The 53,564-nt window shown below is 66.6% G+C and carries 39 protein-coding genes and 2 tRNA genes (1 of these 41 running past the window's edge); 25 read left to right on the top strand and 16 right to left on the bottom strand.

All coding sequences use genetic code 11. The annotated features are described in order from the left end of the window. Nucleotides 1-81: 81 nt before the first annotated feature. Complete coding sequence (locus tag ACLQ3B_RS04390; protein WP_425777519.1) at nucleotides 82-750, bottom strand: HNH endonuclease family protein; 669 nt, start codon at nucleotides 748-750, stop codon at nucleotides 82-84. A gap of 447 nt (nucleotides 751-1,197) precedes the next feature. Between ACLQ3B_RS04390 and ACLQ3B_RS04385 the strand changes: the two genes are divergently transcribed. Continuing rightward, nucleotides 1,198-4,719, top strand: coding sequence for a hypothetical protein (locus ACLQ3B_RS04385; protein ID WP_425777517.1), 3,522 nt, complete (start codon nucleotides 1,198-1,200; stop codon nucleotides 4,717-4,719). On the opposite strand, the gene ACLQ3B_RS04380 is transcribed toward ACLQ3B_RS04385, so the two are convergent. Continuing rightward, nucleotides 4,714-5,022 (bottom strand): NIPSNAP family containing protein, encoded by a 309-nt coding sequence (locus ACLQ3B_RS04380; RefSeq protein WP_425777515.1) that lies wholly within the window; start codon nucleotides 5,020-5,022, stop codon nucleotides 4,714-4,716. The genes ACLQ3B_RS04385 and ACLQ3B_RS04380 overlap by 6 nt on opposite strands. Nucleotides 5,023-5,345: 323 nt before the next feature. After that, nucleotides 5,346-5,936 carry a DNA-binding response regulator gene (locus ACLQ3B_RS04375; protein WP_425777513.1) on the bottom strand — a complete coding sequence of 197 codons (591 nt, stop codon included), beginning with the start codon at nucleotides 5,934-5,936 and terminating at the stop codon, nucleotides 5,346-5,348. A gap of 183 nt (nucleotides 5,937-6,119) precedes the next feature. On the opposite strand from ACLQ3B_RS04375, the gene ACLQ3B_RS04370 reads away from it, so the two are divergent. Then, nucleotides 6,120-6,380: a hypothetical protein gene (locus ACLQ3B_RS04370; protein WP_425777511.1), complete on the top strand. Its 261-nt coding sequence runs from the start codon at nucleotides 6,120-6,122 to the stop codon at nucleotides 6,378-6,380. Here ACLQ3B_RS04370 and ACLQ3B_RS04365 read toward each other — a convergent pair. Together ACLQ3B_RS04365 and ACLQ3B_RS04360 are read right to left on the bottom strand one after the other, a co-directional pair. Beyond that, on the bottom strand, nucleotides 6,370-10,488 hold the full coding sequence (locus ACLQ3B_RS04365) for a glycosyltransferase (protein WP_425777510.1): 4,119 nt from the start codon (nucleotides 10,486-10,488) through the stop codon (nucleotides 6,370-6,372). The genes ACLQ3B_RS04370 and ACLQ3B_RS04365 overlap by 11 nt on opposite strands. 54 nt (nucleotides 10,489-10,542) lie before the next feature. Continuing rightward, a complete protein-coding gene (locus ACLQ3B_RS04360; protein WP_425777509.1) occupies nucleotides 10,543-11,097 on the bottom strand; it encodes a hypothetical protein in 555 nt (184 codons plus the stop codon). Nucleotides 11,098-11,425: 328 nt separating this feature from the next. Between ACLQ3B_RS04360 and ACLQ3B_RS04355 the strand changes: the two genes are divergently transcribed. The 3 genes from ACLQ3B_RS04355 (at nucleotide 11,426) to ACLQ3B_RS04345 (ending at nucleotide 13,815) form a co-directional block, all read left to right on the top strand. Further along, a complete protein-coding gene (locus ACLQ3B_RS04355; protein ID WP_425777507.1) occupies nucleotides 11,426-12,127 on the top strand; it encodes a DUF4365 domain-containing protein in 702 nt (233 codons plus the stop codon). A 32-nt stretch (nucleotides 12,128-12,159) separates the two neighbouring features. Beyond that, nucleotides 12,160-12,960 (top strand): hypothetical protein, encoded by an 801-nt coding sequence (locus ACLQ3B_RS04350; RefSeq protein WP_425777505.1) that lies wholly within the window; start codon nucleotides 12,160-12,162, stop codon nucleotides 12,958-12,960. A gap of 603 nt (nucleotides 12,961-13,563) precedes the next feature. Further along, nucleotides 13,564-13,815, top strand: a complete 252-nt coding sequence (locus ACLQ3B_RS04345) for a hypothetical protein (protein ID WP_425777503.1) — start codon at nucleotides 13,564-13,566, stop codon at nucleotides 13,813-13,815. 1,002 nt (nucleotides 13,816-14,817) lie between these two features. On the opposite strand, the gene ACLQ3B_RS04340 is transcribed toward ACLQ3B_RS04345, so the two are convergent. From ACLQ3B_RS04340 to ACLQ3B_RS04330, 3 genes are all read right to left on the bottom strand, one after another. Beyond that, the gene (locus ACLQ3B_RS04340) at nucleotides 14,818-17,679 is read right to left on the bottom strand and encodes a DUF499 domain-containing protein (protein WP_425777501.1); all 2,862 of its coding nucleotides are present in this window, start codon (nucleotides 17,677-17,679) and stop codon (nucleotides 14,818-14,820) included. A gap of 100 nt (nucleotides 17,680-17,779) precedes the next feature. Continuing rightward, a complete protein-coding gene (locus tag ACLQ3B_RS04335) occupies nucleotides 17,780-20,518 on the bottom strand; it encodes a hypothetical protein (RefSeq protein WP_358048623.1) in 2,739 nt (912 codons plus the stop codon). After that, entirely contained in the window at nucleotides 20,515-23,748 is a 3,234-nt protein-coding gene (locus ACLQ3B_RS04330; RefSeq protein WP_358048625.1) for a helicase-related protein, read from the bottom strand. The genes ACLQ3B_RS04335 and ACLQ3B_RS04330 overlap by 4 nt, the downstream gene beginning before the upstream one ends. A 1,509-nt stretch (nucleotides 23,749-25,257) precedes the next feature. Between ACLQ3B_RS04330 and ACLQ3B_RS04325 the strand changes: the two genes are divergently transcribed. Next, nucleotides 25,258-25,422, top strand: a complete 165-nt coding sequence (locus ACLQ3B_RS04325; RefSeq protein WP_358048627.1) for a hypothetical protein — start codon at nucleotides 25,258-25,260, stop codon at nucleotides 25,420-25,422. Nucleotides 25,423-25,498: 76 nt separating this feature from the next. Here the strand turns inward: ACLQ3B_RS04325 and ACLQ3B_RS04320 are convergent, their stop codons facing one another. Beyond that, a complete protein-coding gene (locus ACLQ3B_RS04320) occupies nucleotides 25,499-25,630 on the bottom strand; it encodes a hypothetical protein (RefSeq protein ID WP_425777498.1) in 132 nt (43 codons plus the stop codon). Nucleotides 25,631-26,208: 578 nt separating this feature from the next. Between ACLQ3B_RS04320 and ACLQ3B_RS04315 the strand changes: the two genes are divergently transcribed. Then, entirely contained in the window at nucleotides 26,209-28,380 is a 2,172-nt protein-coding gene (locus ACLQ3B_RS04315; protein WP_358048631.1) for a DEAD/DEAH box helicase, read from the top strand. Continuing rightward, nucleotides 28,373-29,095, top strand: a complete 723-nt coding sequence (locus ACLQ3B_RS04310) for a DUF2290 domain-containing protein (RefSeq protein WP_425777496.1) — start codon at nucleotides 28,373-28,375, stop codon at nucleotides 29,093-29,095. The genes ACLQ3B_RS04315 and ACLQ3B_RS04310 overlap by 8 nt, the downstream gene beginning before the upstream one ends. A gap of 117 nt (nucleotides 29,096-29,212) precedes the next feature. Here the strand turns inward: ACLQ3B_RS04310 and ACLQ3B_RS04305 are convergent, their stop codons facing one another. Then, nucleotides 29,213-30,151, bottom strand: coding sequence for a hypothetical protein (locus tag ACLQ3B_RS04305; RefSeq protein ID WP_425777494.1), 939 nt, complete (start codon nucleotides 30,149-30,151; stop codon nucleotides 29,213-29,215). Between the two features lie 503 nt (nucleotides 30,152-30,654). Here ACLQ3B_RS04305 and ACLQ3B_RS04300 point away from each other — a divergent pair. Further along, the gene (locus tag ACLQ3B_RS04300) at nucleotides 30,655-31,149 is read left to right on the top strand and encodes a hypothetical protein (RefSeq protein ID WP_425777492.1); all 495 of its coding nucleotides are present in this window, start codon (nucleotides 30,655-30,657) and stop codon (nucleotides 31,147-31,149) included. 784 nt (nucleotides 31,150-31,933) lie between these two features. Here the strand turns inward: ACLQ3B_RS04300 and ACLQ3B_RS04295 are convergent. Beyond that, nucleotides 31,934-32,545: an ImmA/IrrE family metallo-endopeptidase gene (locus ACLQ3B_RS04295; RefSeq protein ID WP_425777490.1), complete on the bottom strand. Its 612-nt coding sequence runs from the start codon at nucleotides 32,543-32,545 to the stop codon at nucleotides 31,934-31,936. Between the two features lie 123 nt (nucleotides 32,546-32,668). Here ACLQ3B_RS04295 and ACLQ3B_RS04290 point away from each other — a divergent pair, with 123 nt between their 5' ends. Together ACLQ3B_RS04290 and ACLQ3B_RS04285 are read left to right on the top strand one after the other, a co-directional pair. Continuing rightward, nucleotides 32,669-34,024 carry a helix-turn-helix domain-containing protein gene (locus ACLQ3B_RS04290; RefSeq protein ID WP_425777488.1) on the top strand — a complete coding sequence of 452 codons (1,356 nt, stop codon included), beginning with the start codon at nucleotides 32,669-32,671 and terminating at the stop codon, nucleotides 34,022-34,024. Then, nucleotides 34,021-34,686, top strand: a complete 666-nt coding sequence (locus ACLQ3B_RS04285) for a 2'-5' RNA ligase family protein (protein ID WP_358048647.1) — start codon at nucleotides 34,021-34,023, stop codon at nucleotides 34,684-34,686. The genes ACLQ3B_RS04290 and ACLQ3B_RS04285 overlap by 4 nt, the downstream gene beginning before the upstream one ends. 214 nt (nucleotides 34,687-34,900) lie before the next feature. On the opposite strand, the gene ACLQ3B_RS04280 is transcribed toward ACLQ3B_RS04285, so the two are convergent. Beyond that, nucleotides 34,901-35,869, bottom strand: coding sequence for a phosphotransferase (locus ACLQ3B_RS04280; RefSeq protein WP_425777486.1), 969 nt, complete (start codon nucleotides 35,867-35,869; stop codon nucleotides 34,901-34,903). An 8-nt stretch (nucleotides 35,870-35,877) separates the two neighbouring features. Continuing rightward, complete coding sequence (locus tag ACLQ3B_RS04275) at nucleotides 35,878-36,465, bottom strand: HD domain-containing protein (protein ID WP_358048651.1); 588 nt, start codon at nucleotides 36,463-36,465, stop codon at nucleotides 35,878-35,880. A 213-nt stretch (nucleotides 36,466-36,678) separates the two neighbouring features. Here ACLQ3B_RS04275 and ACLQ3B_RS04270 point away from each other — a divergent pair, with 213 nt between their 5' ends. Next, entirely contained in the window at nucleotides 36,679-36,948 is a 270-nt protein-coding gene (locus ACLQ3B_RS04270) for a hypothetical protein (RefSeq protein WP_355424820.1), read from the top strand. Here ACLQ3B_RS04270 and ACLQ3B_RS04265 read toward each other — a convergent pair. Further along, on the bottom strand, nucleotides 36,938-37,528 hold the full coding sequence (locus ACLQ3B_RS04265) for a hypothetical protein (RefSeq protein WP_425777483.1): 591 nt from the start codon (nucleotides 37,526-37,528) through the stop codon (nucleotides 36,938-36,940). The two genes, ACLQ3B_RS04270 and ACLQ3B_RS04265, sit on opposite strands and share 11 nt — an antisense overlap. A 377-nt stretch (nucleotides 37,529-37,905) precedes the next feature. Here ACLQ3B_RS04265 and ACLQ3B_RS04260 point away from each other — a divergent pair, with 377 nt between their 5' ends. The 7 genes from ACLQ3B_RS04260 (at nucleotide 37,906) to ACLQ3B_RS04230 (ending at nucleotide 43,840) form a co-directional block, all read left to right on the top strand. Beyond that, complete coding sequence (locus ACLQ3B_RS04260) at nucleotides 37,906-38,073, top strand: hypothetical protein (RefSeq protein WP_425777481.1); 168 nt, start codon at nucleotides 37,906-37,908, stop codon at nucleotides 38,071-38,073. A gap of 24 nt (nucleotides 38,074-38,097) precedes the next feature. Then, nucleotides 38,098-39,501 carry an APC family permease gene (locus ACLQ3B_RS04255; RefSeq protein WP_358048656.1) on the top strand — a complete coding sequence of 468 codons (1,404 nt, stop codon included), beginning with the start codon at nucleotides 38,098-38,100 and terminating at the stop codon, nucleotides 39,499-39,501. Nucleotides 39,502-39,506: 5 nt separating this feature from the next. Beyond that, the gene (locus ACLQ3B_RS04250) at nucleotides 39,507-40,511 is read left to right on the top strand and encodes an acetamidase/formamidase family protein (RefSeq protein ID WP_425777479.1); all 1,005 of its coding nucleotides are present in this window, start codon (nucleotides 39,507-39,509) and stop codon (nucleotides 40,509-40,511) included. An 11-nt stretch (nucleotides 40,512-40,522) separates the two neighbouring features. Further along, nucleotides 40,523-41,200: a GOLPH3/VPS74 family protein gene (locus tag ACLQ3B_RS04245; protein ID WP_425777477.1), complete on the top strand. Its 678-nt coding sequence runs from the start codon at nucleotides 40,523-40,525 to the stop codon at nucleotides 41,198-41,200. Nucleotides 41,201-41,667: 467 nt separating this feature from the next. After that, on the top strand, nucleotides 41,668-42,201 hold the full coding sequence (locus ACLQ3B_RS04240) for a hypothetical protein (RefSeq protein WP_425777475.1): 534 nt from the start codon (nucleotides 41,668-41,670) through the stop codon (nucleotides 42,199-42,201). Between the two features lie 35 nt (nucleotides 42,202-42,236). Then, nucleotides 42,237-42,890 carry an N-acetyltransferase gene (locus ACLQ3B_RS04235; protein WP_425777473.1) on the top strand — a complete coding sequence of 218 codons (654 nt, stop codon included), beginning with the start codon at nucleotides 42,237-42,239 and terminating at the stop codon, nucleotides 42,888-42,890. Nucleotides 42,891-43,021: 131 nt separating this feature from the next. Then, complete coding sequence (locus tag ACLQ3B_RS04230) at nucleotides 43,022-43,840, top strand: phosphotransferase (RefSeq protein ID WP_425777472.1); 819 nt, start codon at nucleotides 43,022-43,024, stop codon at nucleotides 43,838-43,840. A 210-nt stretch (nucleotides 43,841-44,050) separates the two neighbouring features. Here ACLQ3B_RS04230 and ACLQ3B_RS04225 read toward each other — a convergent pair. Continuing rightward, nucleotides 44,051-44,120, bottom strand: a tRNA-Val gene (locus ACLQ3B_RS04225). A gap of 61 nt (nucleotides 44,121-44,181) precedes the next feature. Between ACLQ3B_RS04225 and ACLQ3B_RS04220 the strand changes: the two genes are divergently transcribed. The 3 genes from ACLQ3B_RS04220 to ACLQ3B_RS04210 all read left to right on the top strand — a co-directional run bounded on the left by ACLQ3B_RS04220 (nucleotide 44,182) and on the right by ACLQ3B_RS04210 (nucleotide 46,982). Further along, the gene (locus ACLQ3B_RS04220) at nucleotides 44,182-44,577 is read left to right on the top strand and encodes a hypothetical protein (protein WP_425777470.1); all 396 of its coding nucleotides are present in this window, start codon (nucleotides 44,182-44,184) and stop codon (nucleotides 44,575-44,577) included. A 453-nt stretch (nucleotides 44,578-45,030) separates the two neighbouring features. Next, entirely contained in the window at nucleotides 45,031-45,303 is a 273-nt protein-coding gene (locus ACLQ3B_RS04215; RefSeq protein WP_425777469.1) for a hypothetical protein, read from the top strand. Further along, nucleotides 45,300-46,982: a recombinase family protein gene (locus ACLQ3B_RS04210; RefSeq protein WP_425777467.1), complete on the top strand. Its 1,683-nt coding sequence runs from the start codon at nucleotides 45,300-45,302 to the stop codon at nucleotides 46,980-46,982. Before ACLQ3B_RS04215 ends, ACLQ3B_RS04210 begins: the two co-directional genes overlap by 4 nt. Here ACLQ3B_RS04210 and ACLQ3B_RS04205 read toward each other — a convergent pair. After that, nucleotides 46,964-47,047 (bottom strand) — tRNA-Leu (locus ACLQ3B_RS04205). The genes ACLQ3B_RS04210 and ACLQ3B_RS04205 overlap by 19 nt on opposite strands. Before the next feature lie 232 nt (nucleotides 47,048-47,279). Here ACLQ3B_RS04205 and ACLQ3B_RS04200 point away from each other — a divergent pair. The 3 genes from ACLQ3B_RS04200 to ACLQ3B_RS04190 form a co-directional block, all read left to right on the top strand. Further along, entirely contained in the window at nucleotides 47,280-50,234 is a 2,955-nt protein-coding gene (locus ACLQ3B_RS04200) for a tetratricopeptide repeat protein (protein WP_425777465.1), read from the top strand. A 193-nt stretch (nucleotides 50,235-50,427) separates the two neighbouring features. After that, the gene (locus tag ACLQ3B_RS04195; protein ID WP_425777463.1) at nucleotides 50,428-53,055 is read left to right on the top strand and encodes a fibronectin type III domain-containing protein; all 2,628 of its coding nucleotides are present in this window, start codon (nucleotides 50,428-50,430) and stop codon (nucleotides 53,053-53,055) included. Between the two features lie 27 nt (nucleotides 53,056-53,082). Further along, nucleotides 53,083-53,564: the 5' end (the start) of an AAA family ATPase gene (locus tag ACLQ3B_RS04190; RefSeq protein ID WP_112583044.1), read on the top strand. The gene runs 514 nt beyond the window's last position; only the first 482 of its 996 coding nucleotides appear in the window; the start codon lies at nucleotides 53,083-53,085; its stop codon lies off the right edge, out of view.

The following is a 53,564-nucleotide window of genomic DNA, read 5'->3' as shown; positions in this document are numbered from 1 at the left end:
CCCCCCCCCCCCCCCCCCCCTCCCCCGGGGGGCCGCCCCCCGCCCCCGGGGGGCCCCCCCCCCCCCACGCCAGGATCGTGGTCAGGAGCTACAGGTGTTGAGCATGCTTTGCAGGGCGGACTTCTCCGACGTCTGTAGGGTCAGGCCCCAGTTGTACTTCACGGTGATCCACATTTTGCTGTAGGTGCACCGGTACGACGACAGGGGCGGCTGCCAGGTGGAGGGGTCCTGGTCGCCCTTGGACTGGTTGACGTTGTCGGTCACCGCGATCAGCTGGGGGCGGGTGAGGTCGTTGGCGAAGCTCTGCCGGCGGCTGGTCGTCCAGGAGTTGGCCCCGGAGCGCCAGGCCTCGGCGAGGGGGACGACGTGGTCGATGTCGACGTCGGAGGCCGCTGTCCAGGTCGCGCCGTCGTACGGGCTGTACCAGCGACCCGAGGTGGCCGCGCAGGCGCTGTCGACGACGACGGAGGTGCCGTCGCGCTTGAGGACCTGCTCACGGGTGTTGCAGCTACCGCTGATCGTGATCCAGTGCGGGAACAGGTCCCGCGAGTAGCCGCTCGTTGACCCCTGCGTCGCCACGGTTAAGGCGTTGAGCTGCGACTGGGCCGTTGCCTTCGAGGGGATCCCGGGCGGTGTGGCGGACGCGGGCTGCGCGCTGATGCCGACCAAGGCGGCGACGGCGGCGAGGACGACTGCGGCGGCGTAGCGCGTGATGCGTGGGAAACGGGCAGAGACTGGGGTTACCCGCATAGGGGCCTCCTCGGCACTGGGTGGACAGCAACCGTCTCTGACGATCGTTGCCATCGAAGGGCGTGTTTGTGAAGGGGTGAGGAAGCCGCCAGGAAACTTTGAGCGCTCTCTGCGGCTGGCGTGCGGGCGCGAGCCGGGTCGGCTCAACGCAGCCTCGCCGGCTGCCTGTTCCGGGTTACGCGAAGTACGGCGTCAGCTGTTAAACGACTGCGCGCCCAGCTCCCGGCAGCGCAGGTCGACCCGGGACTGCTTGGCCCGCATCGTCGCGATGTTCTCCCGGAGGTGGGCGCAGTTGCGGTGCTCGTCAAGTGACGCGCCACCGCGAAGCCCTGGTTGACGCCCGTGGCTCTCGTCGCGTAGCACGGTCCGCGCCACCCAGCCGTGATACGCGGGGCGGGCGCCTACCCGCTACCGTAAGCCCATCGGGGATCATCGCTGGGAGGGTTGGTGCGGCCGAGTCGACGTCCACCCATTGCCCTTCAACTGTCGCTGCTCATCATCGCCGTCCTGCTGGAGATCGCGGCGAACTTCTTCGCCAATGCCGACACGTCACCCCTGAGCGCCGGGATCCGTCAGGTTGCCGGTCCGGCGCTGATCGTGCTGCTGGTGGTGCTGATCGTCGGGAATGGTCTGGTGCTGTGGTGGCAGGCGCCCCGTAGTCCTCGGCCGGTGTGGCGGTCGGATCGGAGCCCTTATCCCGGGCTGTCTGCCTTCACGGAGCAGGACGCGTCGGTGTTCTTCGGCCGGGAGGAGCAGGTCGCTGAGCTGGTGCGACGCCTGCATGAGCTGGGTCTGGACGCGTCCGCCCGATTCGTCTGCATTACCGGCGCCTCCGGCAGCGGCAAATCCTCACTGGTGCATGCTGGCGTGGTTCCCCGGCTGCGAGTGGGACGGTGGCAGGCGTTGCCAGCGGTCACGCCGGCGGGCGAACCGCTTGGTGTGCTCGCGGACCTGGCGGTGACACTGGGCGCAGCCGATCGGGCCTCCGCTCTGCGGGAGGTGCGGTCCCGCCCGGGCAGCATCGCCCGTCATCTGACCGCCTGGCGGGCTCGCGAGGGCCATCGGCGCGGGCGGGTCCTGCTGATTCTGGACCAGCTCGAGGAACTGGTAACCCTGTCGAGCCCTGCTGAACAGGCGATGTTCCTGGAGCAGATCGTGACGGCGCTCGACGCCGACCGGAGGCTCTGGGTTGTCGCAACGCTCCGCGTCGAGTTCCTCGCCGATCTCCTCGCCGGTCCGCGCCCGGAGCTGTTCGCCAACCCGGTCGCGCTGGGCACGATGCGGCCGGCGGACCTCGTCACGGTTGTGGAGCAGCCCGCCCAGCTCGCCGGGTTGCGCTTCGAAGACGGACTTGTCGATCAGATCGTCGCGGACACCGCTACACCGGACGCGTTGCCGCTGCTGGCGTACCTGCTTCAGGAGCTGCACCGAGCAGCGGGGCCGGGCCAGACGGCTACCCGCCAGGCGTACCAGGCGCTCGGCGGCGTCGCCGGGGCGCTGGGCCGCCAAGCCGACAGCGTCATGGCGGACGTACGCCGCGAGAGCAGCACCGAGGACGTCCTGGACACCCTGCTCCGTCTGGTAGCGATGGAGGGCACCGAGCCGACCCGACGCCGGGTGCCGCTGCGGGACCTGTCCGACAGTCAGCGTCGGGTGATCGCCGTCTTCACCGACGCCCGGCTGCTCACCACCGACGTGACCGACGGTGAACCGTACGCGCAGGTCGCGCACGAGGCGTTGTTCCGCCAGTGGGCGCCGCTGCGCCAGCAGATGGAAGCGCGGGCGGAGCAACTGCGCCGGCGAACCGAGCTGGAACGGTGGGCGGCAGACTGGGTGCACGCCGGTCGCAGCGCCGACTACCTCCTCACCGGGGAACGGCTGGAGTTGGCCGGGCAGTGGCTGGAAGCAATGGAGTCGGCCAGCCAAGATAGCCCCACCGCACGCGCCCTGGTGAACGCCTCCCGCAGCCGGGACACCGCGTTCCTGCACCGGGTGTCGGAGACGATCGGTCAGTTCGCGCTCGGCAACGTCGACCGATACCCGGAACTCGCGGTGCTACTGACCTCCGCCGCCCTGCAGGAGTGCCCGCCAACGCCCGTCGCCCGCCGGGCCCTGATGGCAGCCTTGGCGTTCAGCCACACCGAGGCAGTACTCGCCGGACACACTGACGCCGTCCGCGGTGTCGCCTGGTCACCCGACGGCGCGCATCTGGCCACCGCGTCCAGAGACGGCACCGCGCGGATCTGGCACGCCGACACCGGCACCGTCGTCCGGGTACTACGCGGGCACACCGGCATGGTGGACGCCGTCGACTGGTCCCCCGACGCCACCCGGCTCGCTACCGCCTCCCGCGACGGCACGATCCGGGTGTGGGACGCGGCAACGGCGGAAACGGTCGCGGTGTTGCCCTGCACAGACGTGGCACGCGGTGTCACCTGGTCACCAGACGGGTCCCGCCTCGCCGGGTCGAGCCGGGACCGGACGGTCCAGGTATGGGACACCGCCACCTGGGAGCTTGCCGCTCATCTGGCTGGCCACGAAGGGGACGTGTGGGGCCTGCGGTTCTCCCCCGACTCCCGCCGGCTGGCCTCCGCCTCCCACGACCGGTCGGTCATTGTCTGGGACCTCACCACAGGTCGAGCGGAGCAGAGACTGACGGGGCACGGCGACTTCGTCGAGGCCGTCGCCTGGTCCCCCGACGGCAGCCAACTCGTCACCGGCTCCGGTGACCAGACCCTACGGGTCTGGGATCTGGCGACCGGCGAGACCCGACACGTCATCGGCGGTCAGGGATCACCCGTCTGGTCAGTCGCCTGGTCCCCCGACGGCCGCACCGTCGTATTCGCCAGCGGCGACGGCAGCATCCGCGCCTGGGACGTCCACAGGTTGCGCGAGGTAGCCGAGCTACGCGGGCACTCCCAGGTCGCCTGGTCCGTCGCGCTGTCCCCAGACGGGCGACGGGTGTTTAGCGGCTCCGGTGACGGCACCGCCCGGCTGTGGACTATCCAGCCGCATGGCGCTGAACGCCGACTCCTCGCCGGACACGACGGACCGGTCACCGCGCTCGCGCTGGACCGGACGGGAAGGATCGTCACCGGCGGCGCCGACGGCACCGTACGAACCTGGCAGCCGGACGGCACAGCCGCCGTCACGACGTGGCCGGAACCGGTCGTGGCCCTTGCCTGCTCACCGACAGGCGACGTGATCGCCGTGGCCCTGCGCGACGGCTCGGCCCACCTGATCGGCGCCGACGGCGACGTGCGCTTCGGGGCCGAGGTCGAATCGCTGGCCTGGTCACCGGATGGGTCCCGGTTGGCAGCAGGCTGCAAGGACAACTCACTACGAGTCTGGGACGTCCGCACACGCAGTTCCGCCGGTGTCCTGCGCGGACACGCCGACTGGGTAGGCGCGCTCGCCTGGTCGCCGAGCGGCCGCTACCTCGCCTCCGGCTCCGACGACCGAACCGTCCGCATCTGGGACATCGAGCACCCCGGCGACAGCACCATCCACTCGGGCCACCAGAACTACGTCGACGCGATCAGCTGGGCACCCGACGAGCGCCGGCTCGCCACCTGCTCTGCTGACTGGACCATCCGCGTCTGGGACCTCACCGGTGCCGACCAGCCGCGGGTGCTGAGCGGCCACGACAAGCGCGTCCGCGCAGTGGAATGGGCACCGGACGGCCAGCGCCTCGCGTCCTGCTCCGACGACCGCACCGTACGGGTCTGGGGCAGCGCGGACGACGACCACGGTGAGGTGATCGGCGTCCACCGCGACGGCGTGACCAGCCTCGCGTGGTTGCCCGACGGGCGACAGGTCGCGACTGGCTCAGCGGACGGCACTGCCCGCGTCTGGGAAGAATCCGTCGACCTGGTCGAGCTGACCGCAGTCGCACGCTCACGGGTGTTCCGCGCGCTCACCGACGACGAGCGGCAGGCGCACCTGCTACCCGTTGACGCCAACTTATAGCGTCTGCTCGACCTCGCGGGTCTCCTCGCCCACCAGGTAGTCGTCCGGGTTCAAGCCGAGCGTCTTGCGACAATCGGAGGCCCAGTAGGCTTCGTTGGCCTCATCGAACGACTCGGGGCCCTCGTGGGAGATCACCCAGATGTGCTGATTCCGCGCACGGTCCTTCCACGACCCATGGATCTCGAAACCGAGATCACGGCGCAGCGGGACCACCGAGCGCTGCCACCTGTCCACCCACTCATCCAGCAGCCCCGCCCGGATTGTGTAGGTACGGATCTGCACAGTCCTTGCCAAACCTGTCACCTCATCCGTGCCGCGACCCAACGCGATACGCCATCGACCCTAGACGAAGCGGCGGAACCAAGCCGGCCACACAACCCAGCACCGGACGACGTCGGGCAGCGCCGCGAAATGCTGCCCTCCTGACGCCATCCGCCATCCTGCCTGCGACCGACCCGCCCGCCGGTGAGCGGGCCGACGCCCAGCCTGCCACGGTCCGCGGGTCTCGACCGCTCGCACGGACGCTGGCGGGCCGGTTGAAGGAGGCGTCCTTGCTAGAGGAACGGCGGAGCCTCGGTGGTTAGCGAGCCAACCCGCCAGAGCAGCCCAGCGCAGCCGCGACCGACTCAGATCCAACCGCGATCACGGGCATACATCAGCGCCTCGGTACGGTTACGAGCCGGAATCCGGCCGTAGAGCTCCCGCAGGTGCCGGAACATCATGCGCTCCGAGTAGCCGGCCCTCTCCGCAAGGTCAGCCACCGTGCCGCCGTCGGCGAGCTGCCGAAGCCAGGACCGTTCCTGCTCGGACGGCACATCGGTTGCACGGTCGTCGGTGGCGAGCGAGCGAACGACTTCGACGGGAAGGAGGGCCTGGCCGTCGAGCAGCGCGGCGAATACCCGCTGGAGTTCGAGCGGCGAGCACGAACGCGCCACAGCGCCCCCGGCACCGTCCTTTACCGCTCGGACGTATGACCGAAGGTCCGGCTTGTCGATCAGCACGAGGATCGGCAGCGCGGGGCGACGCTCGTGCAGGTCAGCGAGGACGTCCCAGCCGAAGTCGCGGGAGAGTCCGAGAACCACCGCCTGATCCACATCGCCCAGCCAGCTCACCACGTCGTCGGGCGAGTCGACTGCATGGCCGAGCTCCCCCAGCGCGGCCGCAACGCCGCGGCGGCACAACGGCAGCGGATCAACCACGGCAACGCGAACAATCATCGATCTGGCTGCCTCCCGGCTAGATCTTCCGCTGCGGGGTGTCCGCAACACCACCGTCGAGAGGCCTTTTCCGTCGACTGGTGTGCGACAGGAACCACCCCCGAAGTGGCGCGTCCCTGTCACCGGAGTCGTCATAGACCTGCAGCTGAGCCCGGCCGTAGCGTCCCGATCAGGGGTTGAATGATGGTTGATGACGACTTTGGCATGCCAGACACGCCGTGGTCTGACGACGACGATTGGAATCACTGCCGATACAACCCGGCGAGCAGGGAGCTTGTCGTCGGGCAGGCGGTGCGGCTGAACCTCATCGACCTGGACCCCTCCACCGACCCGCACTTCGGGCATATCCTTAGATTCAGGTCTTTGCACGGCCGCCCTTACGCCCTGGTCAGCTGGCCTAACGCTGAGGAGCTCGTGCCGCGGTGGTTACTCGTCAAGGTGTGAAGCGCCGGTCGGCCATCAACCCGCCATGGCCCGCGCCGCACGCAGCCCGGTGTGCGCGTGTGAGCATCGTCGGCTCAGCGCGTTCGCCGAATTGCCTGAGGACCAGGTCGTTGTAGGAGAGCACTCCGGGCTCGGCCGCGATCGCCCGGGCGTTCTCGAAAGCGGTGATGGCTTCCTCAATCGGACGATCGCCGAGCAGGGCCGACCCGCAGCGCACGACCCCCTCGGCGTCCCAAAGCTGGTAGTCCCGATCGTCGCGGACGTCACGCCCATCGAGGGCACGGAGGAGGTCAAGCGCTTCGCCGACCACCCGCCGAGCCTTGTCGTGATCATGTTGGCGGAACGCGATCAGACCCTGGACTCCGAGGATTCCAAGCGCGCCGGGCCGAGTCGCATATCGGGCGCCGCGTTCGGCCGCCTTTCCGGCCTCGTCGATATCCGCCAAGTCGAGCAGAGCCAGGCTCTGGGCCAGATTCGCCTCCCGCAGCAACCTGTGGTTGTCCAGGCGGACGCCAACCGCGGCGGCTCGAACGGCCAGGTCAAGGGCCGTGTCGGGGAGCGCCGTCACCAGCGCGCTCGTGGCCATAGAGGCCAGTACCTGACCGCGCGGTAGATCATCGCCGGTCTCCTCGGCCAGCTCCAAGGCCCGCTGGAGAAGCCGGTTGGTGAGCCAATAATCGCCGCGTTGACGCGCCACCCAGCCCCGCATCCGGAGAAGATGGATCCACTTACCGTCCCGGAAGCGAGGCGGCTCCAACTCCCGGGTGATGCGCGCGGCCTCGTCCAGCTCCATCTCGGCCTCGTCGAACGCGCCCGCCTTGACCAAGCACTGCGCCCGGCCCGCCCGGGCATCGATCTCCACGCCCCTCAGATCGTCGCCGGCCGCGTCTGCCGTCGCCCGCCGGAAGTACCGCTCGGCGTCTGCGGTTCGTCCCAGTCCCACAAGAGCATTGGCCATCTGCACGGTCACGGTCGGCACGCTGATCGGGCTGCTCCACTCGGCGATTCGCAGCGCTTCCCTGATGTCGCCTAGGTCGTCGGTGTGACCCTCGAACTGACGCCGAGCCGCGACCATGTGCGAAAGGTTGGAGCCCTCCAGGTCGCCCCGCCTGAGGTTGCCCCTCATCTGCTCGCGCCAGGAGCCGAGGACGTGGCTCTGACCCCATCGCGTCAGAAACCTGTCATCGATGTCGTTCATCACCCGCAGGGCGTGTTCCCAGCGACATGACCTTAGGCAGAGCTCCACCTCGCCGTATTGGGGCCAGAGATCCTCGGCCCGTTTCGGCTCCGGCAATCGCTGGGACGCGAAGTACGTCACCCCGCGCCGCCACAGAGCCTCAACCGTGAGGGAGCTCGACGAGCCCACCTCGTCCTCGGTGATCAGCGAGGCACGGGCGAGTTCGGCCTCTGCCGCGGGCAGATAGTAGTGCTCGTCATATCCGCGGATGACGAACGCCGCCCGGAGCGACCTCAGCAGAGGCTCAGCGTCCAGTGCCGGTGCTATCTCTTTGAGCAGGGCGGCTACGGCCCTCGCCGGGACCTGCCGGGCGAACACGGCTAGCGCCTGCACTACCCGGCGCTCGTCGAGGCTCAGGCGCTCGAACAAGAATTGGAAGAGCTGGGAATACGCTTGGGAGGGCTCGCTGAGCGCGCGGGTCACGGTATCGAGGGCGACCAGGTCGTTCCGAAGCACAATTCCGGCAACGAGTTCCAGTGCTCGCGGGTGACCGCCGGTGCGGTCTAGCAACAACTCGATCCGGTCCACCGATATCGTCTCATCGCCGGCCAGTCCTTTCAGGAATGACTTGGCATCCGGGACCGGAAGCCCGCGGTCGAGGTTCACCCGTTCAGTACGGCCGTCCAGCGCCGGGTCAGGGGTGACCGGCCGGCCGGCCTCCGGGCCCCGGACCGATAGGACGACCTTGATCTCGTTGTCATGCCTGGCAAGGTCACGCAGGAGGTCAGCGAGGTCACGATCCCGCCAAATGCCAGAGTCGTCGAAGAGCTCGTCGGCGTCGTCGATGACGACCGCAACCGGGCGCCTGCCAAGCGCCGCGGTCACCTTGGGTAGCATCACCCTCCACGGGTTGCCGCGCACATCTTCGACGAGACCGGCTGGTGCGGCCGGACCAGCCGCCGCCAATAGGTCTTCGAGCAGCGTCGGCACAGTGATCCACCGATATCCCCGAGCGGAGAAGTACACGAAGGCTCGCAGGGGTGTGGTGCCCTCGCCGTTTATGTGCTCGTCGCGGAGCGTCCGCAGCATGGCGGTCTTCCCGATGCCGTCGCCGCCCTCGAGCCGCACCAGCCGGAAACCGGGGCGGGACACGGCCTTCACCAGGAAGCCCCTCTCCCTCTTGCGGTCCCGGAACATGACCGTGGCGATCGACGGCATCTCGTTGATCACCAGGAAGTTGGGATGCAGCACGGCCGTCCGCGGCCGGCCCGGCTCCGCCCGAGCGATCGGCACTTTCCCGCCGCTGTCGATCGTGGCCAGGGCGACCGCCAGATCGGCGAGACCCTTGCGATAACCACTGGTGAAGTCGACCTCGACGCTGCGGGGAAGGTCGACGGGTGGCCGGGCGCCGTACTGCTGTCGCAGCACGACGACCGGTTTGTTCCGTTCGACAGCGAGCCGCAGAAAGGCGGCACAGAAGTTGGCGTCGCTCAGCCGGGCGCTCTCGGCGGTAAGGACGAAAAGCACGGCCTCCGCCTTGGTGAGGACCTCGACCATGGCGGCTTCGGTGGAGATACGGTCGGGCCAGTGAAACGGGGTCACATGGTCGATGGAAAGTCTCGTGCTCCGGGTGAGCCGGTCGGCGAACTCGTCTGCGCCGGCATGGCAGATGAAAACGGCGACGTGATTCGGCCTGTTCCATGCATCAGCCCGGAGCAGGACTGACGCCGTCTCTAGAACGTCGTCTGCCGCCTTCGCCCAGGTCACCGTGGACCGCAGACGATCGCGCAGGTCCGCGGCGGCCCGGAGACGCTCCTCGGCCGGCTGTCGGAGCACACGGGCGATCGCTTGTCCCCACTCCTGCCCGTCCCGAGCGGCGTTCTTCGTCACTGGCACGACCAAACCCAGCGCTCTCTCTTCCAGCAGACGAGCCAGCCCACTCCGGCCGCTGACCAGCACCGGCGTTCCGGACTTGATCGCCTCGGCACCGGCCAGGCCGAAACCCTCCGCCCGGGACGGCATGAGCACGAGATCGGCGCGAACGAGCTCGTCCCGTACGGACTCGATGTCGGTCGTGTACGGGCGTAGACGAACGTCCAATCCTTCGAGATCGGCCCAGCCCTGGACCGCCTCGCGAGTCGCGCGCTGCTGACCATCCTGAACACCGAGCAACATCAGCTGAATGTCTCGGCCGTCGCCAGGCCGGATCCGGATGGCCTCCGCGACCGCGCGTGCGGCGATGTCGACGCCCTTGATCTCGGCGTCACCGAGTCGCCCGAGAATCAGGATCCGCGTCTTCCGTCGGCGCGAAAGTGGCCTCCGCCAACTCACGTCGTTTCCGTCCGGCGAGTCGAATCCCGGGTCGATCCGGATCGGCCGCACCTCTAGGTCGTCGGCCGACTGAAGATCGATCGCTGCCCGCTCGTAGAGGAGGGGGCCGACGGCGAGCACGCCGTCTGCCGCCTGCATCAGGAGAAGCTCCTCGTTCCACTTCAGCTCGGCCAGGCGACCCTGCGGGTCCTCCGCCGGGTCTCGATGCCACTCCATCTCGTCCGGATCGGTATGAACGAAATGCAGGTAGACGGCGTTGCGCCAGTGGGCTCGGTATTGCTCCGCGAACCTTCCGGAAACACGGCCGTGTCCGATGATCACGTCGACCGGCACGTTCATCGGAAGCCGTGGATGAGGCATCATCCGCTCACCCTCCGAGCCGCTGCGAACGCGCGTGGACAGCAACCGGACGCGACTTCGCTGCGCGTGGTCGAGGTCTTCCTGTGTCGCCTTCAGCACGTGGCAGTACACCTCGGCACCGGCGTTAGCGAGGGCGATGCACAGGTCTCGGTTGAACGTGCCAACCCCGCCGCGGGCGGAGGGCCAGTGGTGATCGATTGCGAGCACGCGGAGGGTCCGATCCTCCGTGCCGTCCATCATGGCGACCATGATGTCACTCAACGCGACGGACGGGAGTCGGCCGTCCGACCCACGTCAAGCCGACGAGACGGACTGGCCGCAGACTGGACATTCCTCCCTCTCGGACCAGGTAATCCGGCCGAGGTCGGCAGGCGCGATCGGGCGCTGGCTCAGTTCCTGGCGGGCGGCGATCCGGAACTTCCAGATCACGTCAGCAAACACGTGGTAGGCGTCGTGGTATGCGGCCCCGGAAAGGTCGGTGCCGGCACGGACAGCGTCTCGGATTCCGATAAGCGCGAAAAATACGGATTCGCTGGCCCTCGCCATCTCGATCGTCGCCGACATCAACAATCGTTCTCGAATGCCGTATACCTTGGAGTCTTGCAGGGTCTGCCCTGCGGCAACAGCCCGCTCTTTGGGGTTCGTCACGGCACGAGCTACGTCGCGCAGTGCGGAATGAGCGTCGTGAATCGCCACGGCGAAGTCAACATACGTACTCAAGCGCTCTAATTCCCGGTCTCGGCTGCGCTGAGCGCGGTCGGACCGGACACTGCTGACCACCGTCCCGGCAAGGGCAATAGCGGCACCAACACCCGCGCTCGCAATCGGGATCCAGCTCGTGTCGGCCACGCAAACCTCCCAAGTCGCCTACGTCAACTTCCGGGTGACGGAGTCCGTACTTAGCTTGACGCGCCGACACAAACGCTGCGGTGAAGCGCCTCGCAGAACTAGGTCCACCGAGTTGAGTCGGCCCGAGCACGTCGACGTGGTGCGGATCTTCCTCCACGAGGTGCTAGCGGAAGACGCTGACAACCTACTGCTTAGAGCGCCTAAAGCGCGTCCATGTCGCTCGTGGGTCAGTTGGTCCGCCTCGTGGAGTCGACCGGCACGGTTGGCGACGGCTCCTTGCCCAGCCGGCCAGCGCCAAAGCGTGTCACTCGGCAGGGATGATGTGGGCATGCGTCGCATACCCACCGCCGAAGTCGCCAGCATTGGCGTGACGCAAACCAAGCTAGCCGTCGAGGATGAGCTGACGTGGCTGTTCCGTGAGCAGTCCACGGAGGACCGCGGCATTGACGCGCAGATTGAGGTGGTAGACGGCGAAGACGCGCGCGGGCGGCTGCTCGCACTGCAGATCAAGAGCGGTGAGAGCTGGTTCCAGCCGGCGGCAACGGGCGGCTCCTGGCCTCCCGGCCGACGCCCCACATGTCAGATATTGGCTGAACCACAGCTTCCCGTTGCGGTAGTGCTCTGCCACCCCGGGACCAAGCGCTGCCACTGGCAGCTGATGAACCGCCGGACGCTCCAGGAGACGCCAACTTTCGACTGGAAGCCGCTCGTGCCGCAAGGCCAAGTATTGGATGTTAGTGCGGCAGGTTCGCTCCGCGAGGCCGCTGAAGGCGAACTTTACGTACTGCCGATCCGCCGGCTGCCGCTGGCAAGGCCCTGGATAGGGATGCTAGCTAGTAGCAAGCGACTCGTCGTGGACATCGAAGAGTGGATCAGCAAGAAGCTCAGACGGGGCCACATCTCCGTGGGTGTCGACAACGAGGACGACGAAAGCCAGAGGAGCTGGCGAGTTGGGGCGTGTTCCTCGGACTCGCGAGCTACGCGGAGGCGGTCCCCGGATGTTCGCATGGGCGGATTTGCAAGTACATGAAGGTGGCCTTACTGTCACTGCCGCATTGACACATGCTGCAGGGGATCAGGGATGATCGCATGGCTGGCCCGCCGAACGGCCACGAGCGAGAGTCGCGAGGTAACACTCGCGCTGATCGCCTTCATGAGGAGGAACACTTGCTACCAGCCAACCTCCAACCCTCGGTGGAGCGGTTCGCGCGATCTCTGCAGGTGCCGTCGCGATTGATTCAGCTGCATCCGCGTAAGCAGGGCAACCCAGGAAACTTCGCGGCGCTTGCCCCGGCCGTAACGCTCGGTGTCATATCGGCGTTCGAAGGATTCGCGGAAGACTTCCTCGCCACCGCGCTCTACGCGCGTGGAAGCAGCCTGGGCCAGATAGCCGCGAAGGTTTCCATGAACAATCCCACTGTCGCGGTGTTCCGTGACAAACTTATTGGAGAGTTCAATGGCATCTCGTCGAAGATCGGTGTCGGATTTGCCGTTGATGTATGGGATCCACCGCCAGTAGGAAAGAGCTGGTGGAGGCAGGTGCAAATTCCGTGGGCAGACGCCGTGTCGCAGGCAGATGGGTGGATGCAGGTGCGCCATTGCCTAACCCACGGCTTGGCAAGCGGCTGGCGGACCGAGCATTGGCCCGGTCCACTCAAGGGCAAGGCCACTGCGAGTAGCGTGCTGAGGCGAATGCCATCAGGCACTCATTCTCTTGCCCTTCACGGCGCGATTACCTGCGCGCGAATATACGTCACGTGCGCGGCCCATCTGGCGAACCTTGCCGCCAGCGAAGTCGCCGAGAAACTCGATTGGTCTCAAGTACCTGAGTTTCCGCTGCTTGACGTGAAGCCGGCCTCCTGAGTTGCCAAGCTATGGTCTGCCTGCCCAGCTGCTACGGTACCGGCAGAGCATTGGTTTACTGCACCGTAGGTGTAGACACCGATGGCCTTACTCGCCGGCAATGCGCACGCCCCCTCAAGGGACGTCGCCTACCAGTGCAAGCCGGGCCCGCAACTCGTCGAGGCAGGTGTCGCGGCGGACGGTGTGGCCGACGGCGACGCCCCCGGCAAACGGGTGCACCGCCAGGTCTACGGTGGCAGAAATTCCACATCACCTCCGCAGGCGCCGGCGATCGCGTCTATCTCGCCGGAGTAGCAGCAGACCCACCGAGCTCCTTCAAGCCTGGCGAAAACGGCTGCCATCCCCGATCATGCACGAAAACAGCGTCCATAAGGGTCACTATGGTGTTCGCCTGAAAAGACTACTCCTCATCGACGAACAGCTATTCCCGGAACGCCTGACGGTCGTCCGCGGTCAGCAGCGTCGACGCGATTGCGGGCCACAAGTTGGATCGCCCACGCCGCATGTCCCCGAAGTTGGTGACACATGCCAACTCCCAGTCGATAAGCAGAAGGTTTTCCAGGGCGACGTCACCGTGGAACTAGCTCTCCGGACGATTCCAGCGTGCCTCCAGCGCGCTGCGTGCCCTCGTCGCGGCCGCCGGCAGCCGGTGGAAAATCGAGAGTCGTTCCAAGCCGCAAAAAGAACGGACTCAGCCTCGATCAGCACCAAGGCCGCCGCCGGATATTCGTCCCGCTGACCGTCGACGAGCTCCGCCACCTCGTCAACCTTCTGATCATCGAAGCCCAACTCGCGGCCGCACTGGCCCAACGCCCCGGCCAATCCGCCGGCGCCGTCACCAAGACCGTGCCATGACCAGCCAATACACCCGGTAAGCCCTCGCCGAGCCATGATCACAGTCCCCGGCTGAAGCACTAGTCGGGGGGAGAATTCTCTTCGGACTGCGGGTGACACATCGGACGATCACTTCCAGTCGGTGTCATTACGGAAAACATCGTCCACGTCGGATTGACAGCCCCTTTCGCCGGCCAGATGCGCGGACAGCGTGCGTTGGCTCATGGTCGTCGACTACGAAAATCGATGCTGTCGCCACCGGCTAGAACACTGCTACGGTAGACGGGACCGTTCTTCGTCCGGCACGGATCGAATATCTTCTTCTAAGAGTTGGGCCGAGCGGCCGCAGAACTACCGCCGCTACCGGCTTGGAGCTCTTGTAGCCGCCAAGCTCCGACGAGTCGCAACTTAGCATCGGGTTGTTGGTACACGAAGAGTCTAGATCGACCTACCCCGTCGATGAGGTAGATCCATTCTGCTCCTCCTGGGACACCTAGCGAAACGTCTCCAACTATCGGGGGTTTACGCCGGCCACGCTTATAGGCGAAGCCCACTCCTGCAACGGGAACGAGCTGGCGACCGTCGTTGTCCACGAGGGAATCGTTGCGGGAAGCCTCAACCGAGAGACAATGCCAATCATTTCTCAGCAATGTCCTAGCCATGAGGAGAGTGTTCTCGTCGAACGTCCACCGCCAGATCGCGGCCAACTGAACAGTTCCCCCCTTTGGGGCACTCAAGTGGTTGACCGATCTTGCACGAAAGCGGAACCCGTCGGCGCCGATTGTCCCAATGTATGAGCTCATGGATGGTACTACCTCGCCCGCCGATCGTAGTGGGAAACGGTCGGCGTCCATGAACGCTCCGGGACGAGAGTAAGTCAAGTGTTTTGTTGGGCGTCCGGCAATCAATAATCCAAAGGGGTCCTCGATCGGGAAGCTCTTCGCTAACGCAGAAGGAGCGGGGTGCCAGCTGGCACCCCGCTCCTTCTGCGCTCGTTATCTACGTCCTGCTAACAGTTGCGCCCTAGACATCTCGCATAGTCGGCCGCACGCCAGCTTCTCTTGCGAGATCTCCAATTTCCTTGCCAGCTTTCTGACCAACGCGGACTTTCAGCAGCACTTCCATATAGCTAGCGTCACCATCGTCAACCCTGTCGGCAACCTTGAGGAGGAGAAGGCGCAGGGCGTTGCGCCTTTCGTCGTCACGCAGGCTCACCATTCCAGAGAAGGCGACCTCGACTTCTGCCTCCTGGCTCTCCCCGTCTTCACCGTTGTTACCGGTCGAGCTCTTCGTCGAGTCGCCGCCATCCGCGCCCGCGGTAGTCGAGCTATCAGGATCGGCTGTTTGGCCTGGGTCATCAGCGACTGCATCCCCTCGAGCCGGCGCTACTTGTGGCCGGGCCAGGCGCAGTCCTGCCTGGCCGACGCCGATCTCAGTCGGTGATCCGACGGCTCGATCTTCCCCATCGGCGCCAACCAACAAAATGGCACCCTTGTCGACGGCGTCAAAGATCGCTTCTTGGAGGTCGCGTTCACCATTCGGAAGCAGCGGCATGCGAGGTGAGTTCCAGAACAGGTCGCGTAGTTCGTCGAGCGGTCGGCCGTAGTCATCGTCGCGAAGGTTATGTAAAAGCGCACGACCGTCGAATGTGCCCGGCCCTAATGCTTTGTCCGCCTCAACCAGGCGAGTCCAGACGCCGGTGCCGTCGAGAGCGGACTGGTTGCTGTGCTCGAGGGTAATGGAGTGTTCCCGGCGTAGGTCTTCCTTGTCACCCATACCGAGGTAAAAGATATGTTGGTAGGTTCTCCGCACAGCGGTGTCGAGTGCCTTCTTGGCGTCCTCGAGCTTGTCTTTGGCCTGTTGCTGAAGCTCAAGGTCGGCTCGCACGTCTACCATCGCGGCGACCCGCCCCCAGGACAGGTATTCGGTAGCCGCACCCCGGGCGAGGCTGCGACGGTGGGTGTTGGCCACGGCAAAGACGGCCGATGATGCCCACTGCATCGGCATGCGGTCATCTCCCAGGCCCATTGCGGCCCTGATGCCTCGGCGCGTTTCTTCATCAGCGCCGTTACTTAAGGTGAAGTAGCGCGGGTCAAGGACAACCAGCCTGGTCGATCGCGCGTCATCAATGCCGGCAGTCTCGAGAACCTCACGTGGAGTCGGCCGGGGAGCGCTATGCACCTCAGCCGTTACGAACAGTTTGTCCTTGAAGCTGCCGGTGTTGGTTATGCGTTTGGCAACCTTGGCAATCTCTTCGTCGCGGTCTTCGTCAGTGACACTCTGGCGGGCCGCCCGGACGAGCATATTGAGAGTCTGCGTAGTCGAGAGGAACAGACGCGGTGGCTGACCCCGTCGCCCAGGGATCGCCTCGACGGCCGCCAGACCACGGCCGTCAACATCCTTCAATTCGCTCAGTACGCCGTCCGCGTCAGTGGACGTGTATGAGCTGTCGGGCACGAAGCTCGCCGCCTTGAGCTCGGGTTCACTGGCGCCCTGCTTGCCGTCAGCGCGGGAACTGACGATGGAAGTGAGGAATAGCGCGGTCGCGGATCGTTCTGCCGCCCGAGGATTTGTACGTGCGTAGGGTGATCCCTGCCGGTCGAGGTCGAGGTTGCGCGCCGAGCCGGAGGTATCGTCGACGGTGACGATATCGGTGTTGGCGATGTTGCGGTAGTTGCTTTGAGCCCGGGTATCGATGATGAGACCAGAGCTGAGGACAGATTCCTTTACTGCGGTAATGGACAGCGGGAGGTCGCCGATGTTGATCAAGAGTGGCGCCCACTGGCCGGTAGATCCTCGCTCGGCCAGAGCATGCACGGCTGCAGCGAAGATCCGGATCGTAGATCGGACCCGTTGGAAGCCGGAGAGGTTTGCCCACTCTTGTTCGGCGAGAGCGATGAGCTGAGGGTGGAATGGGTAGCTGCGTGCCACCTCGGCGCGCCATTCCTGGACCCATCGGACCGCCAGCTGGTCAAAGACCTTACTTCGCCAGGATCCAGTCATGTGATCGGCATAGAGCCCAGCAGTGGCGCTTACAGCCTCGTCCGGTGCCGAGTTGGTAAACAATCTACGGCGTAGGATGGCAGCGAAATCCGTGTTGTCATTGACCGTTGCGGTCTTGCCGTTGCGCCGCAGGAGCTGTTCGAGCTCTGCCCGGCGCTCCTGCCCGGTGCTATCGAGCTGCATGTCATCGGCACCGGAGCGGATCATGACCACGACCATCGCGACGTGTGGCACGTCGTTGACTGCGTCGAGCAGAACACGCAGGAAGGCCATGTCCTTGATCTCCAGGTCACCGAGGGCCTGCATGGACAGCTGACGAACGTAGTTCATGATTTCGTCGATGAGGATCAACACAGGGCGCCCAGCAAGCCGCAGCGCCTCGACGATCTTGGACTTGTCAGAGTAGTGATCTTGGTATAGCTGGTAGTGGTCGTAGTTGCCTCGGAAGAGCCGCCACAAAAACCGCTCGTAGAGGGTCTGCGCGGGACCGTCTTGCTCTCGAATCGGGGTGCCGGGGGTCATGTTGTCGGCGGCGAGGACCACACAGATCGGTGCGTTTAGGTCGGCGGGTAGTGGCCGGCCCACGATCTGACCGGCGAGGTCGAACGTGGCATGGCCGACATCGGTGTCGGCCAGCGCTCGAGGATCGGTGGCGAGGTGATAGAGGCCGATCAGGCCGTGGCTCTTACCGCCGCCCATGTTCTGGTCCAGCCACCACAGCGCAGGGGCGCGCGTGTAGTCATCGCCGCCGGCGAGCCGGACGGCCACCTGCGCCATGAGCGAGCTGAAATTTGGTGAAGGGTGAGTGATTTCGCCGTAGTAGCGCGGCTTGGCGTAGAGCGGCTGGTCCGCGGTCGGGTACACCGCGTCGAACAGTGACATCTGAACGTCATCGATCGATCCGAGCGTCCTGACGATCTCCGGCCGGACTTCTAGCGCCTCCCACCACGGAGTGACTGGCGGAGTCACGCCTTCCCCTTTCTTAGAACAGCGTCGACTGCTTGGGCGCGGATTCGTCAAGGGCCTTCTGGACCGCCTGGACGCCGCGAATCGCCGATCCTACTCCGTTACGATGGCGGACTAGACCGGCCCACGCTAGCCCGTCCGAGTCGGCTTCCGGTAGCCGGGAAGATAGGAAGCGGATGCACGCCCACAGGTAGGCGTCACCGGGGTCACGCTTGGAATCGGCGAGCACCTGTGCCACAGACTCCAGTCCGTCCGGCCATGCCCTGGCCATCGCCAAGGCGACGTCGATGATCGGTGAGGTGTCGTCGATGCCGCCGCGAAATGTGCGGGCGTCGATGAAGCGGACACCCTTGTCGCTGTCGGTTAGCAGTCCACGTAGCGACTTGACGTCCATGTCGGAGGCGAGCGCCTGCCACCGCGCCTCGGACCGTGGCTGCACCGATTTGCCATACAGCCGCACCCAGAACAGCGCGAACCGGGTTCGAGTGTCGAAGGACTCCAGCGGCAGGTGGTCAACCTCGATCGCTGCTGCCTCTTCCACGGCACGCCGGGCCACGAGCAGGTACCGATCGGGTTCTACCGGATTTCCCAGTTTGTCGAGCACTGTGCTGTAGCGGCCGAAGACCTCCATGGCTGGGCCTGCCGAGGCCATCAGCTGATCGGGGATAGCCAGGCCAGCCGAATCCCACATTGGCACCCGATCTTTGACTGCCTGACGGACTTCGGCTTCGACGATGCTGGCCCGACCCGTGGCTCGTCCGTCCGGCGCCGGCCGGCATGCCATCGTCAAGGTGGTGACGATGTTGGCAGATCCTGCCGAGCCTCCGGCTTCGGTCTGGGCAGGCCACGAACCAGTCAGCACTAGGCCGGCAGCGCTGACCGCGCCGAGCAGCCGATGCCAGACCTCAGGATCACCGTGGCCGAAGACGATTGTGACCACACCATCGGCTGCGACCACCTGTGCTGCCTCACGGAAGGCTCGCGCGATCATAGAGTCGTAGAAGCCGCTGGTTCGATGGTCACTTGCGGTGCGTTTGGCGAAGAAGCGCTTCACGATGATCTCTTCGGCCTTTTCCTGAAGGCCGTGGGGATCGGAGGTGAAGGACAACCACGGGTGGGTGGGACCGAGGGCGCGCTTGAGCCAGACGTAGAACAGGTCCGACACGTCCGAGTAATCGATCATGTCATCGTAGGGTGGGTCAGTAACTACGGCGGCGATTGACCCGGTGCGGTAGGGCAAATGGACCGCACTGCCTCGCTCAATGGTGGCGGGACGGCCGTGGGCGGAGCGCAGGAGGCCACCCAGGACCCGGACGGTTTCCTTGACTGTCGAAGCCCACGTACCCGACCCCGGTCCGAGCCCGGTCTCAAGGTAATCGTATGAGAAGGCAACACTGGCCTCGTTAGCGAAGATGTGGGCCACGCCCACATAACTTGACTTCGCTGGCGACAGCACGTCGAGGGTAGAGCCACGTGTTGAGCGCTTTAGCTTCCGAACCATAGCTGAACCGGCGTAGCCGGACAGCGCTGCCGCGTAGTCGGGACCTATCCCGTACTTGTCGATCAACTCACGACCGACATCGGCGATGGCAGCTGCCAATCTAACGAAGCTCAGAGTCTGACGGTCGTTGCACAGATCGCCGTAGGTATGTGCCCCGTACAGCGACGGTCGGATAGTGTCACTGTTGCCAACCGGAATCGCCTCGTCCGGCACGGCCGGAACGCCGGGGGCGAAGTCTGGTTCTTTGACCAGCACCTCGCCCGCGCGTGTTGCCATCGCCTTCTCCCGTTCGGTGGGCTCACGGAATTGCTTGCCGACCTCGTCGTCGAGATCGGCGACCAGCAGCAACTCGTCACGGCCGTGGCCCTCAGAGGCGAGCCGCGTGTGCAAATCCTTAGGGTGCACATGGTCACAGAACGGACAGATCGCCGATTTGCCGAGAACTTTCTTGCCTCCGCGCATCGTCGCCATTAGCGTCGGCTGCGACGACGGCTTGCCCGTGTGTACAACAGCGTGGAACGTGTCGGTCTTCCGGTCGACCTCAATGCGGTAGCTCTGCCCGGGGTCGTCACGCTTTGGCAGCGGATGCCGCAGCACAAGGGATCCAGTCAGCGGGAAACGCCGACCGCATTCCTGACACGGCAGAGTCACCGCCCACAGATAACCCCATGGCCGCTTGCCGTTAACCTGCGGATAGAACTCCGCCATCGCGGTTTCATGCCGCCGTCCGATCTCCTTGAGTACGGCCTCGACGTCCGCCAGCAATCGATCGGTGATCTTCCCGTCAACCGTGTACGAGTAGCTGGCGTACGGCAGCTCGGGCTCCCCAGCCCAATCCCGCACCGGGTAGTCGGCAAGCAACTGGCCGGCGAGGGTGGCGACCGGAGAGTAGTCGATGCCGTAGGCGCGGACGCCTAACCGCGCGGCTTCCAGCGGGATCATCGCCCGTCCGGAGAACGGATCGAGCACAGAACAGCCACCGGGGTACGCCTCGCCGAGGACAGCCGTCAGTTCCTGCAATGCGACGCTTGAACCGGCCATCGCCTCACGGACCAGCCTTTGCAGTCTCCTCTGTTCCGCCTCGTCATCTGGCCACGGCAAGAGGCTGGTCAACACCGCCGCTCTGGCCTGAGCCAAGGGACGAGCGGCGAACCACGTGAACAAGGCCTTCTCACTGCGCCCGCTTCCCCAGCCGGACTTGGCCGCGGAGGTGACCTCCGCGCAGGGGAACCATCGTTCGATCATCCGGGTCATGCCAGACCGCCCTCGTCTCGCGCGGCCGACAGCGCCGAACCAGGCACTCGGAACACCGCGTCGGGCCGGATGAGTTCGTTGAAGGTGGTGACCGGATCTCGGTAGTGGCCGAACAGCGTGCCGGTCCCGTCCTCGCAATGGTCTACCACGCACAACAAATACTCGCTGCGGTACTGCGCCGCCATCAAAACCTCGTTACCGGTCATGCGGATTCCGTCGCTGGCCGCCGAGCGCCACACGCCCTTGACCTCAACTGCGCGCTGCTGACCTGCTCGAGTCGCAAGTAGGTCATAGCCGCGGCCCTCGCGACTCACGTCGGCCACGCTCCAATGCTGCTCCCGCAGCATCCGAGTAACGAGCCGCATCGCGATCAACTCAGAATCCTTCTCCTCCGGTCTGGGGACAGCGCCCGCCCCCTCGACCTTGACATGCGCAACCTGCCGGAGGCCGTCGACCTCGACGTTAACCATCTGACGTAGCTGGTCAAGGCGCTGCGCCACCATACTCTCAAGGTTCTGGCGCAGCACCACTCGCTCGGCCCGCCCCGTCACCTCACGGGACAGCTCGCTGGGTAGACGACGCAGTTCGCGATCCGCGTGCGCCACCCACCTCGTAAGCGCGACTTGACGTTGGGTAACTGTGGCGGCCCTGGCTCGTTCCGCACAAGCATGAGCATCTACGACGTTGGCCGGGTGGGAAGGTCCCGCGGGCACGTCGGTAGGGAGCAGGTTTGCCAGCAACTCCCACCGCACCTGGCGGGCCCCCGTGTCGTCCACGCGTATCAGCACCGCCCACGGAGAAGTGCGGGGCTTCCCCGCCAGACCTGCACCCTCGATCAGCTCGGCGGCGTAGACGAAAAGATCGTAATCGCTCACGCTGGTCGGGTCACTCACCAGTGCCCCACGCAACTGGTCGGCCATAAGTTCCACGCCCACACGGCTGACCAGGTCACGAAACGCCGACTCTCCAGGTCCCAGCGCGAACGCCTGGCTTGTGTCGGCTCCGCCGTCACTGGCTCTGGCCAACGCGGCACCACTCGTCGCTACCAGCGCACTTTGCCGGCCACCGAGACTGGCGGGCAATGGGAAGTCGTCGGGAGCGCTGATGTGAAGGAGCCCCTCTCCGGCAGCGCTCTTAACTACTCGCAGTAAACCGGCGTCGGACAGCCGCCGCAGGTACGCCTCCACGACCGCCGGGTTAACTCGCTCCAGCACGTCCTGGTTCAGCAATCGCACCGCTTCGATCACGTCAACGCCTGATGCCAGCGACGCCTCCTGGCGGTGCCGTTGCTCGGCGACAGACTTGATTCGCTCTGCGGTGATAGCGCTGACGGCTCGCAACGCCTTTCGCCGGCGGTCGGCGTCGACAAACGTCTGCGTCAGCAGCGTGACGAGCCGTTCATCGCTGAGATCGACCATCTCACCGAGTAGCGAGAGGGAGTCAAAGACTTTCCCGTCGAGCTGGTTGGCAGCCGTGACGAAATTGTCCAGCAGCACCTGCAGGACGTCTCCTTCGTTGGTGCCGACCGCGATCAGGTTGTATAGGAAGACGTCCTGACGCTGACCAACCCGGTGGATTCGGCCCATCCGCTGCTCCAGCCGCACCAACGACCACGGAATGTCCCAGTTCACCAACACGTGGGCCGTCTGAAGGTCAATTCCCTCGTTACCCGCGTCGGTGGACACGATAATTTGAAACGCATGACGACTGAACTTTCCGCGGATCTCGTCGCGCACAACGTGGGGGTCACGACCGGAGTAGCGTTCAGTGCTATAACCGGCCTTGCGAAGGCGGCCGACCAACCAATCGGCGGTGTCCGCATACTCGGTAAAGATCACCGCCTGCTTACCGTTTCCCGGCTCTATGCCATTCGCGCTCAGTGAATCACGAACGAGATACTTCCACTTGGAGACAGGCATGTCATCCCCAGCGGCTAGCGGCTGGAGCCGCGCCAGCAGGTCATCCAGAGCCCGCCTTTCCGCCGTCGCCGCCTTTGAAGCTTCGGCGACCACGCGAGCTTCGTCCGCCGCCACGGGATCTTCGTCGTGCGGATCAACCTCCGCAGCGGCTACAGAGGGCAATTGTCCGCCCATCGCGTCGCGGCGGCGCTGCAATGTCTCGGTCAGGGCGTATAGCGACGATGAGGCGCGTTTGCCATACACCCGGGCCGCCAACGGGGCCGCCGAGGTAGGAAAATACTGGTCAACAAGGTCGAGCGCCTCACGGTAAAATGCGTACTCTACGCTATTCATCGGCACTCGATGGTTCGCAGCGCGACGGGCCTTGAACAGCCGCGTCTTGCCATCGTAGTCAACCAGATCTTCTTTCATCCGACGCAGGAAATGCACACCGCTGGGCTTTACTAATGAGAAGTCGGCTTTGGCGTCATCCCCAGGATCGGGATAGACCTCCGGATCAACCAGATGCATGAGGTGGCGAAACAGCCACTCCGAACCTCGGTGCGGGGTAGCAGTCATAAGCAGCGCGCGGGGCGTTCGCTTAGCCAGCAACTCACCAACTCGGTAAAAGGTTTGCGCTGTGGGAGTCAATCGATGGGCCTCGTCGAACACCACCACGTCCCAGCCCGCCCGATCCGGGCGTATCGCCTCCTGCACGCTCGGGTTGGCCGCCGCCAACTCAAGCGAAACAATCCACATGTCGTGAGGAGCCGACAATCCGTGCTGCTTCACCGTTTCATTAGTGATGCGGCGCAACTCGCCACCAAAGAATCGAAGGAAATCCCCCTGCCATTTCGAGACCAACCCAGCCGGTGCGACTACGATCGCCCGGTTGACAAACCCCAATCGCTGCATTTCTCGCAAATAGAGCCCAGCCATCACCGTCTTGCCAGTGCCGGGCTCGTCTCCTAGAAGGAACCGCAACTTGGGCTGCGGCAGCATCGCTCCATAGACGGCATTCGACTGGTGGACATAGGGACGCAGTGGCGAAGACGCCAGTAGCGTCGCGCTCGCGTTAGCTGCGGCGAATTCCATCCAACGCGTCCACAAACCGGCCAGGACCCGTCGGGAGTCAGCGCCTCCATCGTCCTGCAATAACTCGACTGCAGGAACGTCGGCCGTGTCGATGTCGACTTTCTGAAGACCCCCGGAGGCATCAGTCACAATGAGCGTCCAACCCGCCACGGCTCGCTGCGCCATGACCACCTCGACCCACCCAGTGATCTCCTGGTGGGCTTGCAGCCTGATCCGCTGCCCCGCCTCGAACGCCATAGCTCCCAACCGTACGAGACTCGAGGTCCTGTTCACCCGTCCACCCGGCGTGACATTCCGGATGCTTCGTACAACTGCCCGGCGTGAGCTAGCGGTGACGCCCTGCTAACTTCGACACTCAACGGCACCGCATCCCAGTACATCAACCTGCCCCACAGCCGCGCTCTCAGCTAACAGGCCAGGTACGACACTTCGGCAGAGGAGGGCTCCGGACGGGCGGCGAAACCTGGGAGATGACCGATCTGATCATCGTCTGCTTCACACAGGACTGCGACACCGCCGGCATTCGGGCCCTCGCCGCTGGCTGGTACCAGTGCGCCCGGTCAGCTACCCCATGGCTACAACGGTCCCGGTCAGCCGCCCTCCGGGCAAACTGGGCCAGCGCACCGTTCCGGAGAGCAAACCCGCCATCCCGCCTGCAACGCCAGCTCGCGCCCTACAGGAACGGCTCAGGGCGGAAGCCGAGCGCCATGTCAGCAACCTGCGGACGTCGGAGAACGCCCGCAACCAGGCGGTCCGCCAGGCCAACCAGCTTGAAGCGCAGTTCCACCGGAGGAGGGCGGAACTGCTGCGGGTTCGTACTATCGCTCCCGGAAGGCCGCGAAGATCCGCGAGGAGTACGCCCGCCAGTGCGCCGTTCTCGAACTCATCGCCCCGCCCGGCGTGCGCTGGACGCCGATCATCGACCTGACGGAGCTGCCCGCCACCCGCCGCCGGGTCCGCTTCGGGCTCATTGCCACGATCGACGCCCAAGCGCCACCAGCGCGGCGGGCGCTGGCCCGCTACCTGTGCGTCTACGCCGAGTTTTGCGGGCGTCTCTCTCGCCATCCACATCTCGATCCGACATATCCGCCGCCCAGCACGATCGCCAACCGGCTCCGCAAGTCGCGCCGCCTATCAGCAGGGCTGATCAGCGACGGCGAGTACGCGAGCAACGCACCCGCATCCTCGGGGAGTTGTAGGCGGTCACGGTGTCGACGGTGATGCGGTCGGATCTTCCCGCGCCGACATGCGTCCTTGGAGGGTCAAATAGCGACGTGGTTGCAATTCATCGAGTGCGCCAAACGACCTGGAATGCCTCGGCGGCCTCGGCGCCCGTGGGCCCTGCTTTCGCCGGGAACAACCGGCCTGGTAACCACTTCCGCGAGACCGTCAGTGGCCGAATGTCGACCGGTTGAGGCGACAGGTGGGTGCCTGCGGCCGGAAACCGGAGCGGCGACGGGCAGCCGGTGCAGCGGACCCCACTGATGCGGCAGTAAGAGAGCCGGCCTCTGGGTACAGCGGATTGCGGACGTGGATGAACCGGAGAGCCACAGATGGCTCGGCATGGGCGCGGTGGGGCAACTGCCGGGTGTGCCCAGCTGAGGTGCGATGGTGGGTCAAGACCGGAAAATTGACCGCGACCGGCGTGGCCGACGGTCAGCTGTGGTGGTCGGGGCGACCAGTGGTCATGCCGGGTGCCGGTGACCGCCTGGCCGGCGATGCCGCTGAACCCCGTTTCGTCGGTTGGTGAAGCTGCCCGACGCGGTCGCGCTGGGCTGGAACACCCGGCAAGGCCCCGTAGACTGGTGTGGCCGCTACGCAGCGGCTGGCGGGCACGGCACCTGGCAATGGGCCGAGCAGCTCGCGACCCGCGGTTACGGCGCGGTGGTCGTGGTGTTCGGCGGCTTCTAGCCACGGCATGGGCCGGAACTCAAGGGGCTGCTACCACGGGATGCCCGAGTGCATCCACACCCCGACCTGGATCGAGCTAGCCGGAGCGCTGGGGCAGCTGATGCCGTGGTGGTCGCTGCCCCTGCGCGGCAAGCGGCTGCTGCTGGAACTGGAAGCCCACCATCCCCACGGTCACCGCGACGGCAGTTCCCTCGGTGGACACTGGCACGCTGCTCGTTATGGCGTCCACCTACTCGCAGACACTCGGCCGCCGGGTCCTGGTCAACCACGCACGCAACGCACACGCGTAGGCCGTAAGTTCCACCCAGGAGCTGGTCAAGGTGGCCGAGCGCGCCGACCCTTCCGGAAGGATTGCCGCGGATCGCGGCCCGCCCGATGCCGGTGCCCAAGTCCGACCCGGAGGACATCGACGCGAGGTCGTCTGCACAACAGGCCCGACGTCGAGCGCAGCACGCGACTAACGCAGACAACACTCAGGTTTAGAAGGCTCGGGTCGTCGGCCCATCAATCGGCGACAGGCTGGGAGCAAGGTGCGTATGACCGCGGCAACGCACTGTAGCCAAACTAGCTTCCCCGTCTGCGGTGTGGCCTCGCCGGCCGTAACCCCGGTGTGGGAGGGGGCAGGGCGACACCAACGATGCGACCGACAGGAGCGGCCGGAGGTCAGAGTCGGCCCGTAAGCTATGCCCGTCGACACGATCCGCCCACCCGGTTGCTTGCCTGGACGCATCCAGCTGAGCATTCCGCTGGGTGCCGTACAGCTTCAAGTAGGTAGGGGAATCGCGGATGGCTGGTAGCACCATGATCGTTCGAGGCACGAACGAGAAGCCAGCGGCGAGCAGCAATTTAGCACAGTTCTTCGAATCGAATCCCGCCTTCGGCGGGCAGCTATTCATTGGCTATCCAATCATCAACGCTGTGGACCACAAACATCCGATCGACGCGGTCTTCGTTTCACCAGAACAAGGAATCGTTCTATTCGACCTGGTCGAGGGCACTACTCTTGGCGAATACCAGGACCGACAGGACGACGCGGCCAACAAACTGGAGTCCCGACTTCTCACGCACCGTGACCTAGTGCGCCGGCGCTCCCTAAGAATACCGATCACGACGGTCACCTACGGCCCCGCCTTGGCCACACGTGGGATTCCTAACCAATCAGACTACCTCGTAGCCAATGCCGAGAGTTTCTCTCACGTCCTTGCCGGCATCGAATGGGCCGACGCAGATCGAGAGATTTACGACCGGACGCTTTCGGCCATTCAAAGTATTTCAACGATCAGGCGGGCAAGGCGAACGAGGAAGGTCGAGAGTCAAGAGTCGCGTGGTGCCAAGCTGCAGCGCCTTGAGGAATCCATCGCCACGCTTGACAACCTTCAAAGCAAGGCCGTAATCGAAACTGTCAGCGGTGTCCAGCGTATCCGTGGCCTTGCCGGGTCGGGCAAGACGATCGTTCTTGCGCTCAAGGCAGCATACCTACACGCCCAGCACCCCCACTGGCGCATTGCGGTAACTTTCAGCACCCGATCCTTGAAAGCTCAGTTCACGCGCCTCATTACGAACTTCTCGATTGATCAGGCAGGCGAAGAGCCGGACTGGAACAATCTGCGCATCATTAACGCGTGGGGCGCTCCGGGTGGCCCGAGTCGCGAAGGCGTGTATCACGAGTTCTGCGTTGAAAATGACGTCGAGTACCTTGATTTTATGAGCGCTAAAGCGATGTTCGGCCAACGGGACGCCTTCAGCGGAGCATGCGCGTCGGCGCTATCTGCGGTCACCGAACCCGCTCCGACCTATGACGCGATCCTGGTAGACGAAGCCCAGGACTTCCCACCGGAATTTCTGCGACTCTGCTATTCCATGCTGCCCGACCCTAAGCGGCTTGTGTACGCATATGACGAACTCCAGAACCTGTCGAGCTCCGGACTTCCTTCGGCCGCTGAAATCTTCGGGCTTGATGCTACGGGTAAGCCCCTCGTTACATTCGATGAACAATCGTACAGCACTGGCGGCATGAGAGACATCATCCTCCAGAAATGCTATCGCAACTCACGCCCGGTGCTCGCGACCGCGCATGCACTGGGATTCGGCACCAACCGTCGCCCCGTGCGGGGTGGTCTCGGCCTCGTGCAAATCTTTGATGAGGCCGACCTTTGGACCGATATCGGATACAAAATTGTAAATGGAAGCCTCACTCCGGGAACTGGCGTGGCTTTAACAAGAACCGAGGATAGCAGCCCGAAGTTTTTGGAGGAGCACTCCCCGATTGATGACCTCGTCCAATTTCACATTTTTGACACCGCGCGAGAACAGAACGAGTGGGTCGCTGAACAAATTTCTCACAACCTCACTCACGACGAACTGACTCATGACGACATTGTCGTTATCAACCCGGACCCGCTAACCACGCGCAGGAGTGTCGGGCCCATCCGTAAGCTACTGGCGGACCGTGGAATATCAAGCCATATCGCCGGCGTGGATACCGTCGCGGACGTGTTCTTTCGGTCCGACAGCGAAAGCGTAACCTTTACCGGCGTCTACCGAGCCAAGGGAAACGAGGCGGGTATGATTTACGTCGTAAACGCCGAAGAGAGCTATGACGCGGCGGTGAATTTGGCCCGTATTCGAAACCGCCTGTTCACCGCAATCACCAGAAGCAAGGCTTGGGTACGTGTCGTTGGTGTCGGGCCGAGCATGAGGCGCTTAGCCGCAGAATACCAGGCGGTGCGAGACGCCAACTTCGAATTGCGGTTCCGTTACCCGACAGATAAGGAGCGAGCCCATCTGCAAGTTGTCCATCGTGACATGACTCCGGATGAGGCTAACGCGGTGAAGAAGCAGCGGGAACGGCTGGCCGGTCTTATCAGTGACCTCGACAGCGGCCGAGTTCTGCCTGATGATCTGGACGAAGACCTGGTGGCGAAGCTTCGCGAGTACTTCCAGAGCCGAGATGACTAAGCAATTTCCAAGCTATCGGAAGTTGTTTTCCGAGATTACCACTCTCACCAAATTTTTGATCGAGAGCGGACTTGCCGACGATCAGAACTTTCCGGCGATAACCCAGACCGGCTCAGACAGGTTCATTGTGAGCTATCCGAACGGCGGTTTCGCGACGATGCTCAGAAACACTGCGTATAAGGAGCTTTACGAGCATCAGCTACGCCACCGCTCTTACAGCATACGGATGCTCGACGGAGCACTGATTCAGATGAGCTATGAGTTCGTGGGGAGCAGGATTGAAAAGTACCGGCTTGCGTTTCTGCCCTCACCCGATCTTTCGGAGTTCCAGAACAATCCCGAGTTATACCTGGAGGACATTCTATACGCGGATGTAGTAGATAAGCGCGCGGTTACAGTGCCACTCCGATTCGATTTCGACGACCGAGACGGAGTTGCTCAAGGCCTATTGCACCCCAAGTCTCACCTTACCCTTGGCCAGTACTCGAATTGCCGAATCCCTGCCGCTGCCCCCATCACACCATACCTCTTCGTGGAATTCATCCTGAGGAGCTTCTACAATACCGCCACAGCGGCCGTCGCAGCCGGCCTTCCCGTCCATTTTTATGACATAGAGTCATGCATGACCACCGAGGAAGCAAATCTGCTTCATATTGGTGTTCCACTTACGTCACAGCGGATTAAGGGGCACCGACAGGCGACTCGTCGGACTTAGGTGGCTCATCGAAGCGCTTTCCGAATCAGCGCAAGCGGCAAGTGAAGGTCGGTCTGAGCGTCATGACTCCGAGGTTCTGAGGCTCCGAGGATGAGCGACTGTGGCAGTGATGGTCGTCTACCACCAGCGGCGGCGCCGATAGACCGGGACTTCACGCACCGGCATCTCGGACCAGTGCAGCGGCCGGTCGACGACGGGTCGGGCGAGGTAAGGGGTGATCCGGTCGCGTTCGTGTTCTTCGGCGAATCGTTCAGCCTGCGTGGTGTCACCGGCGACGTCGAGAGCTTTGATGAGTTGCACGACGAGGAGGTCGAGGCGGTGGTTCTCCGCTTCAGCGGCCGTGAGGCGTTCGTGGGCTACGACGGCGCGGTGGCCGCACCATTGCCGCAGAAGTTCGTGCTCGGGCCGGACATGCTCGCGATACCACCGGTACTCCCACTCCGGACTGGACTTCTCGCCCTTGTGGATGGGATGCGGGCCACCGTGTTTGCACTTGTGCCGGGCTGCCGCCTCCTCCTCGATCACGTGCTCCAGGATGGTATGCGAGTGGGCTCGGCAGGCGGCCTCCGCGATGATGACAGCGCCGGCGGGCGAGACAATCGTGGCGTCATCGGTGGTGAACCACTGAACCGTCGCGAGGATCTCCCCTACGGGTACCTGAAGGATGTCGGTCAGCTTCGCGCGATCCTTTAAGATCGTTGCGTTTTCGACCGGACGCCAGTCCAGCTCTGCCACATCCTCAGGGATGAGGGCGGAGTAGACGGTGAGAACCGCGCTCCGCTCGACGGAGTCGAGCTCGAAGTCGTCGATGCGCTGCCAGTCCGCCTGCCGGGCGTCGTAGGCTTCAACGTCGACCCACCGGGCTTTCAACCGGGCTGACGACACGGTCTGCAGACGGCGGCCGGCGCCGTCGTCACCGAGGAACTCCACCTCAATGCTCGCACTGGCCTTCCTCGGCGTGACAGCCTTGATGCGAACGCGCTCCGACGCCGCAGTGTCCCGAGACCGGTACGCCCAATCGTCGCCGACGACGTACTGCGATGCATCGAACGCCACCTCAACCGCCCTTCGGATGCTGCCCCTGCCATCTCACAGTGTGACCCGCTCGCGCAGCGCTCTGACATCAACTGATGGCCAACGCTCACCAGATCGTGAGGGTCTCTGCCGAGGAGGAAACTCGTCGGTATAACTCACCCGATGGATGACATCGCGCACCGCTGAAGCCTTACCAACTCGAGGTGTTGCGTTGGGTCAAGGCCGGATGTCGCGACGCGGGCATGCCCGGCGACGGCGCGAAACACACCGCGAGGGCACTGCAGGGGCGCCGCCTGGTCACCATGTCACGTCGAGACGGTCGGTGGTCCGCGACCCTGATCGAGCCTGGCCGCCACTACCTCGACAACGGCCAACACCCGGCGGTGATCGGCACAGCGGTCGCGACGGCCTGACCTTCCGGGGCAGATCGTCCCGAGGCGACCCACGGTGCAAGGGCTTGTCAGCCGTCCGTGATCCAAGAAGCGACCGCGCTGATCGAGCGGCTCTAGACCGGAGGCGACGCCGTGGTCGTGCCGGATCCCGACGCCGGGACCCGCGCGAGCTATCGGCGTGCCATCCACGCTGCCAAACAGCACAAACTCGTGCCGGACGCCCACGACCTCCGGCAATCCGGCCGCAACACCGGCGATTTGATCGTTCGCCTGTACTCGGCGGGGCAGCCCTACGACACCGATTGGAATCGGCTACGGCTCAACCAGGGCGCCATCCGCGCCACGCCGCCGGCCGACTACGGAGCCCTCGGACAGGACCCCGCCAACCTGCAGGTGGCACCGGAATCGATGCCTCGGGTACTCGGTCTGCTCCACACGATCGACGCTGCCGGGGCGGACCGGAAATGCCGCGTCGGCGTCAACCTCACCACGAAGAGCCCGAAACCGTTCAACAAGGTCGGCGGTGCGCGGAGGTCGCTTTACGTCTTCGAGGAGTATGACCAGATACCGCACGTGCTCACCGCCGACGAACGGCGGACGAAACGGCTCCGCCCGTTCAACTCCTGACTTGGCGCAACACTGCGACCTCGAGCCTTGAACAGCAGACCAGCCGAATCGTCGCCGCCATCATCAAAGCCGCCGAGGAGAACGAACGGATTTCCGCCGCCTTCAGGCAGCGCGAGAAGGAACGGCGGGCCGCAGCGGGAATCGCCGAGCAACAGGCGGCCGAGGAGCGCCGCCGCCGCGACATCGAACGCACGGCGAAGTGGGAGCACGCCATCGCGAAAGCCCGCCGCCTCGCCGTCGAGGACCACCGCACGACGACATTCAAAACCGCGTTCGAACAGTGGCGGAACGCCGCAGATATGCGGGCGTTCTGCGACGCCTTCGAACACACTTCCGCCGCCAGTCAGGGGGCGAGCAACGACGAACTCGCCGCCTGGTTGACCTGGGCACGCGCTCAAGCAGACGAGATCGACCCGACAGTCGGCACACCCACGCTCACAAGGATCGACTTCACCATCGAGCCGAGCCCGGAATATCTACGCCCGCACTTGCACGGATGGAGCCCCGTACCGCCCTGCGAAGGAATAGGTCGCGGCGTCCTGCTCGGTCAGAGCGGACCGCACCGCCATGTGGCCTTTCAGCAGCCGCCCGACGATGTCGCTGACCCAGCGGGTCCCGGGCAGGAACGGCGCCAGATGCGGCCACAGGATGTTCGGCCCGGCGGGTGCTGGCGCATAACCGGGCGGCGGCAGCCGGCCCACCTTGCTGCTAGACGGGGCCTGCTGATCCGCGAAGCCGCTGCTCGTCTCTGTCCTTCGTGTGTATGCCGCCGGGTTCTGACCTTCTACGGCACGAGCCGCAGCACCGGCTGCTGGTATTCAACGCCCAGCAGGCTCCGTGTGCGCGGCACCGACCAACCCAGCTCGTGTGCGAGTCTCGGCACCGTCAGGTCGGTCTGGGACGCGGCAATCTCGAACGCCTGCTGCAGCATCACCGGCTGTTCGCCGGGGTACCGGCTCACCGACCCAGTGACGAATCCCGGCTGCCCGCGGAGTTGCGCGAGGTTGCGCCACGCCCGGGCAGCTGCCTGGTCTGACAACAGCCCCACCTCCCGGCACCGGTAGAGCAGTGAGTCCACGGACACGCCCCACTCGCGTTGCAGTTCGGCCAGTCGGCGTAGGTCCACCCGTGCGGGTAGTTCGGGCACGATGCTGTCGCGCGGCGTCAGGAACTCCGCTTCGAACGCGTCGGCCTCCCGTTCTTGCTGCGTGTCGCCAGGTGCGGTGTCGCCGTAGGACGCCGGCCGATCGACACGCCCGCAGCGCGGTGCGCCGACATTGTCGGCAGATGCCGACATCAAATTCTGACAAGACTTCGACATTGTGGTCCTGCCACGGGCTGCGGTCGCGCTCGACAATGGGAACTTGACGATGCTGCCCGATCTCGCAGCGGCCATCGGCCGCAGTGGTGCTTGGCCAGATGCTCGGCGCTGCTCGGCGGGCCGGAAGATTTGTCACAGGCGGCAGTTATCGTCTACACACATCGTGACTGCACGTCTGCAGTAGACCGGGGGTTAGCGATGGCCGACAGCGACGAGATCAAGGCCGCCCGCCGCGAGCTCGGCCGCCGGCTCGCGCAGTTGCGTAGGGCTGGCGGTCACACCCAGCACGACTTGGCGCGGCTCGTGCAGTACGGCCGCAGCTCCGTGGCGAACACGGAGACCGGTCACCAGCACCCGGACCGTGCCTTCTGGGCGCGCTGCGACGCTGTGCTGCAGGCCGGTGGCGTGCTCGTCGGTGAGTATGACCGCATCACCGAGCTGAACCGTCAACGACGACGCTCAACGGCGATCCAGGAGGCAAGGAGCACGTCGGGGCCGGTGACGCCGACCGATGCTGGCCATGACGCCTTTGGAGCGAATGGTGGTGCTGTTCTGTGGGAACGCGAGGACAGCATCGACGCACGCCGGCTGACGCTGAAGTCGTCCGTCGATGACAATATCCGTCTCGCGTATCTGGAAAACGAGGTCCGGCAGGCGATCGCCGACAACGAGCGCCTCACCCCGGTGATCCTCATAGCGCGTATGCGACCGCTGCGCTCCTACGTCGACCAGCTCATGGCAGGCCGGCAGCACCCACCGCAACGCGCGCGGCTCTACGCCGTCGCCGCTCACCTGTCCGGACTTCTCGGCGCACTCGCCCTTGACCTCGGCGCATTCGGCGCGGCGCACGCCTACGCCGCCGAAGCGTTCGACCTCGCCGAGGCTGCCGAGCAGTCCGACGCGCAAGCCTGGGCACGGGCCACGCAAAGCCTGATCGCCTTCTACGCCGGTGACTACCATGACGCGCTGGCCTACGCCCAGGACGGCCTGCGCCGTGGCGGCACCAGCGGGCACCGCATCCGCCTCACGATCAACGGTCAGGCGCGGGCCCTCGCCCGTCTCGGCGACCGGTACGGCGTCGACCGTGCAGTCGACCACGCGTTCACCATGCTCTCCGACTACCCGGCCGGCTCGTCGGTCAGCGCTAGTCTCGCCCTCGGCCCGTACTGCCCGGCCAGGACCGCGGCCAACGCGGCGACCGCATACCTGGCGCTCGGCCGTACCGCGGGCGTCACCAACCATCTCACCACCGCGATCACCGCGTTCGACACCGCAGGGTTGGCTGGCCCGCGTGCACTATGCCGCCTCGACCTGGCCACCGCGCACCTACACGCCAACAGCCCCGACCCCGAGGAAGCAGGCGCACTGGCGGTGGAGGCGCTCACCCTCACCGCGGACCAGCGTTTCGAATCGGTCAACCAACGCGCCTATCAGTTCCTCGCCGCTGCCCACCCCTTCGCTTGCCACCCGCAGCTACGGCACGTCGCCGATCTGCTCGCCGACCGCACACCGGTCGCTGGCACCGGGCAGGCCGCTCTACCATCGCTGTCATGAGCAGCCGGGAACTGGCCAGCCAGCACCAGCGCTGGACCGCCTACCAGGACCTGCCCAGACTCACCAACCACTGGTACTGGCGGCCGGGCTGGCGTGCCGACCGCCAGTTTTACACCTGGCACCTCACCTTCGAACATCAACCTGAGCTCCATCACCTCGTCGCCGACCTGCAACGTCAACTCGCTCTGCCCGGACTGGACTTGGTGCCGCTCGACGGGCTCCACCTGACCATGCAAGGTCTCGGCTTCACGGACGAGGTCACCAACACCGACGTCGCAGCGGTAGTTGCCGAGACTCGCCGACGCTGCGCCGGCCTGCCGCCGCTGGAGTTGTCGCTCGGGCCGGTCGACCCCGACGCCGAAGGAATCGGCTTGCTCGTCCGTCCCTGGGATCGCCTCGAAGACCTCCGCGCCACCATCCGAGGTGCCATCGGCGCGGTATGGCAGACCGTGCCGGAGGCCTCAGATGGATTCCGGCCACATGTGACGATCGCCTACAGCGGCGGTCAGGCACCGACCGGACCAATCCGCACCCGCCTTAACGACCTCCGCCACCAGCAACCCGCCCGGGTGACCATCCGACAAGCATCGTTGATTGCGCTACGTCGAGAACACCGCAGCTACCGGTGGACAACGGTGGCGACTACGCCCCTTGGCGCGTGAGGCGTTCGACGCGGGCGGCGAGGGGCCGTGGTAGCACGGGGTGATGAAGTCGACCCGGGACAGGTCGGACCCGGCGGCATTCGAGGAGACGAAGCAATGGGCGCGTGCAGGTTGCACCGTTCGGTGAACTGCACCAACGCCTTGCGCCCGTCGCCTCCGACGGAGGTGCGGAAGTAGCAGAACAACGAGGCGTCGGTGTTGACGATAAGGCGCTTCACGAGGATCTTCCTGCAGTAGGTGATGGGCGGCTGGCGCTGTTAGGCGAGGGTGTCCCGAGCAGGTCCAGTGCGCCCTGGAGTTGCCGGAGGACGACTTGGGTATGGCGCCGATCGGCGGAGGCAGGGTGGTGGCCAGCGGCGGCGGTAGTGAGCAGCCACCAGGCTGCCCACACCCGGTGCCAGCCCAGCGCCCATCGGGCAGCGGGAAGCCCGCCCCGGTCGGCTTCGGCATCGGGGTGGCCGCCTGCGGCGACGTAGGCGTGGATGAGTTTGCTGAGGAGTCGGGGTTCGGTTGGTCTGCGGGTGCCGAACCAGGTGGCTAGGTCGAGTAGGCCCGGTCCGGTGAACGCCTTGGCCCAGTCAACGAGGCGGCAGCCGGTGCGGCTGACGTGCAGCGAAGTGCGGTGGAATTCGCCGTGGCACAGCCCGAACGGTGGTCGCTCGGCACCGTCGGCCCTGTGTCGTGCGGTGGCAGCGAGTCGCTGCAGCACCGCTTCAATCCCTTCCGCATCGTGGGTGAAGCGCCCTTGCCGACGGAGCTCGTCTAAGGCGTCCAGACCTTGCCCTGGTAGCCGCGCCAAGCCCTCTTCGTCGAAGGTCGGGAGGTTGGGGATGCCGGCAGTGGCGTGAGCCCATTGGGCCGTGGCGGCAGCCTCCGCGAGCGTCGCGGTCCGGCTCGGCTCGCCAAGGTCCTCCATCAGCATGCCCAGACCATTGGGGCGGATTGTGTAGCCGTTCAGCAGCGGGACTGGGGCTTGCTGGTTGTTGAGCGCGCAAAGGACGGTCGCTTCGCCGGTGAACGGTGCGGTGGCGATCTTGCAGATCAGGCTGCTGCCATCGGGGAAGAACCAGCGCTCGACCGAGGACAGCTCCCATGTCTGGATGATGTGTCGCCGCGTCGGTACCCGTCGTGATGCGGCGAGCAGGTCCCCTCGTAGCTGCGTGCGGAGCTGCTCGTCGAGCATGGTGCTGTTCACCGTGCGCCCGCGCCCTGCGCACAAGCAGTGGTGCGCTCGAGCGGCGTGAGGGCGGCGTCGAGGTGCGCCGACATGCTGGCTGGCAGCCGAGGATGTGCGGCGCGTTGGAAAGCCCGGAAGTACGGCAGTAGTCCGCGTAGCGCCGCGCGCCGGTCAAAGAAGTCCGATGCATTGCCGGTGCTCTGGGCCCGGCGTAGCAGCGAGGTCAGCGCGACGATTTTGTCGGCGGTCGAGGCGAGAAGGACGGGCTGGTCGTCAACGCGGATGGGCGGGTCGGGTTCATCAAGGGCGCGGTGTTCGGCCTGAAGGGCGGCGATGATCCGGGCGACCTCGCTCCCGTAGTTGGCGGTAAGGGTCTGGTAGATGTCTGGTTCTGTCGGGGCGAACTCCGGTGCGTCGTGCAGGAGCGCGGCGACGATGACGTCCTGTGCTGGGGCGGGGACGTGTTGCCCGATGGTCACTGCGACGCGCAGCGCGTGGACCAGGGCTGGTCGGTCGTCGATGGTGTGCCCCGAGCACCACGTTCGAGTGTCGCGGAGGGCGCGTTCGATCGCGGCGGGGCGGGGAGGCGATAAGACCGTCATACCCTGGTACCTCCTGATTGCCGTACGATTGGCGGCATGCCGGGGCCCCTTCCGCAATGGTGTGAACAGACCTGCGTGGTGTGTCCGGCTCAGCGGCTCGGGCCGGGCCAGTTCGATGTCATCGACCGGCCGGGACCCGAATTCGCGTACCGACCTGACCTGGGGTGGCGGGCAACCGCGGACGGTGTCGCCGTTTGCGTTCATCCGTTCCGGGTGGGCCTTCCCGCCGGCCGGTACGCCTCGGACGGGGAACTGGTCCCCGATCACGCGCCCCGACCGGCGCCGACGGCGGCGGCGCTGGAGTTACCCGCCGACGTGGTCGATCTGGATGGGTGGCTCGTAGCCGTCTTGCGGCAGGCACCCGCCGAAGGGATCTTCGCCGCTGTTGCCCGCGCCGAGCGGCTGGCCGCCGAACGGTTCGGAGCGAAGGAAGCGGTGACGGCCCTGCGGCGGGTGCTGTCGGTGGAGTTGGCTAACCGCTGACCCTGGCGGCGAGCGGCTCGTTCCGGTCGAAGTCGAAGTCGTGGCTGCGTCCATCCCGGCCGAGGCCAGCCGCCTGGTAGCGCTCGTTGAGCAGGCCGAGACGTCGATTCACCTCGGCCGAGTCCAGCCAGTACCGCAGAGGTTGCTCTCCCCACCCGGCGGCGGCGTAGTAGGCGTCGGTGATGCCCCCGCGGATGTAGGTGAACTCCTCCAACTCGGTGGCATGGGGGAAGGTGACGCCCAAGTCGCTCTGCAGGCGCGTCATCAGCGTGAACTGGGCCAGCACGGCGTGGATCATCTCGTCCACCGGCGCCGGCACCAGCAGTTCAGCGGCACGCTCGTCGCCGCCGGAAAGATCGAACACGGCAGCTTTGAGCGCCAGCACGCGCAGCGCTTCGTCCAGCAGCGGCGCGGCATCGCGCTCCAGCGACCAACGGCTGATTGCCGGGTAGCCGGTGAATGTGGCCCAGCACGTGGAGTACTTCATCGACGAGCTCTGCAGCCGGCCGTAGACCGGGTGCGCCTGCATCTTGTCGAGGATCTCGGCGGCCCGACGGCCAACCTCTCCGACCTCCGGCATGGATGAAATGGTCATGGTGCATGCCCTCCCAAGGGGTCGTGGACACGGCAGACCGTCACGCCGCATCGCGGCTGCGGTCCCTCATCGCCAGCGACGTCGACGCGGGCGCTGACTCAAACATCAAAAATCGTCGGTGGCCGTGTCGATAAGGGCTGCCGTTCATCTCCGACAATCCGCTGACATGTATCTACGGCGGATATTGGCGATGCCGGGAGTGTCAGTGGATTGTCAGAACCCCCTGGCAGGACTGGCCGACATTGATCAATTTCGTCTTAGGTCGCTCTATGCCGGCGTCATCGCCGCCGCTGCGCTGTAGTCACCAGCCAGCGATGCCAACTCACCGAGGGGAGGTGGCCGTGCCTGTTGCCAGGAGGCTTATGCCCCTGCTGATCCCACCGCTGGTGGCGCATTCGGTCATCGCGCCGCAACTGCTGGCGTCGATCGGCCGGCAACTCTCCGCCGACGGGCCTGTCCACGAGCAGGTGCATCGATGGCCTGCTTCACTCGGTCGGCGTATTTGGCAGACGCAATATTCCATTCACTGATTATTGAAACCCGCGGAGGAATTTGTGTACGAGCAGGATTTGGCCCGCTATGGATACCGGCAGGAGTTGGCTCGTCAGTTGAGGTTCCGGGATCTGGTCGCGTACGGGTTGGTCTACATGGTGCCGATCGCCCCGATGGCGATCTTCGGCAGCGTCTACGCCGGCTCCGGCGGGATGGTCGCCCTGGCGTACGCGGTCGGTGTGGTGGCGTTGGTGTTCACGGCGTTCTCGTATGCGCAGATGGTGCGGGCTTTCCCGATGTCGGGCAGCGTCTACAACTACGCAGGGCGCGGCATCAGCCCGCCGGTCGGGTTCCTCGCTGGCTGGGTGATCCTCCTCGACTACGTCCTCGTCCCGGGGCTGCTGTACCTGGTGGCGTCGGTTGCCATGCACGCCACGGTCCCGGCGGTGCCGGTGTGGCTGTGGCTACTCGGCTTCGTCGCAGTGAACACGATCGTTAACTCGGTGGGAATCCGCATGACGGCGGCCGTCACCCGGGTGATGCTCGTCGGCGAGCTGATCGTCCTGGCGGTGTTCCTGGCCGTCGCCGCCTGGGCACTCGCCTCGGGTAGAGGCCGATTCAGCTGGGACGCCTTCTACAACTCCGACACGTTCACCTGGTCGCTGGTGGCGGGTGCGGTGTCGATCGCCGTGCTGTCCTTCCTTGGCTTCGACGGCATCTCCATGCTGGCGGAGGAAACCAAGGGCGGCTCCCGACAGATCGGCCGCGCCATGGCCGCCGTCGTGATCCTGGCCGGGGTGCTGTTCATCGCGCAGACGTGGCTGGCCGCGATGCTCGTCCCCGACCCCGGCACCCTCCTTGTGGAGGGTGATCCGAACGGCACTGCCTTCTACGACGCCGCCGCCGTGGCCGGCGGTGGCTGGCTGGCGACGGTGTGCGCGGTGGCTACGGCGATTGCGTGGGGGTTGCCGAACTCGATGGTCGCGCAGGTCGCCACGTCGCGGCTGCTGTACGCGATGGCCCGGGACCGGCAACTGCCGGTGTTCCTGGCGAAGGTGTCGATCCGCCGCAACGTGCCGATCAACGCGACGCTGCTCACCGGCGCGGTGTCCCTGGCGCTGGGCCTGTTCATGGCGACTCGTTCGGATGGGATCACTCTGCTGTCGTCGCTGATCAACTTCGGGGCGATGGTCGGGTTCCTGGTCCTGCACGTCTCGGTCGTGGTGCATCACCTCATTCGGGAGCGCAGCGGTAACTGGTGGGCGCACCTGGTCATGCCCGCCGTCGGCTTCGCAATCTTGGTGTGGGTGGTGGTCAACGCCAACATCGCTGCCCAGCGCCTCGGCCTGGCGTGGCTCGCCCTCGGGATGATCGTCCTGGCCGGGTTGTACCTGTCGGGCCGCCGACCTGCCCTGTCGGGGTTGGCGCCCGCGCAGCCGCAGGCGCGTCACGTGGAGCGGGTGTGACTGGCATGGATTCGTTTACCTACCGGCCGGCTCGGGACGAGCTGGCGTACACGTTCGGCGGTCGGATGCCGGTGGCGCACGTGCGCGGCGGTGACGTGTTCACCGTCGTGACGGAGGACTGCTTCGGTGGTCTCGTGAGAGGGCCAGCGGACCTGCCGTCGCAGGTGTGCCGCATGCCGTACCTCAATCCGGTGTCCGGGCCGTTCTTCGTCGAGGACGCCGAGCCCGGCGACACCCTCGCCGTCCACCTCGCCGCGATCGTTCCCGCGCGGGACTGGGGTGTGTCCTCGACGTTGCCGCACTTCGGTGCACTGACCTCCACCTCCCACACCGCCACCCTGCAGCCTGCGTTGGAGGAGCGGGTGTGGGTGTACGGCATCGACCGGCATGCCGGGACCGTCCGGTTCGAGGCCACGCGCAGCGACCACAGCGTGGACCTGCCGCTGGATCCGATGATCGGCACGATCGGTGTCGCGCCCGGCGGGTTCGAGGCCCGATCCACCCTCGTGCCCGACACGCACGGCGGGAACCTCGACACCCCGCACCTGCGCGCCGGCACCACCCTCTACCTGGGGGTGAATGTTCATGGGGCGATGCTGGCCCTCGGCGACGGGCACGCCCGCCAGGGCGAGGGTGAGGCCTGCGGCGTCGGCGTGGAGATCGCCACGACCACCACCCTCGCCATCGACGTCATCAAAGGCGTGAGCACGCCATGGCCGCGGTTGGAGACCGACCGGGACATCCTGACGATCGGGTGCGCGAGGCCTTTGGAGGACGCCTACCGCATCGCCCAGCATGACCTCGTCGGCTGGGCCAGCGCCCTGACCGGCCTGGAGACCCTGGACGCCTACCAGCTCGTGTCGCAGGCGGGGCGGGCGCCGATCGGCAACGTGTGCGACCCCAACTACACCGTCCTCGCCGCCATCGACAAAACCCTGCTCCCCGCTCAAGGTCCCGCGTACAACGGGGCACACGAGCGGCTGCGGCGGCTCACCGCCAGGCTGCGGTAGGAGTCCCGCCGATGCCCGCGTCGATCCCGCGCCTGCCCCTGCGCGATGAGCTGTTCCTCCTCGGCCACGACGACGACACCGGACACCCCCACGTGCACCGGCAGACCCTCGCCCTCGGGCTCGCGGGCGCGGTCCTGATCGACCTGTACCTGGCCGGGCGGGTGACCCTCGACCCGAACGACGACACCCGCCCGGCCAGCCACCAACGAATCCACCCGCACAACGACCGCCCGGTCGGGGACCTGATCGCCGACGCCGCGACCGCCACCATCCGCCACACCCACCCACCCCTACGCGTGTGGTTGCGCGGGTTCTCCGATGACCTCTACGACCGCACCCGCGCCGGACTCGTCGCCGGCGGAATCCTGCGACACCACACCCGACGGCGCCTCGGCGGCCTCGTGCGCACCGACACCTACCTGCCCACCGACAGCAAATGGGCGGTCATCGCCCGCTCCCGCCTGCGCTACCTCGCCGCCGGCTACGAACAACCCGACAACCACACCGCCGCGCTCGCCGGCCTCGTCGCCGACCTCGGCCTCACCCACCACCTCTACCTCGACGACGACACCCCAGCCCTGGCCGCTCGTCTGAAGGCCATCGCCGGGCAGCACTACCAGCCGGTACGCGACATCAGCGCCGCCGTGGACGCCGCGGTCGGTGACCTCGCCACCGCCGCCTACCGCTAGCCCCAATTCACCTCACCTCAAGAAGGCTGACCGTGAACAACCTGCCCCACATGCGACCTCCGACCGACAAGCCCCACCCGGTGTGCCGGCGAGCCGTAAAGGTCACTGCCGCAGCCTGCGCGCTCGGCCTGCTCGCTACCGCCACGGCCATTTCGATCTGGACGGGCACCGCCGGGCCGGCCCAATCCGCACCCTCGCCTTCCAGCGCCACCGGGTCTCTCCCAGCCGTGGCGCCGTGTCCGTCGCCCGCCGCCCTGACCGCGGCCCAGCTCAAGGCACGCGCACAGCAGAAACTTGACCCGTCGCCAACGCGTCTGCCGGCGTCGTCCCCAGCGCGGGAGGCTCTCACAGCGGTCGCGGCGGGGCCGTCCGGCTGCGACGCCATCCCGGGCCGGTTCGCCTACGTCCACCTACTCCAATGGGCCACGGACACCACCATCGCGGGCAACAGCACCACCACGCGGATCGTGCTGTTCGAAGAGCAACGCTGGCGCGCCGACGACGCCTCCGGACGCGTCATCCGCAGCCGCTACCCCACCGGTCAGCAGCCCACCGACGACAGCACCTACTACCCCGGCGAGCTGGACGGACCCATCGGACCGATCGCCGTAGACCCGACAGCGCTCACCACGTACATCGACGCCACCCAGCCCCGATTCCTCGGACCCACCGCCGTCATCCGCGGCCTCGCCAGCCTGCTCGGCTGGCGCACCCCCAACCAAGCCGCCCGCACCGCGATCCTCACCGTCCTACGCGACACCCCCGGAATCACCTACCACGGCCCGGTGAGAGACCGGGCAGGCCGAACCGGCATCGGCGTCAGCGCCACCTCCGACGACATCCGCTTCCTGCTGATCCTCAACCCCACCACCGGCGAACTACTCGCCTACGAAAGATCAGCACTCGCACCACGACCAGGCAGCGACCGCACCGGCCCGCTGGTCGACGACTACCAACTGTTCCTCGTCCACACCCGCGCCAACAGCAGCAGCTACTCCTGACCCCGCAACCAAGAGCCTTCTAAGGAATCCCCGCCATGGACACTGTCCCGCGCATCCGTGCCGCCCGATGGGCGGACAAAGACCACGTCGCCGCACTCATCGCTGACGCCCTCCATCCCAGCCCTCTCGCAACATGGCTGATCCCCGACCCAGGCCCACGACGTCGAATCCTCACCGACGTCCTCGCCATCTGGGTCGAGCACGCCCTGTTCTACGGCGACGTCCACCTCACCGACGACGCCACCGCCGCCACCGTCGGCTTCCACCGATACCGCCCCATCCCGCCACCAGCGAACTACCCCACCCGCCTCGGCGATGCCGCAGGCCCTCACAGCGATCGCTTCGACCTACTCGATCGGCTACTCGCCAAAGATCGACCCAGTGAGCCCCACTACCACCTCGTGTTCCTCGCCGTGCCGCCCAGCGCCAGGCGGTCCGGACACGGCACGTCCCTGCTCAGCCACCATCGCAGCCGACTCGACCATGTGAACCTGCTGTCCTGGACTAGCACCACCCCCGATGCCAAGAGCCTGCATGTCCGGCACGGCTACATCCCACAATCAGCGATTCAATTGCCCGAAGGCCCGGTCATCTGTTCCATGCGCCGCAGCCCTCTCCACGGCGACATCCAGCCAACCAGGACGACGGCGACCGAGGGCCACACCAGTCATCGACGTCTGCGACCATGACCCATCCGCCACTCGCGAGGACGAGACATGAGACCGGCTACCGGGTCGACCTCGAATTTTCAGGTGGCGAGGCTGAGCCCTGCTGTCCGCCAATCCCGCCTCAGCCGGGCACGTAGCAGAGAAGAGAACCGATGCGTAGCGATTGGACCGCTCTGCCGGAGAGTGTCACGGCAGGGATCGCCGAACGGGTCGGCGGAACCTTTGACGTCGCCCCGGCTCCCAGTGGCGACCACGCTGAGATCGCCTCGACAGTGACCGGACCGGCCGGACAGGTCTTCGTCAAGGCGGCCTCCGACGAGTTGAGCGTTCGGTCGCTGCGCTACGAACTGGCGGTAACCCGGGCCATCGACCGGCACCCGCCCACAATCCTGTGGCAGTTCGAATCCGATGGCTGGCTGGTGGTGGGGACCGAGCATCTTGCCGGCCCCCACCCCGACCTATCTCCCGCCAGCACGGATCTCAATCTGCTCCGAGCCGCACTGAACGCACTTCAGGAGACGCCGGCGCCCGACGAGACGTGGTTCACCCCGGCAACCCGGCTCGGATTCGCGCACCCGGCGATGGACGGCGAGACACTCATTCATTCGGACCTCAACCCGGCGAACCTGATCGTGACCCCACTCGGCCTACGCATCGTGGACTGGGCGTGGGCAACCAAGGCCGCCGCATGGGTCGAACTCGCGATGCTCGTCCCCTGGCTGATCGGTAGCGGCCACAGCGCCGAGCAGGCAGAAGAGTGGATAGCGCAGCTTCCGGCATGGACCGCGACCGACCGACAGGTCTTGGACAACTTCGCGTCAAAGAACGCAACAAAGTGGGCGGCCAAGTCCCGGCAGAACACCGAGCGCTGGGTACGCGACCTCGCAATGTGGACCGGCGCGTGGGCGGATCACCGGACCGGCGGCCATCAGTCAGCCCGTGAGCCGCAACGCGGGGGCACCCTCTCGTGATGTGGGCGCCGATAGCGGTAGGACTCCTCAACCAGCCAGCAGGCCCGCTCGGGACCGCAAATCAGGTCACTCAGCCGGGCAGGTCCATGGCGGCCCGAACCGAGAACCAACCGCGCTGCTCCCAATCCGCTCCCAATGTAAGCCGCACATATCGCAAAGCCCGTTACCGACAACTCCGGTAACGGGCTTCTGACCTGCAAAAACTGAGAGTGGGCGATGCTGGTATCGAACCAGCGACCTCTTCGGTGTGAACGAAGCGCTCTAACCTCGGAAGCAGCCCAGAGCTTCCAGCGAACCAACTCCTCTTTGGCACCTGGAGGGTTCTCCCTTACCGTTCGAGCATGCGATACCTCACCCGAGCGTTCGCCCTCGGCGCGCTCGGTCGCAGCAAGGCAGTCGAGCAGTTCCTTGGACCCGTCAGCGTGGCGGGTAGTCCGGGTGTCCGTTGGGTCTCTGTCTGGCCCTGGCAACAGGGTTACAGCGTTTCAGTTCACGACGTGCAGGACCTAGACGACGAGCGCTACCGGGATCTCCTCACATTCCCGCCACTCGATCCTGAAGACGACGATGAAACGGGCTCCGGCCGCGTCCTAGCTCATGTTGCAAGTGCGGCCGAGGCGTTGGAGTTGGCGGAGCATGCAACAGGAGCCTCCCCACACCGCTGGGTAAACCAGGGCGTCGCTGGGGACGAGTACGCAGACTTCGTGCTCACGAGACGTAGCCAGCACCAGCCTTGACCCCGCTTCGAACCTGCCTACCTAGCCGTAAGTCGAGATACTCCGGGCCGTGCTCGTGCCCAACCAGCACCCGCTCTTGACAGCCGAGCCACCGCTGCGCCCCATCTCGCCCGACGAAACCAACGGGCCTGACAACCGAGTAAAGCAACTCGCCCTGCCCCGATCGAACTGAGCGGCCGATGCCTCAGGGCACCGGCCGCTTCTTCCTGCCTGCACAAGCCAGGACACGACCAGCTCTCGGAGGACACATCCCATGACCACCCACCCAGTCGCCCTGGTGCCAATCACCCAGACACCGAATTACAGGGCCGTAGCTCCGCCTGCCGACGGTGCCCGCACTGGCGTCGTCCACGATTCTGCAGCTGCACGGACCGGAATTGCAAAAGCCAAGGGGCCAGCGACGCACAGATCCTGGCGAGTGTCTCGACCGGGTCGACCGCCGGACGGAGGCACATGACGCAGCCATCCGGTCACGAACGTCAGCAGTCCGGACGGCCCGGCCTCGCATCGGCAGCCGCACGGGACAAACAACTTGACCAGTCCTGCGAAGACAACGGTTCATGGACGGTCGACAACGCCGACGGCAGCGCAACGACCGGGGTCGACAGCTTGGTGGCTCCCAGCCAACCACCCGACCTGCATCCCGGTGCAGCTGCTGCCCTACTCAAGCTACTCAAACGGGTCAACGACCACCGCACAGACAACTCGAAGCAGGAGAACGAATGACCTCCCCTCAACCACAAGCCTTTGCCTTCTACGGCCGCGTATCGACCGAGGACAACCAGGACCCCGAGTCGTCGCGGAGTTGGCAACTCACCCGGGCCACAGCCCTCATCCAGCCCCACGGCGGCCGCATCGTCACCGAGTACTTCGACGTCGGCCAGAGCCGCTCACTGCCCTGGCAACGCCGAACCCACGCCAACACCCTCCTGACAGCGCTACGCAACCCACGGCGCGGGTTCTCCGCCGTCGTCGTCGGAGAACCTCACCGGGCCTTCTACGGCAACCAATTCGGTCTCACGGTTCCGCTCTTCGCGCACTACGGCGTCCAACTCTGGGTGCCCGAGATCGGCGGCGCCATCGACCCCGACAACGAGGCACACGAACTCGTCATGTCCGTCTTCGGCGGCATGAGCAAAGGCGAACGCAACCGCATCAAACTCCGCGTCCGAACCGCCATGGCCGCCCAGACCCTCCTCGAAGGCCGCTACCTCGGCGGACGCCCACCCTACGGCTACACCCTCCGCGACCTGGGGCCCCACCCCAACCCTGCCAAGGCCGCAGACGGCAAACACCTGAAGGGCCTCACCCCCGACGAACAGACCGCGCCGATCGTCCGGCGAATCTTCGCCGAGTTTCTCGCCGGCATCGGCCTTTTCGCCATCGCCGAGGGTCTCACCGCCAATCACGTGCCTTGCCCATCAGCGCACGACCGCGCCCGCAACCGGCACCGCAGCGGCATCGCCTGGTCCAAGAGCGCCGTCCGCGTCATCCTTACCAACCCCCGCTACACCGGACGGCAAGTGTGGAACAAGCAACGCACCGACGAGGTCCTGCTCGACGTCGACGACGTGGCAATGGGCCACACCGGCGTCATGCGCTGGAACGCCCGTGACAAGTGGGTGGTCTCGAAGAAGATCACCCACGAAGCACTCATCGCCGACGCGATATTTGAACAGGCCCAAGCGATCTTGCAGCGGCGCGGACGGGGCACCGGCGGTCAACACGTCCGGCAGCGCACCCGCAACCCCTACGTCTTCCGCGGCCTCATCTACTGCGCCGCCTGCGACCGACGCATGCAGGGCCAGTACAGCCACGGCGACGCCTACTACCGCTGCCGATTCCCCCAGGAATACGCCCTCGCCAACCAGGTCCAACACCCCAGCAACGTGTACCTCCGCGAGGACACCCTCACCGACCCGCTCGACACCTGGCTGGCGTCCGCCTTCGCAGCCGGCCGCATCGAACAGACGATCACCGCGATGACCGACGCCCAGCCACCGAACCAACCACCACCACTCGCCACAACAACCCAGACGATCATCACCGAATGCGACACCAAGCTAGAGCGCTACCGCGCCGCCCTCGACGCCGGCGCGGACCCCGCAGTCGTGACCGAGTGGATCTCACAAACCCAAGCCGAACGCGCCCGCGCCGAAGCAGACCTCCACGCCCACTCGAGCAACCACCCACGCCGCATGAGCCGAACCGAGATCAAAGACCTAGTCCACGCACTCGGCGACATAGCCGCCGTACTCCGCGACGCCGACCCCACCGACAAGGCCGAGGTCTACCGACAACTCGGACTCCGGCTCACCTACCAACCCGAAACGCAAACGGTGCGCGCTGCAGTCGATCTCAGCGCGCACCGTGGGGTAAAGGTTTGTGTCCGAGGGGGGACTTGAACCCCCACACCCTATACGGGTACTAGCACCTCAAGCTAGCGCGTCTGCCATTCCGCCACCCGGACCTACACGTTAAGCCTACCTCGCCGACCAGATGATCTTTCCATCCGGTGGTCGGCACGGCGGGCCGCACGGGGAGTTACTGTACACGCCGCCCGTGGATCATGCACATCGCCTTCCGGTGCCCCTTCCCCGGCGCTCCCGCCGCTGCTCAAGCCGCCTCAAACAGCCGCACCGACACATCGCCGAGGCGTGTACGGGTAGCGTCCGGCGGCCCTCTGACGGCAGCATTGCCACGTGTCCCATCCCTCCCCCTTGGCAGCCGCCCAGCACCGAGCCCTCGCCCTGCGCGCCGCGGGCGATCTCAGCGCCGCCCGGCAACTGCTCGCGGAGGCCGCCGAATCCGCTCCCCCGCCGTACGGTGCCGACCATCCCGAGGTGCTGCACACCGCGCATCTGCTGGCGCGGCTGCACCGGGAGGGGGACGACCCGCTCGCCGCCCGCCGAGTGTTGGAGGAGGCGTTCGCGGCGGGCGAGCGGCGCTGGGAGCACTCCGACCCGCTGATGCTCGCGCTCGCCTTCGAGCTCGCCGAGGTGGCGGAGGAGTTGGGCAACCGGCACGAGGCCCGCCGCAACTACACACGCGTCGCCACTGCCGGGCCCGCCGCGCTCGGCGAGAACCACCCGGCGGTACGCGCGGCCCGCGACTACCTCGGCCCACCCGCGTCGACGCCGGGCGAGCAGCACCCCGCGCCGACTCCCGGTCCGGGCCTGGTCACCGAGCCGGGTGCCCGGTCGGCGCTGTCCGGCCCGACCCTGTCGCTGGCCACCCTCGCCGCGATGCGGCCCTCCGCCGGTGGTCCGCCGCCGGCCGTCTCACCCTGGGCGCCGCCGCAACCGCCGGCCACACCCCAATCAACCCCTCCAGCGGTACGCGCACCAGCCACACTCACGCCGCCCGGCGACGCCTCCGCGGCACCGATTCCGGCCCCTCGGGCGACGCCCGTTCAGCCGGCAGCCTCCTCGATCGCGCCAGCACGGCTAGGCCCGCCGTCGGCCGCACCTACGCCTGCGATGCCGCCAAGCCCGCGCGTCGACGCGCCACCGGCAACCTCGATGCCACCCCGTCAACGCGCCAGCGAGCAACCACCCGGGCCACCGCGCCCGGGCCTCGACCAGCTGCCCTCCGGTCCCGCGACGCCGCCCGGCCGACGCTCCGACGGGCAACTGTCCGGACCGTCCCGGCCAGCGGTCGACCCGATGCCCCGGCCGAGGGCCGAGGGTCCGCCGACAACGACGGCCGCGCAGCAGCCACCACGCCGACCGCCGTCCGGGCCACCACGTCAGCGGGTGGCCGACCAGGCGACCCCACCGGTGGTCGACGTGCCACCCTCACCGTCGGCCCCAACCGCCTCGGCGTCGACCGCCCCGCCGGCAACACCGGCGGTGCCGGCACCGCGCTGGGACGACCCCACGATCCGGGTACGGCAGATCGAGCCGCTGCTCGCCGAAGAGGCCGCCCGAGCCGCAGCCCGGCCAACCGCGCCGACCGCGTCGCACAATGTGTCCGGTGCCGAGGCGGCATCATCGGGCGGGCCTACCCCGACCGTCGACCACCCGGGGCCGGCGTACCCGCTGAGCGGACCACCGGCCCACCCCATCAGCGCACCGCAGGTGACCCCACATCCAATCTCCGCGCCCCCCAGCCAGCCGTACCCGGTCTCCGGACCACCGGCCCAGCCGTACCCGGTCTCCGGACCACCGGCCCAGCCGTACCCGGTCTCCGGACCACCGGCCCAGCCGTACCCGGTGTCCGCACCACCGGCCCAGCCGTACCCGGTCTCCGCACCACCTGGCTACGGCCAACCCGTCTCCGCGCCACCCGGCCACAGCTATCCGGCCTCCGGACCACCCGGCTACGGCCAACCCGTCTCCGCGCCACCCGGGCACACCTACCCGGTGTCCGCACCGCCCGATTTCGGGACGCCCGTCTCAGCGCCGCCCTACGGACCACCCGTCTCCGCGCCTCCGGTGAGCGCACCGCCCGTACCGCCCTGGGGGTTGACCGCACCGCCCTGGAGCAGCAGCGCCCCACCGCAACCCCTGGCCGCTCCAGGTGCCGACCCCTCCGTCCTGACCACGACTCCCACGCAGGCCGCGACGGGTACACGGGACGTGACCGCTACGGGCACAACGACCACTGGGCAGACCACGATGGACGCGGGCGGTGCGGGCGGTGCGGGCGGTGACTCCGGGCTGGGCATCCTCGACGCCCCGGCCACGCCGACCTGGCAGGCCAGCGGCGCGCTGTCCGACCAGACCGAGGTGTTCCGGCCCGTGCCGTCGCACGGCGGCCCGGCCGGGGTTGAAACCAGCCCGGGCTGGCCCACCGCCGCCCAACCCGCCCCCACCGCCGCGCAGCCGAACCCCACCGTCGCCCAGCCCGCCCCCACCGCCGCGCAGCCGAACCCCACCGCCGCGCAGACGAACCCCACCGCCACGCAGGCCAACCCCACGGCTGCCCAGGCGTACCCGAGCATCGCTCAGGCGAGCCCCGTCGCCGCGCAGCCCAGCCCCGTTGCGCAGCCGGCCTGGTCCCCGGCCGTCGGCGCCGACCTGGCACCGTCAGCCGCACCGCCACCGGTCCAGCAGTACCACCAGCAGCCGCCCCCGGCGCCGTACCCGACCCAGCACCAGTACCAGGCGCCGTACCCGGGTCAGCAGTACCACCCGGTGCCGGACGCGCACCGGCCGGCGTACGCCGATGAGGGCGGGTCGACGGGCCGCAACCGGGCGGCGCTGATCGGCGCGGTCGTGGCGGCCGGGGTGGCCGTGGTGGCGGTGGCGGGCCTGGGCGCGGTGGTGCTGACCCGTGACGACCCGCCGCCGACCGGGGCCGCGCCGACGGCTGCGGCACCGGCACCGACGGCGGCCGGGCCCGCGCCGGGCGACCTGAAGCTGCGCGACGATTCGACAACGATCACGTTGACCTGGACGGACCCGACCGGCGGCGCGGTGCCGTTCATGGTCGCGGCAGGGCGGGCCGGGCAGGCGCTGGGCGTGATCGCCACCGTGGACCCGGGCCGGACCAGCTACACGGTCAACGGGTTGAACTCACGAGTGGATCACTGTTTCACCGTGTTGGCGGTCTACTCCACTGACAGCTTTGCGACTTCGGGCCAGGTCTGCACCGCGCGCGAGCGCGAAGCCACGCCGAGCGGGACGCCCTCGGGCCGACAGTCGCCGCGCTGAGTCGCGCCGGAACCGGGCCGAGTCAAGCGGAAACCGGGCTGAGCTGGACGTCCACAACGCACACGCTCGGTATCCACAGGGGTGACGGTGCGGGTTCCCCCGCCACCACCAGCGCCATATGATGGCACCCGGCTCAGGGGAGGGGTCGCCGTGAGGCGCGCCACCTGCCACGACTCAGGGGAGGCAGCCGGCTGTGGCCAGCATCGACGACGCCGTACGGACCGAGGCCCCCCGCTCCCGGTCCCGGCTGCGCGGCGGGCTGGTGACCGTGGGCACGGTGGCCGCGCTGCTGGCCGCCATGGGGCTGACCGTCCTCGGGTTGGGCGCGGCGGACAACGCGGTGGCCAACTACGACGCGAGTTCCTGGTTGTGGAGCGCGGCGCGCAGCGAGTTGGCCCGGGTCAACGGGGTCACCGCCCGGGTGGACACTCGCACCGAGATCCCCGGTGCCCGGCAGCATCCGATGCAGATCACCCAGACCGACCGGCTGCTGCTCCTGCGGGACCTGCAGACCGGGCAGGTCAGCTCCCTGGATTTGGCCACCCTCCAGCTCAGCGCGACCACCCGGACCACCCCCGGTCTGGGCGTGAGTGTCGCCCTGCACGAGGACGCGGCGTTCGTCGTCGACGCCGTGCAGGGCATCGTCCGGCAGCTCGACCCGCGATCGCTGACCCCGGTCGGCGAGCCGGTGCGCTATCCGCCGGGCATCACCGGCGGCACCTTCGACGGTAAGGGTCGGCTCTGGATCGCGGTGCCCAGCGAGGGCACCGTCTCGGCGATCACCGCTGCCAAGCTGCCGTCCGCGCCGGCGTCGGCCGCGCCCGCGGGCGTCGGGCTCAGCCCGCAGCGGGTCGAGTCGTACGACGTCGCCGACGCCAGCCACGAGTTGGTGGTCTCCACCCTGGACGACGGGGTGGCGGTGCTCGACCGCACCGCCGGGAAGCTGGTGCGGGTGCAGCACGGCGAGGTTCACCCGACGCCGCTGACGCTGTCCGGCCCGGCGGCGCTGCCCGCGCGCACCAGCGGGCCCCGGGTGCCGGTCACGGTGACCGCCGACCGGCGGGTGCTGCTGATCGGTGACGGTGGGCAGGAGAACGCGTTCACCGTGCCGGGCGAGGGGGATCGGCTCAGCCCGGCGGTGGCCTGGGCGAACCGGTTCTACTGCGCCGACGAGGCCACCGGCACCATCTACTCCTTCGACGCGGCCGGTCAGCTGGTCGAGACCATCCGTGGGCGGGCCAACGGGCCGCTGGAGTTGGAGGTCCGGGAGAACCACCTGTTCATCAACTCGCCCGACTCGGCGACCGCCCGGGTGGTGGACGACAAGCACCAGGTGCGCGAGGTCAACAAGTACGCCAACGACGTGCTCGGTGGTGACCCGCCGCCGGTTCCCCCGCCGCCGCCTCCGCCGAAGAAGCCGCGGGTGGGCAAGCCGAGCGCGCCGCGCAGCGTCACCGCCGCCGCCGGAAACGCCCAGGCGCGGGTGAGTTGGCGGCCGGCCGCCGCCAACGGCGCCGAGATCATCAAGTACGTGGTGGAGGGCGCCGACAAACGCCTGGAGGTGGGCGCCAACCAGCGTGCGGTGGAGGTCAAGGGTCTGACCAACGGCGAGACGTACCGGTTCGCGGTGCACGCTGTCAACGCCAAGGGCGACGGCCCGCCGCGCACCAGCAACCCGGTGACGCCGACCGCCGCGGTGCCCGACCCGCCGGCGAGCGTCACCGCCCAGGAACGGCCCGACGGCACGGTCCTCGTCAAGTGGCCGGCGGCGAACGGGCAGGGCAACACCATCGCGAGGTACGCGGTGACGGCCAGTTCGGCGGGGACGAACGCGCCGGCCGGTGAGTCGACCAAGACGGAGCTGGTGGTGCCCGCCGGTGAGCTGGAGTTCGGCACCCAGTACGCGTTCACGGTGGTGGCGGTCAACAGCAAGGGCGCCGGGTCGGCGGCGTCCCCGGTCAGCAACACGGTGGTGCCCTTCGCGGCGCCCGGTCGGCCGCTCGACCTGCGCGCCGGCACGGTCGCCAACCAGCCGGGCGCGGTGACGGTGCAGTGGGCGCCGGCCGAGGCCAACGGTCGGCCGGTGACGAAGTACCTGGTGGACGTCGGTGGGCGGGTCAGCGAGGTGACCGACACCCGCACGACCGTCACCGGGCTGGGCAACGGCCAGAACGTCACGGTGAAGGTGAAGGCGGTCAACGAGGCCGGCCCGGGCCCGGAGGCCACCGCCACCGCCCGCACGGTGGCCGAGCCACGGGTCACCGTGACCGGCTCGTCGTCGACGGCCACCGGGGCGACTGTCACGTTCACCGTGGACGCCGGTGGCGGTCAGGCCACCTGCGCGCTGAGCACGACGGGCGAGCCGACGAAGGCCGGGGCGTGCTCCAGCATCACGATGGCGGGCCTCACGCCGGGCACCAACTACACGTTCACGGTGACGGCCACCAACGCCGCCGGTAAGGGCACCGCGACGCGGGCCCAGAAGACGCAGCCGCTGTACGGGATCGCGACCTGCCGCAACGGCGCATCGGGCCCGGAGGCGAGCTATTGCACCCGGGAGATTCCCGGCGACCGCAACGGCAACGAGATCTTCGAGGTCACTCGGCAGGACAATGACCGGCAGGCCGGCTGGGTGCCCAACGGCCAACGCTTGCAGGCGTACTGCAAGAAGTCGGGCGAAGAGGTCTACGCCTACATCTACAACAACGACAAGCGCAGCACCTGGTGGGTGCAGGTCAACTACAAGGGAAAGAACTACATCCCGTGGGCCTGGCTCAACCTGGAGGGCGGCGACACCATCAACGTCCTGCCCACCTGCTGAAACACCAGGCGAGGAGCACCACCGACCGTGAACACCCACGAGCCGCTCACCCAGCCGGAGGTGCAGGGTTTCGCCGCCCTGGCCGCCCGGCTGGCCGAGAACGTCAACGCGGTGGTGCTCGGCAAGCCACAGGTGGTGCGGCTGGCGCTGACCGCGCTCTTCGCCCAGGGTCACGTGCTGCTGGAGGACGTGCCCGGCGTCGGTAAGACGACCCTGGCGCGGGCCATCGCCGCCACGGTGAAGGGTGAGTGGCGGCGCATCCAGTTCACGCCCGACCTGCTCCCCTCGGACGTGTCCGGCGTGACGATCTTCAACCAGGCGACCCGTGACTTCGAGTTTCATCCGGGGCCGGTCTTCGCCAACATCGTCATCGCCGACGAGATCAACCGGGCGTCGCCGAAGACCCAGTCGGCGCTGCTGGAGGTGATGGAGGAACGCACGGTCACGGTGGACGGGGTCCGGCACCCGGTGCCGTCGCCGTTCCTGGTGGTCGCCACCCAGAACCCGGT

Source organism: Micromonospora sp. DT53 (assembly GCF_049841535.1).
Lineage (GTDB): Bacteria > Actinomycetota > Actinomycetes > Mycobacteriales > Micromonosporaceae > Micromonospora.
The sequence above is the reverse complement of the archived record's forward strand: the minus strand, read 5'-3'. Positions and strand labels throughout refer to the sequence as shown.

Excerpts from the sequence above, each read along its gene's own strand:
- ACLQ3B_RS04390 (WP_425777519.1), bottom strand. The coding sequence starts at position 750 with ATGCGGGTAACCCCAGTCTCTGCCCGTTTCCCACGCATCACGCGCTAC.
- ACLQ3B_RS04375 (WP_425777513.1), bottom strand. The coding sequence starts at position 5,936 with ATGATTGTTCGCGTTGCCGTGGTTGATCCGCTGCCGTTGTGCCGCCGC.
- ACLQ3B_RS04370 (WP_425777511.1), top strand. The coding sequence starts at position 6,120 with ATGGTTGATGACGACTTTGGCATGCCAGACACGCCGTGGTCTGACGAC.
- ACLQ3B_RS04365 (WP_425777510.1), bottom strand. The coding sequence starts at position 10,488 with ATGATGGACGGCACGGAGGATCGGACCCTCCGCGTGCTCGCAATCGAT.
- ACLQ3B_RS04355 (WP_425777507.1), top strand. The coding sequence starts at position 11,426 with ATGCGTCGCATACCCACCGCCGAAGTCGCCAGCATTGGCGTGACGCAA.
- ACLQ3B_RS04350 (WP_425777505.1), top strand. The coding sequence starts at position 12,160 with ATGCTGCAGGGGATCAGGGATGATCGCATGGCTGGCCCGCCGAACGGC.
- ACLQ3B_RS04340 (WP_425777501.1), bottom strand. The coding sequence starts at position 17,679 with ATGTCACTGTTCGACGCGGTGTACCCGACCGCGGACCAGCCGCTCTAC.
- ACLQ3B_RS04335 (WP_358048623.1), bottom strand. The coding sequence starts at position 20,518 with ATGACCCGGATGATCGAACGATGGTTCCCCTGCGCGGAGGTCACCTCC.
- ACLQ3B_RS04330 (WP_358048625.1), bottom strand. The coding sequence starts at position 23,748 with ATGGCGTTCGAGGCGGGGCAGCGGATCAGGCTGCAAGCCCACCAGGAG.
- ACLQ3B_RS04315 (WP_358048631.1), top strand. The coding sequence starts at position 26,209 with ATGGCTGGTAGCACCATGATCGTTCGAGGCACGAACGAGAAGCCAGCG.
- ACLQ3B_RS04310 (WP_425777496.1), top strand. The coding sequence starts at position 28,373 with ATGACTAAGCAATTTCCAAGCTATCGGAAGTTGTTTTCCGAGATTACC.
- ACLQ3B_RS04295 (WP_425777490.1), bottom strand. The coding sequence starts at position 32,545 with ATGGCCGCTGCGAGATCGGGCAGCATCGTCAAGTTCCCATTGTCGAGC.
- ACLQ3B_RS04290 (WP_425777488.1), top strand. The coding sequence starts at position 32,669 with ATGGCCGACAGCGACGAGATCAAGGCCGCCCGCCGCGAGCTCGGCCGC.
- ACLQ3B_RS04285 (WP_358048647.1), top strand. The coding sequence starts at position 34,021 with ATGAGCAGCCGGGAACTGGCCAGCCAGCACCAGCGCTGGACCGCCTAC.
- ACLQ3B_RS04280 (WP_425777486.1), bottom strand. The coding sequence starts at position 35,869 with ATGCTCGACGAGCAGCTCCGCACGCAGCTACGAGGGGACCTGCTCGCC.
- ACLQ3B_RS04275 (WP_358048651.1), bottom strand. The coding sequence starts at position 36,465 with ATGACGGTCTTATCGCCTCCCCGCCCCGCCGCGATCGAACGCGCCCTC.
- ACLQ3B_RS04265 (WP_425777483.1), bottom strand. The coding sequence starts at position 37,528 with ATGCCGGAGGTCGGAGAGGTTGGCCGTCGGGCCGCCGAGATCCTCGAC.
- ACLQ3B_RS04260 (WP_425777481.1), top strand. The coding sequence starts at position 37,906 with ATGCCCCTGCTGATCCCACCGCTGGTGGCGCATTCGGTCATCGCGCCG.
- ACLQ3B_RS04250 (WP_425777479.1), top strand. The coding sequence starts at position 39,507 with ATGGATTCGTTTACCTACCGGCCGGCTCGGGACGAGCTGGCGTACACG.
- ACLQ3B_RS04245 (WP_425777477.1), top strand. The coding sequence starts at position 40,523 with ATGCCCGCGTCGATCCCGCGCCTGCCCCTGCGCGATGAGCTGTTCCTC.
- ACLQ3B_RS04235 (WP_425777473.1), top strand. The coding sequence starts at position 42,237 with ATGGACACTGTCCCGCGCATCCGTGCCGCCCGATGGGCGGACAAAGAC.
- ACLQ3B_RS04230 (WP_425777472.1), top strand. The coding sequence starts at position 43,022 with ATGCGTAGCGATTGGACCGCTCTGCCGGAGAGTGTCACGGCAGGGATC.
- ACLQ3B_RS04220 (WP_425777470.1), top strand. The coding sequence starts at position 44,182 with ATGCGATACCTCACCCGAGCGTTCGCCCTCGGCGCGCTCGGTCGCAGC.
- ACLQ3B_RS04215 (WP_425777469.1), top strand. The coding sequence starts at position 45,031 with ATGACGCAGCCATCCGGTCACGAACGTCAGCAGTCCGGACGGCCCGGC.
- ACLQ3B_RS04210 (WP_425777467.1), top strand. The coding sequence starts at position 45,300 with ATGACCTCCCCTCAACCACAAGCCTTTGCCTTCTACGGCCGCGTATCG.